57 protein-coding genes, 1 pseudogene and 2 other annotated features (2 of these 60 only partly in view) are annotated in these 57,671 nt (G+C 40.8%); of the genes and pseudogenes, 49 read left to right on the top strand and 9 right to left on the bottom strand.

Going from position 1 to position 57,671, the window contains the following annotated elements; translation table 11 throughout:
* On the top strand, positions 1 to 747 hold the 3' portion of the coding sequence (ysxE, locus tag CCK98_RS25480) for a spore coat protein YsxE (RefSeq protein WP_088089155.1). Its footprint begins 300 nt before the window's first position; only the last 747 of its 1,047 coding nucleotides appear in the window; its start codon lies beyond the left edge, outside the window; it ends in the stop codon at positions 745 to 747.
* A 20-nt stretch (positions 748 to 767) separates the two neighbouring features.
* Here ysxE and CCK98_RS25475 read toward each other — a convergent pair whose 3' ends face one another.
* Entirely contained in the window at positions 768 to 959 is a 192-nt protein-coding gene (locus CCK98_RS25475; protein WP_088089154.1) for a hypothetical protein, read from the bottom strand.
* A 165-nt stretch (positions 960 to 1,124) separates the two neighbouring features.
* Positions 1,125 to 1,360, top strand: a binding site (T-box leader).
* 203 nt (positions 1,361 to 1,563) lie between these two features.
* Between CCK98_RS25475 and CCK98_RS25470 the strand changes: the two genes are divergently transcribed.
* From CCK98_RS25470 to CCK98_RS25355, 24 genes are all read left to right on the top strand, one after another.
* A complete protein-coding gene (locus tag CCK98_RS25470) occupies positions 1,564 to 4,206 on the top strand; it encodes a valine--tRNA ligase (protein ID WP_088089153.1) in 2,643 nt (880 codons plus the stop codon).
* Positions 4,207 to 4,479: 273 nt separating this feature from the next.
* Positions 4,480 to 5,802, top strand: a complete 1,323-nt coding sequence (locus CCK98_RS25465; protein WP_088089152.1) for a folylpolyglutamate synthase/dihydrofolate synthase family protein — start codon at positions 4,480 to 4,482, stop codon at positions 5,800 to 5,802.
* Positions 5,803 to 6,018: 216 nt separating this feature from the next.
* Positions 6,019 to 6,783, top strand: coding sequence for an A24 family peptidase (locus CCK98_RS25460; RefSeq protein ID WP_088090543.1), 765 nt, complete (start codon positions 6,019 to 6,021; stop codon positions 6,781 to 6,783).
* Positions 6,784 to 6,799: 16 nt separating this feature from the next.
* A complete protein-coding gene (pilM, locus tag CCK98_RS25455) occupies positions 6,800 to 7,429 on the top strand; it encodes a type IV pilus biogenesis protein PilM (protein ID WP_256942460.1) in 630 nt (209 codons plus the stop codon).
* A gap of 91 nt (positions 7,430 to 7,520) precedes the next feature.
* Complete coding sequence (locus CCK98_RS25450) at positions 7,521 to 7,733, top strand: hypothetical protein (protein WP_088089151.1); 213 nt, start codon at positions 7,521 to 7,523, stop codon at positions 7,731 to 7,733.
* A 133-nt stretch (positions 7,734 to 7,866) separates the two neighbouring features.
* Positions 7,867 to 8,949 carry an SPOR domain-containing protein gene (locus tag CCK98_RS25445; protein WP_088089150.1) on the top strand — a complete coding sequence of 361 codons (1,083 nt, stop codon included), beginning with the start codon at positions 7,867 to 7,869 and terminating at the stop codon, positions 8,947 to 8,949.
* 207 nt (positions 8,950 to 9,156) lie between these two features.
* Positions 9,157 to 9,729, top strand: coding sequence for a nucleoside triphosphate pyrophosphatase (locus CCK98_RS25440; protein WP_088089149.1), 573 nt, complete (start codon positions 9,157 to 9,159; stop codon positions 9,727 to 9,729).
* 44 nt (positions 9,730 to 9,773) lie between these two features.
* Entirely contained in the window at positions 9,774 to 10,463 is a 690-nt protein-coding gene (gene radC, locus CCK98_RS25435) for a DNA repair protein RadC (RefSeq protein ID WP_088089148.1), read from the top strand.
* Between the two features lie 160 nt (positions 10,464 to 10,623).
* Positions 10,624 to 11,646 (top strand): rod shape-determining protein, encoded by a 1,023-nt coding sequence (locus CCK98_RS25430; RefSeq protein WP_088089147.1) that lies wholly within the window; start codon positions 10,624 to 10,626, stop codon positions 11,644 to 11,646.
* 93 nt (positions 11,647 to 11,739) lie between these two features.
* The gene (mreC, locus tag CCK98_RS25425) at positions 11,740 to 12,621 is read left to right on the top strand and encodes a rod shape-determining protein MreC (RefSeq protein WP_088089146.1); all 882 of its coding nucleotides are present in this window, start codon (positions 11,740 to 11,742) and stop codon (positions 12,619 to 12,621) included.
* Entirely contained in the window at positions 12,618 to 13,136 is a 519-nt protein-coding gene (gene mreD / locus CCK98_RS25420) for a rod shape-determining protein MreD (protein WP_088089145.1), read from the top strand. The genes mreC and mreD overlap by 4 nt, the downstream gene beginning before the upstream one ends.
* 162 nt (positions 13,137 to 13,298) lie before the next feature.
* Positions 13,299 to 13,979 (top strand): septum site-determining protein MinC, encoded by a 681-nt coding sequence (gene minC, locus CCK98_RS25415; RefSeq protein ID WP_088089144.1) that lies wholly within the window; start codon positions 13,299 to 13,301, stop codon positions 13,977 to 13,979.
* 1 nt (position 13,980) lies between these two features.
* Positions 13,981 to 14,784, top strand: coding sequence for a septum site-determining protein MinD (gene minD / locus CCK98_RS25410; protein ID WP_088089143.1), 804 nt, complete (start codon positions 13,981 to 13,983; stop codon positions 14,782 to 14,784).
* 137 nt (positions 14,785 to 14,921) lie between these two features.
* Positions 14,922 to 15,710 (top strand): M23 family metallopeptidase, encoded by a 789-nt coding sequence (locus CCK98_RS25405; protein WP_179195925.1) that lies wholly within the window; start codon positions 14,922 to 14,924, stop codon positions 15,708 to 15,710.
* Complete coding sequence (locus CCK98_RS25400; RefSeq protein WP_088089141.1) at positions 15,703 to 16,569, top strand: M50 family metallopeptidase; 867 nt, start codon at positions 15,703 to 15,705, stop codon at positions 16,567 to 16,569. The genes CCK98_RS25405 and CCK98_RS25400 overlap by 8 nt, the downstream gene beginning before the upstream one ends.
* 200 nt (positions 16,570 to 16,769) lie before the next feature.
* Entirely contained in the window at positions 16,770 to 18,230 is a 1,461-nt protein-coding gene (locus tag CCK98_RS25395) for an Rne/Rng family ribonuclease (RefSeq protein WP_088089140.1), read from the top strand.
* A 70-nt stretch (positions 18,231 to 18,300) separates the two neighbouring features.
* Positions 18,301 to 18,384: a sequence feature (ribosomal protein L21 leader region), on the top strand.
* Between the two features lie 13 nt (positions 18,385 to 18,397).
* Positions 18,398 to 18,706 carry a 50S ribosomal protein L21 gene (gene rplU, locus CCK98_RS25390; RefSeq protein ID WP_088089139.1) on the top strand — a complete coding sequence of 103 codons (309 nt, stop codon included), beginning with the start codon at positions 18,398 to 18,400 and terminating at the stop codon, positions 18,704 to 18,706.
* Positions 18,707 to 18,721: 15 nt separating this feature from the next.
* Entirely contained in the window at positions 18,722 to 19,051 is a 330-nt protein-coding gene (locus CCK98_RS25385) for a ribosomal-processing cysteine protease Prp (RefSeq protein WP_088089138.1), read from the top strand.
* A gap of 12 nt (positions 19,052 to 19,063) precedes the next feature.
* Complete coding sequence (gene rpmA, locus CCK98_RS25380) at positions 19,064 to 19,357, top strand: 50S ribosomal protein L27 (protein ID WP_066257887.1); 294 nt, start codon at positions 19,064 to 19,066, stop codon at positions 19,355 to 19,357.
* Positions 19,358 to 19,567: 210 nt separating this feature from the next.
* Positions 19,568 to 20,110, top strand: coding sequence for a sporulation initiation phosphotransferase B (locus tag CCK98_RS25375; RefSeq protein WP_088089137.1), 543 nt, complete (start codon positions 19,568 to 19,570; stop codon positions 20,108 to 20,110).
* Between the two features lie 61 nt (positions 20,111 to 20,171).
* Positions 20,172 to 21,464: a GTPase ObgE gene (gene obgE / locus CCK98_RS25370; RefSeq protein WP_088089136.1), complete on the top strand. Its 1,293-nt coding sequence runs from the start codon at positions 20,172 to 20,174 to the stop codon at positions 21,462 to 21,464.
* A gap of 39 nt (positions 21,465 to 21,503) precedes the next feature.
* A complete protein-coding gene (locus CCK98_RS25365) occupies positions 21,504 to 21,953 on the top strand; it encodes an ACT domain-containing protein (protein WP_168245215.1) in 450 nt (149 codons plus the stop codon).
* A 61-nt stretch (positions 21,954 to 22,014) separates the two neighbouring features.
* Complete coding sequence (pheA, locus tag CCK98_RS25360) at positions 22,015 to 22,872, top strand: prephenate dehydratase (protein WP_088089135.1); 858 nt, start codon at positions 22,015 to 22,017, stop codon at positions 22,870 to 22,872.
* A 569-nt stretch (positions 22,873 to 23,441) separates the two neighbouring features.
* Positions 23,442 to 24,143 (top strand): reverse transcriptase domain-containing protein, encoded by a 702-nt coding sequence (locus CCK98_RS25355; protein WP_088089134.1) that lies wholly within the window; start codon positions 23,442 to 23,444, stop codon positions 24,141 to 24,143.
* A gap of 240 nt (positions 24,144 to 24,383) precedes the next feature.
* Here the strand turns inward: CCK98_RS25355 and CCK98_RS25350 are convergent, their stop codons facing one another.
* Both CCK98_RS25350 and CCK98_RS25345 read right to left on the bottom strand, forming a co-directional pair.
* A complete protein-coding gene (locus tag CCK98_RS25350) occupies positions 24,384 to 24,920 on the bottom strand; it encodes a transcription repressor NadR (RefSeq protein WP_088089133.1) in 537 nt (178 codons plus the stop codon).
* A 54-nt stretch (positions 24,921 to 24,974) separates the two neighbouring features.
* Positions 24,975 to 26,126 carry an IscS subfamily cysteine desulfurase gene (locus CCK98_RS25345; protein ID WP_256942459.1) on the bottom strand — a complete coding sequence of 384 codons (1,152 nt, stop codon included), beginning with the start codon at positions 26,124 to 26,126 and terminating at the stop codon, positions 24,975 to 24,977.
* 205 nt (positions 26,127 to 26,331) lie between these two features.
* Here CCK98_RS25345 and nadB point away from each other — a divergent pair, with 205 nt between their 5' ends.
* The 4 genes and pseudogenes from nadB to safA form a co-directional block, all read left to right on the top strand.
* A complete protein-coding gene (gene nadB, locus CCK98_RS25340; RefSeq protein WP_088089131.1) occupies positions 26,332 to 27,915 on the top strand; it encodes an L-aspartate oxidase in 1,584 nt (527 codons plus the stop codon).
* On the top strand, positions 27,884 to 28,732 hold the full coding sequence (nadC, locus tag CCK98_RS25335) for a carboxylating nicotinate-nucleotide diphosphorylase (RefSeq protein WP_088089130.1): 849 nt from the start codon (positions 27,884 to 27,886) through the stop codon (positions 28,730 to 28,732). The genes nadB and nadC overlap by 32 nt, the downstream gene beginning before the upstream one ends.
* A 1-nt stretch (position 28,733) precedes the next feature.
* Positions 28,734 to 29,831 carry a quinolinate synthase NadA gene (nadA, locus tag CCK98_RS25330; protein WP_088089129.1) on the top strand — a complete coding sequence of 366 codons (1,098 nt, stop codon included), beginning with the start codon at positions 28,734 to 28,736 and terminating at the stop codon, positions 29,829 to 29,831.
* A gap of 164 nt (positions 29,832 to 29,995) precedes the next feature.
* Positions 29,996 to 30,130, top strand: a pseudogene (safA, locus tag CCK98_RS37120) (SafA/ExsA family spore coat assembly protein); the annotation flags it as partial.
* Positions 30,131 to 30,459: 329 nt separating this feature from the next.
* Here the strand turns inward: safA and CCK98_RS37115 are convergent.
* On the bottom strand, positions 30,460 to 30,561 hold the full coding sequence (locus tag CCK98_RS37115; RefSeq protein ID WP_369446392.1) for a hypothetical protein: 102 nt from the start codon (positions 30,559 to 30,561) through the stop codon (positions 30,460 to 30,462).
* Between the two features lie 1,460 nt (positions 30,562 to 32,021).
* On the opposite strand from CCK98_RS37115, the gene CCK98_RS25320 reads away from it, so the two are divergent.
* The 8 genes from CCK98_RS25320 (at position 32,022) to yajC (ending at position 38,950) form a co-directional block, all read left to right on the top strand.
* The gene (locus CCK98_RS25320; RefSeq protein WP_088089127.1) at positions 32,022 to 33,011 is read left to right on the top strand and encodes a phosphotransferase; all 990 of its coding nucleotides are present in this window, start codon (positions 32,022 to 32,024) and stop codon (positions 33,009 to 33,011) included.
* 105 nt (positions 33,012 to 33,116) lie between these two features.
* Positions 33,117 to 33,803 (top strand): YhcN/YlaJ family sporulation lipoprotein, encoded by a 687-nt coding sequence (locus tag CCK98_RS25315; protein ID WP_179195924.1) that lies wholly within the window; start codon positions 33,117 to 33,119, stop codon positions 33,801 to 33,803.
* Positions 33,804 to 33,934: 131 nt separating this feature from the next.
* A complete protein-coding gene (locus CCK98_RS25310; RefSeq protein ID WP_088089125.1) occupies positions 33,935 to 34,480 on the top strand; it encodes an intercompartmental signaling factor BofC in 546 nt (181 codons plus the stop codon).
* Between the two features lie 297 nt (positions 34,481 to 34,777).
* Entirely contained in the window at positions 34,778 to 35,389 is a 612-nt protein-coding gene (ruvA, locus tag CCK98_RS25305; protein ID WP_088089124.1) for a Holliday junction branch migration protein RuvA, read from the top strand.
* 10 nt (positions 35,390 to 35,399) lie between these two features.
* Positions 35,400 to 36,404 carry a Holliday junction branch migration DNA helicase RuvB gene (gene ruvB, locus CCK98_RS25300; RefSeq protein ID WP_088089123.1) on the top strand — a complete coding sequence of 335 codons (1,005 nt, stop codon included), beginning with the start codon at positions 35,400 to 35,402 and terminating at the stop codon, positions 36,402 to 36,404.
* 29 nt (positions 36,405 to 36,433) lie between these two features.
* Positions 36,434 to 37,462: a tRNA preQ1(34) S-adenosylmethionine ribosyltransferase-isomerase QueA gene (gene queA, locus CCK98_RS25295; protein WP_088089122.1), complete on the top strand. Its 1,029-nt coding sequence runs from the start codon at positions 36,434 to 36,436 to the stop codon at positions 37,460 to 37,462.
* A gap of 25 nt (positions 37,463 to 37,487) precedes the next feature.
* Positions 37,488 to 38,627: a tRNA guanosine(34) transglycosylase Tgt gene (gene tgt / locus CCK98_RS25290; protein ID WP_088089121.1), complete on the top strand. Its 1,140-nt coding sequence runs from the start codon at positions 37,488 to 37,490 to the stop codon at positions 38,625 to 38,627.
* Between the two features lie 29 nt (positions 38,628 to 38,656).
* The gene (yajC, locus tag CCK98_RS25285; protein ID WP_088089120.1) at positions 38,657 to 38,950 is read left to right on the top strand and encodes a preprotein translocase subunit YajC; all 294 of its coding nucleotides are present in this window, start codon (positions 38,657 to 38,659) and stop codon (positions 38,948 to 38,950) included.
* A 76-nt stretch (positions 38,951 to 39,026) separates the two neighbouring features.
* Here the strand turns inward: yajC and CCK98_RS25280 are convergent, their stop codons facing one another.
* Complete coding sequence (locus tag CCK98_RS25280) at positions 39,027 to 39,389, bottom strand: TIGR04086 family membrane protein (protein WP_088089119.1); 363 nt, start codon at positions 39,387 to 39,389, stop codon at positions 39,027 to 39,029.
* Positions 39,390 to 39,653: 264 nt separating this feature from the next.
* Here CCK98_RS25280 and CCK98_RS25275 point away from each other — a divergent pair, with 264 nt between their 5' ends.
* Entirely contained in the window at positions 39,654 to 40,313 is a 660-nt protein-coding gene (locus CCK98_RS25275; protein WP_088089118.1) for a DUF421 domain-containing protein, read from the top strand.
* Positions 40,314 to 40,359: 46 nt separating this feature from the next.
* On the opposite strand, the gene spoVB is transcribed toward CCK98_RS25275, so the two are convergent.
* Complete coding sequence (gene spoVB / locus CCK98_RS25270; RefSeq protein WP_088089117.1) at positions 40,360 to 41,907, bottom strand: stage V sporulation protein B; 1,548 nt, start codon at positions 41,905 to 41,907, stop codon at positions 40,360 to 40,362.
* A 138-nt stretch (positions 41,908 to 42,045) separates the two neighbouring features.
* On the opposite strand from spoVB, the gene CCK98_RS25265 reads away from it, so the two are divergent.
* The 6 genes from CCK98_RS25265 to dtd all read left to right on the top strand — a co-directional run bounded on the left by CCK98_RS25265 (position 42,046) and on the right by dtd (position 50,740).
* Positions 42,046 to 42,342: a post-transcriptional regulator gene (locus CCK98_RS25265; RefSeq protein WP_088089116.1), complete on the top strand. Its 297-nt coding sequence runs from the start codon at positions 42,046 to 42,048 to the stop codon at positions 42,340 to 42,342.
* Between the two features lie 142 nt (positions 42,343 to 42,484).
* On the top strand, positions 42,485 to 44,749 hold the full coding sequence (gene secDF, locus CCK98_RS25260) for a protein translocase subunit SecDF (protein WP_088089115.1): 2,265 nt from the start codon (positions 42,485 to 42,487) through the stop codon (positions 44,747 to 44,749).
* A 247-nt stretch (positions 44,750 to 44,996) separates the two neighbouring features.
* Positions 44,997 to 47,360 carry a single-stranded-DNA-specific exonuclease RecJ gene (gene recJ, locus CCK98_RS25255; protein ID WP_088089114.1) on the top strand — a complete coding sequence of 788 codons (2,364 nt, stop codon included), beginning with the start codon at positions 44,997 to 44,999 and terminating at the stop codon, positions 47,358 to 47,360.
* Positions 47,351 to 47,863 carry an adenine phosphoribosyltransferase gene (locus CCK98_RS25250; protein WP_088089113.1) on the top strand — a complete coding sequence of 171 codons (513 nt, stop codon included), beginning with the start codon at positions 47,351 to 47,353 and terminating at the stop codon, positions 47,861 to 47,863. Before recJ ends, CCK98_RS25250 begins: the two co-directional genes overlap by 10 nt.
* A 221-nt stretch (positions 47,864 to 48,084) precedes the next feature.
* On the top strand, positions 48,085 to 50,283 hold the full coding sequence (locus CCK98_RS25245) for a bifunctional (p)ppGpp synthetase/guanosine-3',5'-bis(diphosphate) 3'-pyrophosphohydrolase (protein ID WP_088089112.1): 2,199 nt from the start codon (positions 48,085 to 48,087) through the stop codon (positions 50,281 to 50,283).
* 13 nt (positions 50,284 to 50,296) lie between these two features.
* Entirely contained in the window at positions 50,297 to 50,740 is a 444-nt protein-coding gene (gene dtd / locus CCK98_RS25240; RefSeq protein ID WP_088089111.1) for a D-aminoacyl-tRNA deacylase, read from the top strand.
* A 412-nt stretch (positions 50,741 to 51,152) separates the two neighbouring features.
* Here the strand turns inward: dtd and CCK98_RS25235 are convergent, their stop codons facing one another.
* The 3 genes from CCK98_RS25235 to CCK98_RS25225 are packed head-to-tail and all read right to left on the bottom strand — an operon-like array spanning position 51,153 to position 53,518.
* Positions 51,153 to 51,602 carry a PaaI family thioesterase gene (locus CCK98_RS25235; protein WP_088089110.1) on the bottom strand — a complete coding sequence of 150 codons (450 nt, stop codon included), beginning with the start codon at positions 51,600 to 51,602 and terminating at the stop codon, positions 51,153 to 51,155.
* Between the two features lie 15 nt (positions 51,603 to 51,617).
* Positions 51,618 to 53,168, bottom strand: a complete 1,551-nt coding sequence (locus CCK98_RS25230) for a cation acetate symporter (RefSeq protein ID WP_088089109.1) — start codon at positions 53,166 to 53,168, stop codon at positions 51,618 to 51,620.
* A complete protein-coding gene (locus CCK98_RS25225) occupies positions 53,168 to 53,518 on the bottom strand; it encodes a DUF485 domain-containing protein (RefSeq protein ID WP_088089108.1) in 351 nt (116 codons plus the stop codon). The genes CCK98_RS25230 and CCK98_RS25225 overlap by 1 nt, the downstream gene beginning before the upstream one ends.
* A gap of 275 nt (positions 53,519 to 53,793) precedes the next feature.
* Here CCK98_RS25225 and CCK98_RS25220 point away from each other — a divergent pair, with 275 nt between their 5' ends.
* The 5 genes from CCK98_RS25220 to paaD all read left to right on the top strand — a co-directional run.
* A complete protein-coding gene (locus CCK98_RS25220; RefSeq protein WP_088089107.1) occupies positions 53,794 to 55,122 on the top strand; it encodes a phenylacetate--CoA ligase family protein in 1,329 nt (442 codons plus the stop codon).
* Between the two features lie 299 nt (positions 55,123 to 55,421).
* Complete coding sequence (paaA, locus tag CCK98_RS25215) at positions 55,422 to 56,378, top strand: 1,2-phenylacetyl-CoA epoxidase subunit PaaA (RefSeq protein ID WP_088089106.1); 957 nt, start codon at positions 55,422 to 55,424, stop codon at positions 56,376 to 56,378.
* A 15-nt stretch (positions 56,379 to 56,393) separates the two neighbouring features.
* Positions 56,394 to 56,753 carry a 1,2-phenylacetyl-CoA epoxidase subunit PaaB gene (paaB, locus tag CCK98_RS25210; RefSeq protein ID WP_088089105.1) on the top strand — a complete coding sequence of 120 codons (360 nt, stop codon included), beginning with the start codon at positions 56,394 to 56,396 and terminating at the stop codon, positions 56,751 to 56,753.
* Positions 56,743 to 57,546 (top strand): 1,2-phenylacetyl-CoA epoxidase subunit PaaC, encoded by an 804-nt coding sequence (paaC, locus tag CCK98_RS25205; RefSeq protein ID WP_088089104.1) that lies wholly within the window; start codon positions 56,743 to 56,745, stop codon positions 57,544 to 57,546. The genes paaB and paaC overlap by 11 nt, the downstream gene beginning before the upstream one ends.
* 27 nt (positions 57,547 to 57,573) lie before the next feature.
* On the top strand, positions 57,574 to 57,671 hold the start of the coding sequence (paaD, locus tag CCK98_RS25200) for a 1,2-phenylacetyl-CoA epoxidase subunit PaaD (protein WP_088089103.1). The gene runs 400 nt beyond the window's last position; the window shows 98 of its 498 coding nt (coding positions 1–98); its start codon is at positions 57,574 to 57,576; its stop codon lies beyond the right edge, outside the window.

Raw genomic sequence — 57,671 nt, 5'->3', positions numbered from 1 at the left:
GACCGGCAGCAAAAAGATCAACAACTTTTTCGTGAACTCGCTCGTCTTCATACCCTGTCCGCCAAAGAAATTACCTTGAACAAAGAAGAGCGGACCGAGCATTATGAAAAGACGATTCAACAGCATGAAAAACAACAGGCATTCCTTGATGGCTTCATCGACGAATGTGAAAAAAAGACATACATGTCGCCGTTTGAATTGTTATATTGCCTTTATTACAATGAAATCAGCCAGGCGCTCCGATTTTCGAAAACGAAATTTGAAGAATGGTATGAAAAAACGAAGGACGATGAAAAGGCCCGCATGGTTATAACTCACGGAAAATTGTCACCCGAGCATTTCTTGTATGATGATAAAGGGTATGGCTTTTTTATTAATTTTGAGAATGCGCACTACGGCTCACCGATTCACGATCTCCTTCCCTATTTATCACGTGCCTTAAATACCAACCCGAAGCGCAGCGACACAGCCATTGACTGGGTATACCACTACTTTAAATACTTTCCATTTAAAGCAGATGAAAAGCTATTATTCTACAGCTATTTAGCGCTTCCGATTCCAATCATCCAAGTGGCAGAAAGCTACTATCGAAAGTCGCGTCCAAAGAATGAATTAAAATATGTCCGTCAGCTGCAGCACCGCTACTGGCATTTGAAAAATTCCGAATATGTCGTCATGAGAATGACCGAAATGGATGCGCAGGCAGCCGCCGCCGCAGCAGCAAAAGAAGGAGCCCAGCCGCAGTAATCATCTGCAAAATGGGCTCCTTAAACGATTTCAAAATATAGTGACACGGCAATGGCAACAAAAACCGTTAATAATAAGATATCAAAAAACGTTGGAATGATGAGTGTTCGAATAAATTGGAAGATCACAAACGGAATAATTAACTGTGCGCAAACTCTCCGACAGGTTCTAAACCAGGGTAGGTATTTAAATTTTTGGAAATTTCTTTTCACCGACAACCCCCCCTTTACAAATCTGGCATATATTTTCTTTATGTATATTCCACAAGTGCGGAGAACTCTCCAAAAAAACGGCATATAGTATAAAAAATAAAAAAAGTGGTTATCATTATTGACGTCAAACCCTTTTTTTCGGTAGTATAACTATATAATTTAATTACATAAGCAAAGACAGGGAAGAGTACGATACAAACCTGCTTCAAGAGAGGGAAATCATTAGCTGGAAGATTTCCTAAGCAGCATATCGGAAGGTCACCCACGAGCTTCTTCTGCGAACGGATCTAAACATCCTATTAGTTGAAGACGGACTAAATCCGTTATCTACATAAGTGCCAATCCGTTTTTTGGATTGGAAAAAAGGTGGTACCGCGAAGCAAACTCCATTCGTCCTTTTATGACGAATGGGGTTTTTTATGTGGAAAAGGGGCGGAGCGGCGCAAAAACGAATCAGGATATCCAAACTTTGTGGAAAAATACATTTTACACACGAATTAAGTGAACACTGGCTCTGCTCACACTGCCTTTGTTTTGTTGGTTGGTGTGCTGCTCATCTGGTATCACTTTTCACGATTGGTTTATTTTAAGGAGGAATTTTACAATGGAAACAAAGGAACTAACAATGCCTACCAAATACGACCCACAAACGATTGAAAAAGGGCGTTATGAATGGTGGTTAAAAGGTAAATTTTTCGAAGCAAAAAACGATGAGGGCAAAGAGCCGTACACAGTTGTTATCCCGCCGCCGAACGTTACCGGGAAACTTCATTTAGGTCATGCCTGGGATACGACGCTTCAAGACATCGTGACCCGGATGAAGCGGATGCAAGGATTTGACGTTCTCTGGTTACCTGGAATGGACCATGCTGGGATTGCTACCCAAGCTAAAGTAGAAGAAAAACTTCGCAATGAAGGCAAAAGCCGCTACGATCTAGGAAGAGAAAAGTTCGTCGAGGAAACATGGAAGTGGAAGGAAGAGTATGCTTCTCATATCCGCCAGCAGTGGTCGAAACTGGGCTTAGGCCTTGATTACAGCCGCGAGCGTTTCACGCTGGATGCAGGCTTATCTGATGCCGTTAAAGAGGTTTTTGTTACCCTTTATAAAAAAGGTCTCATTTACCGCGGGGAATATATTATTAACTGGGATCCGTCCACAAAAACAGCTCTATCCGATATCGAAGTCATTTATAAAGATGTTCAAGGTGCTTTTTATCATATGAGTTATCCGCTTGCCGATGGTTCTGGACAGATTGAAGTGGCTACGACCCGTCCAGAAACGATGCTGGGTGATACCGCGGTTGCCGTTCATCCAGAAGACGACCGCTACAAGCACTTGATTGGTAAAACCGTCATTCTGCCAATCGTTGGCCGTGAAATTCCAATCGTTGGTGACGACTATGTGGATATGGAATTCGGATCTGGTGCAGTAAAAATTACGCCAGCCCATGACCCGAACGATTTTGAAGTGGGTAATCGTCATAATCTAGAGCGAGTTCTGGTAATGAACGAAGACGGCTCGATGAATGATAGAGCTGGCAAGTATAAAGGACTAGACCGTTTTGAATGCCGTAAGCAAATCGTTAAGGACTTGCAGGAACAAGGCGTTCTTTTCAAAATTGAAGAGCATCCGCATTCCGTAGGTCATTCGGAACGAAGCGGTGCCGTTGTTGAACCGTATCTTTCCACCCAGTGGTTTGTTAAAATGCAGCCGCTCGCAGATGAAGCAATTGCCCTACAAAGCAAAGAAGAAAAAGTAAACTTTGTTCCAGACCGGTTTGAAAAAACTTACCTCCGCTGGATGGAGAACATCCGCGACTGGTGTATTTCGAGACAGCTTTGGTGGGGGCACCGAATCCCAGCTTGGTATCACAAACAAACAGGTGAAGTATATGTTGGTACAGAAGCACCGGCAGACGCTGAGAACTGGGAGCAGGATAAAGACGTACTCGATACATGGTTCAGTTCCGCGCTATGGCCTTTTTCAACCATGGGTTGGCCTGACACAGAAGCATCTGATTTCAAGCGTTACTTCCCAACCGACGTGTTAGTAACAGGCTATGATATTATCTTCTTCTGGGTATCGAGAATGATTTTCCAAAGCATTGAGTTTACAGGCGAGCGTCCATTTAAAGATGTTCTCATCCACGGTCTCGTTCGTGACGAACAGGGACGGAAAATGAGTAAGTCGCTTGGTAACGGCGTCGATCCAATGGATGTCATCGAAAAATACGGTGCCGATGCACTACGATACTTCCTGTCAACTGGAAGTTCACCAGGTCAAGATTTACGTTTTAGCTTTGAAAAAGTAGAGTCAACTTGGAACTTTGCCAATAAAATTTGGAATGCCTCCCGTTTCGCGTTAATGAATATGGACGGTATGACCTACGAAGAGATTGATTTTAGCGGAGAAAAATCGGTTGCAGACAAGTGGATTTTAACACGATTAAATGAAACGATTGAACATGTAACAAGACTTTCAGATCGTTATGAATTTGGTGAAGTGGGCCGTGCGCTTTACAACTTTATCTGGGATGACTTCTGTGATTGGTATATTGAAATGGCGAAATTGCCGCTATATGGTGAAGATGAAGCAGCCAAGAAAACAACTCGTTCGATTCTGGCACATGTTTTAGATCAAACGATGCGTTTATTGCATCCATTCATGCCATTTATCACCGAGGAAATTTGGCAGAACCTTCCTCACCAAGGAGAATCAATTACAACAGCAGCATGGCCTGAAGTAAATCCAGCTCATTCTGATGACCAAGCAGCGCAAGAAATGAAACTGCTCGTCGAGATGATTCGCGCGGTTCGGAATATTCGTGCTGAAGTAAATACTCCAATGAGTAAGAAAATCAAAATGCTTGTCAAAGCAAAGGATGAAACGGTTCTCAAAGCAATCGAGAATAACCGCGGCTATATTGAACGCTTCTGTAATCCAGAAGAATTACAAATGGGCGTTGACCTTGAAACGCCTGAAAAAGCAATGACAGCCGTGATTACTGGATTAGAAATCATCCTGCCGCTTGAAGGTTTGATTAACATCGATGAAGAAATTGCTCGTCTCGAAAAAGAATTTGACCGCTTAAATAAAGAAGTGGAAAGAGTTCAGAAGAAATTAAGCAATGAAGGCTTCATGAAAAAGGCACCTGAAAGTGTTGTAGCCGAAGAACGTGCCAAGGAAGATGATTATCGCGAAAAAAGAGCGATTGTCGAAGCACGAATTAAAGAATTAAGAGGGTAATAATTAGTTTGGCGAGGCGAATTCTCTGAGGATTCGTCTCGCCTTATTACTTACCCTAAAAAAAACAATCATAATCAACATGATTGATGCAAATATGCCAGAGATTACAATTTATCAGCGGTTTTCAGGAATATATCAGCGAAAACGTCTAATATATCAGCGGAAATTGGATTTTATCAGCGGAAATTCCACTTTTATCAGCGAATCAAAAAATAGATTGCACTTTAAAAGTAAATATTAAACAAACATTAAAATATAGATGGGGTGTCACGAATGTTTGCTACATATAAAGAAGCCCTAGAATGGATTCATGCGCGGTTAAGACTGGGAATCAAGCCAGGGTTAAAGCGGATGGAATGGATGATGGAGAAGCTTGGCAATCCAGAAACAAAAATGAAGACGGTTCATATTGGCGGTACAAATGGCAAAGGCTCCACCGTTACTTTTCTCCGTTCGATTCTTGAAGCAGGAGGGTATTCAGTTGGTACCTTTACCTCGCCCTATATTGAACAGTTCAATGAGCGGATCAGTGTGAATGGAAAAGCCATATCAGACGCGGAGCTGCTCCAACTAGCAAATATCATTCGCCCATTGGCGGACGAATTAGAAGAAACAGAGCTTGGCGGGCCGACGGAGTTTGAAGTCATCACCGCGATGGCGTTTCATTATTTCGCAACTATGAACAAGGTTGACGTTGTCATTTTTGAAGTCGGTTTAGGCGGTCGATTTGATTCAACAAATATTATCCAGCCATTAGCCTCGATCATTACCAATATCGGTCTTGATCACACAAACATCCTTGGAAACACCTATGAGGAAATTGCGTTTGAAAAAGCAGGGATAATTAAAGAGAACACCGCCATTTTTACGGCTGTCAAACATCCTGGGGCGATTAAGGTAATTGAGGACCAAGCAGATAAGAAAAAAGCACCTCTTTACCGCTTAAATCAGGAATTTTCGATTAGTGCTCATAAATCCCTATCTAATGGTGAAGTGTTTGATGTCATCACTCAACTTCAAACCATCGCCCAATTAGAAATCAGGATGATCGGTCAGCATCAAACGGAAAATGCCGCACTTGCTGTCATGGCCGCCCAATTTTTAAATCAAAAAGGTTCATTCCTAATTTCAGAGCAAGCTATTCGTACGGGCTTAAAAAAGGCTTACTGGCCAGGGAGATTTGAAATTCTTTCTGAAAGTCCACTTGTGATTATTGATGGGGCCCATAATGAGGAGGGAATAACTGCTCTAACACACGAATTAAGTACTAGATATCAAAATCGCAGTATTCAGATTGTGTTTGCCGCGCTATCGGATAAAAAGCTTGATCAAATGATTGCCAAGCTGGACCAAACGGCTTCCCAAATTGCCTTTGTCAGCTTCGATTTTCCACGTGCAGCTAAAGCGGAAGAATTACTCAAAATCAGCCAATCACCAAACAAATTGGCAGTCGATGACTGGGGTCCTTTTCTTATAGAAGAGATCCAAAATATAGATAACAACAGCATGTTAGTCATAACGGGTTCACTCTACTTTATTTCTGAGGTAAAACCATTTTTGGCTAACTGTTTGAAAAATAAGATAATTTCTTTATGACAAGTTATTTTTATAATGGTAAAATAATTATATCCATATAAGTAGAAAGGAGGATAAGCATGGCAGTAAAACCTTACATCAAGAATTCTATTTTTCTTGCCTGGATTTTGTTGGTCACTGCAGGAACCTGGTTCACCTATAAGGCTTATCCTCCCAATATTCGTGATTTGGCCCAATAAAAAGTATTTAATTAGGGAGAATGATAGTTAAATGGAAATGTCCTGTTTTCCTTATATAATTCTATTCATATATGGTTGTGCCTTAGGCTCATTCTTTAATGTAGTTGGCCTTCGATTACCATTAAAGCAATCAATTATCAAACCAAGATCTGCTTGTCCAACTTGTGGACATCAGTTAAAAGCATATGAACTCATCCCTATGGTTTCATATATGATTCAAGGAGGAAAATGCCGCGGCTGCAAGTCGCGGATTTCTCCTATCTACCCATTTTTTGAACTACTCACTGGAATACTCTTTATGACAGCACCATTAGTTATCGGTTGGTCTGGAGAATTAGTAGTTGCACTAACGCTAATCTCAATGTTTATGCTTATCATTGTTTCAGATATTCATTATATGCTCATCCCTGATAAAATTCTGATCTGGTTTGCAGGGATTTTTTTATTGGAGCGGATATTTTGGCCGCTAAACCCATGGTGGGACAGCCTCCTTGGTGCTGTGTCTGGTTTCATTCTCCTTTTACTCATTGCTGTAGTTAGCAAAGGTGGGATGGGTGGGGGGGACGTTAAACTCTATGCCTTACTTGGATTGGTATTAGGGTTTAAACTAGTACTTTTGTCCTTCTTTCTTTCAACATTGTTCGGTGCAGTAATAGGCGGCTTAGCCCTCTTATTTAAAATTGTCAAAAGGCGACAGCCCATTCCATTTGGACCATTTATTGGTGCTGGAACATTAACAGCGTATTATTGGGGATCGGATTTAATTAATTTGTATATACATTTCCTTAATCAGGGATTTTAACTAAGGGGTTTTTTATATGGCTTTTTCCCTGTTTACATCTAAAAACCGAATAATAAATCTCGTTTTGAATGATCATTCGATTCGTCTGCTTGAATTAAAGCAGGCGATTCCAGCTGTTGCTCAAAGATGGTGCGAACGTTTCCTCCCGCCTGGAATCATTAGTGATGGGAAAATTATCGATGTCGACTCTTTGGCAAACATTCTGGAAGAGTGTATCGGTGAATGGAAGATTCAAAGACGTCAAGTTCGTTTTCTTGTCCCAGATCCACTGGTCATTATCCGGAAAGTTTCCGTTCCCGCTGAAATTCAGGAGGATGAAATTCAGGGCTACCTCTATTTAGAGCTTGGTTCTAGTATCCATTTACCGTTTGAAGAACCAGTCTTTGATTTTTATTCATTAAAAAGTGATGGAAAAACAAGGGATTTACTTTTATTTGTAGCACCTGAGCAGCAAGTGATGGAGTACTCGGGCTTATTGTCTAAGCTCAAACTTGATCCAATTGCAGCAGATATTTCCCCGCTTGCACTGTACCTCAACAAACTACCACCAATCAGGCTGATACAAATCAAGCGGCAAATAATCAAGCCACAGCTAATCAGGACACGACGACACAACAAACCGCTTCAGCCCAAATCGCTGGCTTGAAGAAGCTGACAGTTTCTTTGAGTGTTGAATCACCAAGCTATGAAGATTTAGAGAAGTTTATTGATACATAGAATCTTTAAATCGCATTGTCGTGGTTGAATCAATTAGTTATTCAGGCGGGCAAGAGATCACCAGTTTAGACCAAGAAGATGTGCCATTATCTTACAGTCTGACAATTTCTGCATTCTACATGCCGAGTTTAACAGACCTAGCCGCAGAGCTTCCAAAAATCGATGCACCAGCACCAGCTGGTAAAGACAATCCACTAAGTCAGTTCTCAGCCACTACAGGGACGCAGCCATAATTAACACCATCGCAAACTAGTAAATAATTTGGCGAAAGTCTACGATAACAAGACGACAAAAGTCTTGTTATTTTTTTTTGCCATTATGTTAGGATGGAACAAATTACCCTGGTAGAGAGAGGAGTACGGTTTAGTGGACAAGCCTAATAAAGGCAATACAATTACGATCAAATTAAATGGAGAAAACCCGCCCCAACTGGATGTTCCTCCAAAAGAAGTCGAAGCCAGCATCGACCCCATTCCTAAAGTGATAAAAATAAATTCGAATCTCTCAGAATCGGATAACTTCATGGAGACAGCGGCAGCACAAGAGTCTGTCGACGAAAGTTTTGATTGGATTATTCCCGAATCCTCCGAAAATGACATAGAGGAGTTTAAAAAAGTACCAAGTCAAAGTGGCAGAAAATCTGCCCTTCCCAAAATAACAACCTTTTCATCAAGTTCATCTAATACCAAAAAGAAAAATGGCCGGCCGTTAGGAACCATTTTAATTTCTGCCGTCTTCGCCATCCTTATCGGAACAACGATCGGGGTTGTGATGCTAAAGTTAGTGATAACTACACCAACTAACAAGACTGTTGTAACCGAACCTACAGTAGTCACTGAAAAGCCTGCTAACACCGAAAGCAAAACTACGGAGGGCAAGACCTCGTCAGCAGCTATATCCCAAGTAACTGCTTACGTCATTCAGGGCGGAGTTTTTTCATCGGAAGCTGGTGCCAAGGAGACATCTTCAAGTTTAGACTCGAAAGGCATACCATCCCAATCCGTTGAAATGGATGGCAAGTACTATTTGTTTCTAGGTGTTGCGGATTCCATTGAAGCCGCTAAAGCTCTTGGGGGTCAATATAAAGAAAATGGAATTGAAGAAGTGTTTGCCAAGCCGCTGTTATTAGATGAAAAGAAGTTTACTGACGTCACTACAAAAGAAAAGACCTTTTTAAAAGCTGTACCGACTATTTATCAAACGCTATCTCTTACATCTTCGAGTGCACTCCTGACCAAGTCGCTTTCTGAGGATTCCAGCAAAGCCCTCTTAGAGATTGAAGAACAATTAAAGAGTAGTGTTAAAAACAAAAAATTAAAAGATCTAAAAGCAGAGTTGGTTAGTGCGAACGAGAAACTAAAAGCATTTCAAGAATCAAAATCCGAAAAGAATCTTAGTGATGCCCAACAGCACTTGCTAAACTTCATGTCGTTATATTTTTCCAAGTAATCAATATCTGACAAAGCTCGATATTTTCCGGGAAATAAGGCCTATCGAATCTGGATAGGCTTTTTTAATATGTCATAAAAAGAATTATTCCACATAATTTTACAAAATCCATCAAAATTTTTTTCGTATAAAAATTGTTTGCTACTACAATTTCTGATACGATTGAATTGTATCTCCCTAATACGTACCAAAAGGTAAGGTGATCGAATGCAGAACCTCATTTTAGCCTCTTCTTCTCCACGGCGAAAAGAACTTCTAGAAACTCTCCGTTTAACATTCGCGATTTCAAGTAGTGAAGTTGATGAAAGTTTTGACCCAGCTCTCTCTCCTAAAGAAGTAGTGATGGAGTTAGCCGACCGAAAGGCCCAGGCGGTTTTTAAAGAAAACCAGAACGCCTTTGTGATTGGCTCGGACACAATTGTTGTGGCGGATAATCAAATTTTAGGAAAGCCTGCAGATGAAGCAGAAGCATTTACGATGTTAAAAAGCTTGTCAGGAAAGCAGCATGATGTCTTTACTGGAGTTTCGATTGTGTCTCCAACAGGTACAACAACGTTTTATGAAAGAACAGAAGTTTGGTTTTGGGAGTTAACTGACGACTCAATACGGGCGTATGTAAAAAGTGGTGAACCGCTTGATAAAGCAGGTGCATATGGCATTCAGCAGCTCGGAAGTATGCTTGTCAAAAAAATAAATGGAGACTATTTTGCGGTTGTCGGTCTGCCTGTTTCAAGAACAATAAGAGAATTGAAGAAGGCTGGCTACCAGTTGCCGTATTAAACTTTTTTAGTTCATTAACTCCCTTAAAAAAGGGAGGAAAAAAAGTGTCCACCAATACATTAATGATCCGTGATTTCCCTCAAGATGAAAGGCCTAGAGAACGCTTTATTCAGCATGGACCACAAAGCTTATCTAATCATGAATTGATTGCCATCTTACTTCGAACCGGAACAAAGGACGAATCGGTTCTGCAACTATCGAATCGACTGCTGACCCATTTTGAAGGGTTACGACTGTTAAAAGCAGCTACGTTAGAAGAAATGACTGAGATAAAAGGGATTGGTTCGGCGAAGGCGATTCAAATCCTTGCTGCTGTCGAAATTGGCAGAAGGATTACCAACCTCGACTATAAGGATCGATATGTTATCCGCTCGCCGGAAGATGGTGCAAAGTACCTGATGAATGATATGCGCTTTTTATCACAAGAGCATTTTGTTTGTATGTATTTAAACACTAAGAATCAAGTAATCCATAAACAAACGATTTTTATTGGCAGCTTAAACGCCTCGATTGTTCATCCAAGGGAGGTGTTCCGCGAGGCGTTAAAGCGGTCAGCTGCTTCTGTAATTGCGGCGCATAATCATCCTAGTGGCGACCCGGCGCCAAGCCGCGAGGACATAGAGGTGACCAAGCGATTAGTCGAATGCGGAAAAATAATTGGCATCGATTTACTCGATCATTTAATCATCGGGGAGAATAAGTTTGTGAGTCTCAAGGAAAAAGGGTATTTATAACTATGATTTTGTTTGACGTTAAGTTATAATATTGGTTATGATTTTTTAGGACTACTTAAGACCTAACTAGATAAATATTGAGAAAAAAGACATGATATTAAAGTGATTACCAACTTATTGGAGTTTTTGTATTACGTATCAGAAAGGGAGCTACAAAATTATGTTTGGAATAAGAGCTAGAGATCTTGGGATTGACTTGGGGACTGCAAATACCCTTGTATATGTAAAAGGAAAAGGTATTGTCTTACGCGAGCCATCCGTTGTGGCGATGCAGACAGATACGAAGAATATTGTCGCAGTTGGTAACGATGCGAAAAATATGATTGGACGGACGCCGGGGAATATCGTCGCTATAAGACCGATGAAGGATGGAGTCATCGCTGATTTTGAAACCACAGCGGCAATGATGAAGTACCATATTCGTCAAGCACAGAAAGGGAAGAACGTATTTACGGGTAATCCATACGTCATGGTATGTGTGCCTTCTGGGATTACAGCGGTCGAGGAAAGAGCGGTAATCGATGCCACTAGACAAGCAGGGGCAAAGGATGCCTATACCATTGAAGAGCCATTTGCTGCGGCGATTGGCGCCAATTTGCCTGTTTGGGAACCTACTGGCAGCATGGTCGTCGATATTGGCGGGGGAACGACAGAAGTAGCAATCATTTCACTAGGTGGAATTGTTACAAGTATTTCGATCCGTGTTGCTGGCGATGAAATGGACGACTCGATTATTTCTTATATTCGAAAAAATTATAACTTGATGATCGGGGACCGGACCTCTGAAGCGATTAAAATGGAAATTGGCTCAGCAGGGGATCCTGAAGGTGTCGACAATATGGAGATTCGCGGCCGGGATTTATTAACGGGTCTGCCAAAGACCATTGAAATTTCCGCAAAAGAAATTGCGGGAGCATTACGCGATACGGTTTCTGCGATTGTGGAAGCGGTCAAGAATACGTTAGAAAAAACACCTCCGGAACTCGCTGCCGATATTATGGATCGCGGGATTGTCCTAACAGGTGGGGGAGCACTGCTCCGCAATTTAGATAAAGTGATTAGTGAAGAAACGAAAATGCCTGTTCTGATTGCCGAGAACCCACTCGATTGCGTAGCGATTGGAACAGGAAAAGCTCTCGATCATATTCATTTATTTAAAAACAAAACGAGAGATTCACGCTAAGAATAGCGGAAACGCCAGTTAGCCGCTGGAGCAAGACAACTATCAAAGCTTAAAAACTAAACTTTTTATCTAGGAAAATAGAGGTGTATAATCATGCCACAGTTCTTTCTGAATAAACGTCTGATTATTTTGCTTGTCAGCATCATTGTTCTCGTGGCATTGATTGGGTTTTCTTTAAGGGAGAGAAGTAAACTATCCTGGCCGGAGCAATTTGTCAAAGATACAACCGGCTGGGTTCAATCCCTGGTTTCAAAGCCTACCCATTTTGTTGCAGGCTTTTTTGAAAATCTCCAGGATTTGCAAAATACATACGATGAGAATAAAGAATTAAAATCGCGGATCGAAAATCTTGTCAATCTTGAAGCACAAGTCCAAGAGTTGAAAAATGACAATGAAGAATTGCGTGACATTCTCGGTGAAAAAAAGACCCTGAGAGACTTCAAACCATTACCAGCTACCGTCATTGGCAGAAACCCTGATCGTTGGCATGAAATGATTATTATCGACAAAGGTAAATTAAACGGCATCGAAAAAAATATGGCTGTTGTTACGGCAACCGGTCTCATTGGAAAAGTAAAAAATGTGACACAATTCAGTTCAACTGTACAACTTTTAAGTGCAATGGATCCTAAGAATCGAATTTCTGCTGTCGTACAAGGGAAAAAAGATGTTTATGGATTTGTACAGGGTTTTGATGACAAACAAAAATTACTATTAATTAAGGCGATTCCATCTGGCTCAAAAATTGAAAAAGGCCAAACCGTGATTACTTCCGGTTTAGGCGGTGTTTTTCCAAAAGGGCTGATGATTGGAAAAGTGGTTGATGTTAAGCCCGATCAGTATGGCTTAAATCAAACGGCCTTAGTGAAACCCGGCGCGAACTTTTACGATATTGAAAATGTGATTGTCATAAAAAGATTAATGACTCAGCCAGTTAAAAGTGATTTATCTGATGGGAAGGTGGGGGAGTTTTGAGAAAATTCCTTCTTCCTCTTTTATTTCTGTTTCTTTTTATCGTAGAAAGTCTTTTTGTCGAGTTTTTACCGGCAAAGATTTTTGGTTTTGAGCGAATATTTGTCCCTCACTTTCTGTTTACAGCCATTTTGTTTTTAACGATTTTTGTCGGAAAAAAACACGGAATTATTTATGCGGCCTTTTTTGGGCTTTTATTTGATATTGTTTATGTCGAAATTATCGGTATTTACTTTTTTCTATATCCATTTATCTCCTATCTCATTTATAAATTATTGCAGGTTTTTCAATCAAATATTATCACTGCTTTTCTTGCTGCCCTTCTCGGTATCTCGTTATTAGAGATGGGTGTTTATGAAATGAATTATTTAATCCATGTAACAGACCTTAATTTTATCGGCTTTATTAACTTGCGTTTTTACCCTACCCTTTTATTAAATGCAGCTATTACTCTAATTATCGCCTATCCTTTAAAGTGGCTATTTGAAAAACATTCGGAAGCATTAAGGGATGAATGATTTTTTTATAAAAAGAGGAGAATGGACGCATCGTGTCGAATTTTTATTAAGATAGTATGTACTTTTGATTCGGAATAAGCATGAGGGCTTGCAAATCCCATTGAAACAACGAATTTTGCTTGTTTCGAAATTGCTTTCTTATTATGAGGTGAATATTTCTCCATGAAAAAACGGCAAAATGTTACAATAAAAGGAACGAAGGAAGGTCTCGTCCTTCATCTTGATGATACCTGTTCCTACGAAGAACTAAAAAGGGAACTCGATCATAAGCTCTCAGCTAACTCCAGTACACAGGATGAGCGACAATTAACCTCTGTCAAGGTGGCAATCGGCAACCGCTATATAACGGAATCGCAGCGGGAGGAACTAAAAAACTTAATTCTCAAAAAGAAGAATTTTGTGGTTGAAGAGATTGAATCAAACGTAATCACGAAAGAAGAAGCTGAGCGTCTAATCGCCGAAACAGAGGTCATGACGGTTTCTAGAATCATTCGTTCAGGACAAGTCCTCGAAGTACCAGGAGACCTGCTATTAATTGGTGATGTCAATCCAGGTGGAACGGTGATGGCCGGCGGTAACATTTTTATCATGGGGACATTAAAAGGTATGGCCCACGCCGGCTGCTATGGCAATGAGCAAGCAGTCATTGCTGCGTCAAATATGAAACCATCCCAGCTTAGAATTAGTGATTGTTTAAATAGAGCACCAGACAGCGTCCAAAGCAATGAAAAACGGGAAATGGAATGTGCTTATATAGATGATGAACGTCAAATCATTATTGATAGATTGCAAGTTTTAATCCAATTAAGACCTAATTTAACGAGATTAGAAGGGGGACATTAAAGTGGGAGAAGCAATAGTAATTACATCCGGTAAGGGTGGAGTAGGAAAAACAACAACTTCTGCTAATATCGGCACATCATTAGCCCTTCAAGGAAAAAAAGTATGTTTAGTAGATACAGACATCGGTCTTCGGAACTTGGACGTTGTAATGGGACTGGAAAACAGAATCATTTATGATCTGGTCGATGTCGTTGAAAAAAGATGTAAAATCCATCAAGCCCTTGTGAAGGACAAACGATTTGACGGGTTATTATACTTACTGCCAGCGGCGCAAACGGTGGATAAATCCGCTGTGAAGCCAGAACAGATGAAAGATTTGATTTTAGAATTAAAGCAAGACTACGATTATATCATTATTGATTGTCCTGCCGGAATTGAGCAGGGTTTTCATAACGCCATTGCTGGAGCAGATAAAGCGATTGTTGTTACAACGCCAGAGGCATCTGCTGTACGCGATGCAGACCGAATCATTGGTCTGCTCGAAAAACAACCGGATATGGAGTCGCCCAAATTAGTGATCAACCGAATTCGAAATCATATGGTGAAGACTGGTGATATGCTTGAGATTGACGAAGTTACCCAGCATCTTTCCATCGAGCTCATCGGAATTGTAGCAGATGATGACGAGGTTATTAAAGCTTCTAACCACGGTGAACCGATTGCTCTGAATCCGAATAACAAAGCATCGATTGCTTATCGAAATATTGCCAGACGGATTCTCGGTGAATCCATCCCGCTTCAGTCACTCGAAGACGCAGACAAAGGTGTCTTTAAAAAAATTAAAAAATTCTTCGGAGTTCGTTAATACAAAAAGCGGAAGCGCCTACTTTTCTCAAACAGCCTGCCCACTAACTTGTGGACAGGCTGCTTTTATTTTTCAGACATACTCTTCCCTTTTCCCTCATAGACTTGTACAAATTAGTGGGAAAAGGGGTGATGGGGATGGCGCGGTCTACACCGGAAGAAATAAGGCGACGAATCGCAAAGCGAAAAAATGATACTGGAGCAACATCTGTAAAAAGTCCCGACCGCCAAATTGATTGGCCTAGTGACGATGAAAAATATGGATTCAATCAGTTTACTTCATCAGGAAGCAGTAATGGCGATGATGGGCATCCATTGTTTAAGAAGGAAGTATTTTTTTTCAAAATATTGTCCTCTGTCCTCCTGTTTTTAGTGATAGCGATACTATTTAGGAACCATTCCGCTACTTTTGAGCCAGCTAGAGACGTGGTCATGAAAACAATGGACAAGGATTTTAAATTTGCGACCGTTTCAAACTGGTACGAAAGCAAGTTTGGGAAACCACTGGCACTACTGCCATTTTCTGAAAAAGATCAAACTGGGAAAAAAGAGGTGGCTGAAAAGGAATTTTCCGTACCAGCAATGGGGAAAATCCTTGAAAACTTTGAAAAAAATGGCCAAGGTATCATGATTGAAACAGGAAAAGGGGCGTCCGTCCAAACCATTAATGATGGCATCGTTACCTTCGCAGGGGTGAAAGAAGGATTGGGGAAAACGGTCATTATTCAGCATTCCGATGCGACCGAAACATGGTACGGTAACTTGGACCAAATCAAGGTTAACTTATATGAATATATCGATAAAAGAAAAGTAGTTGGTACGGTCTCAGTGTCGGCAGGAGAAGATAAAACCAAAGGAAAATATTACTTTGCCATAAAAAAAGGCGATGATTTCATCGACCCAATTCAGGTGATACGCTTTGAATAGAGCCATGAATTTATTCCGACTTATCTCTATCCATCCCTTGTTGTGGATTGTGATTGGACTTTCAATTGTGACCGCTCATTTCCTTGAGGTTTGCTTGTTGCTTGGGATCATTTTTATTCATGAAATGGGGCATGCTGCTGCAGCTTCTTTTTTTTCATGGAGAATCCGGAAAATTACCCTGCTCCCGTTTGGCGGGGTTGCCGAAATGGATGAACATGGCAATCGGCCGTTAAGAGAAGAGACGATAGTCGTCCTTGCAGGGCCGCTGCAGCATGTGTGGATGGTCGCCCTAGCCTATGGGTTGGTTACCGTCAACTTAATGCCTGAAGACCTTTTTCAGCTATTCTTAAGCTATAATCTCATGATTTTTGTTTTTAACTTTTTTCCGGTTTGGCCGCTGGATGGCGGGAAACTGGTATTCTTACTTTTCTCATTAAAAAGTTCCTTCCCGATCGCCCATCGCCTAACGCTCATCCTTTCGTTGGTCAGCCTATCCATCTTTTCACTGGTGATAGTGATCGCTGCCCCGACACATATCAATGTCTGGGTCATCATTGCCTTCCTTTATTTCTCGCTTTACCATGAATGGAAGCAGCGGCGCTATATTTTCATGAGATTCTTGCTGGAGCGTTATTATGGGAAAAAATCCAGTCTTCGGACCTTGAAACCAATTGAGGCCAATGAACAGGAGCTACTTATTCACGTCTTAGAAAAATTTCAACGTGGCTGTAAACATCCAATCATCGTCGAAGCAGACGGCAAAGAAAAAGGGATGTTAGATGAAAATGAACTATTGCACGCCTATTTTACCGAAAAACGTCTAACCGATAAAATCAGCGACCTCCTCTTTTCTTATTAAACACTATGTTGATTGGAGCGGAAGGCGCGAGACTCCTGCGGGAGGACGGGGCAGGGGAGACCCCGCAGGCGCGTAGAGCGCCGAGGAGGCTCCCCGGACCGCCCGCGGAAAGCGAAGCGCCTGGAGCGGAAATCAACAGACAAGTTTAACAAGCCTATTAAAAAAGTATATAATAAAAAGAAAAAAGTGAGGTCGCTTGATTGGAAACACTAATTATTAATTACAATTCACGCGAAAAGCGATTTGCTTATCTGAAAGATAACCGCGTTGAAAATATCGTTTTTGACCGACCAGAGCATCGATCACTGGTCGGTAATATTTATTTTGGGACTGTGACAAAAGTATTGCCGGGGATGAATGCATTATTCATTGATATTGGAGAAGAGAAAAATGCGTATTTACACCGTGATGTACTTCCTTCCTATCTCTTATCTGCCGAAAAACAAAAGTCTGTCACCTCGTTTGCCCACCAAGGTGAAAAAATGTTGGTTCAGGTCGATAAGGATGCAACGGGGACGAAAGGTGCTCGCGTAACGGGAATTATTGAAATACAAGGGCCCAATCTCATCTACATGCCAAAAGGCCGCTATGTGGCGGTTTCTAAAAAAATCGCTGACGAAGGTCAAAAAGCAAAACTTCACCGGAGCGGCAGTCGTTTGAAAACAGAGGAAGAGGGGATCATTTTCCGTACCTCATCGATAACGAGTACAGAAGATGAAATCCTTTCAGAACTAATGAACCTGCGCGAGAACTATCAAGAACTGTTGCAAAAAGTGGCCACGATGAAAAAACCAGGGATCATTTTTCAAAAAGATACCTTTATCGAAATGATTATGGACCAAGTAGCTAGAATGAAAAGCGGGGAAGTAATCGTTGATGATTTAGCGCTAAAAAAGCTAGCCGAGGAAAAAAATGATCAGGTCAAACCTATTTACTACAATGGAAAAGAGAATATTTTTTCTGTACATAAAGTGGAACATGAAATTGATAAAGCCCTCAAGCATATTGTCTGGCTTGATAATGGTGCTTACCTTATTTTTGACGAAACCGAAGCGTTAACGATTATTGATGTGAATACCGGGAAATTTTCCGGAAAGACCAATTATCAAGACACGGTATTAAAAACCAACCAGTTAGCCGCAAAAGAAGTGGTAAGGCAACTACGTCTGCGCGATATTGGCGGAATTGTTCTCATTGATTTCATTGACATGACACGCGCTGAGGACAAGGAAACGATTCTCAAGCTGATTGAAACGGAATTAACTAAGGATCAAAAAAGAACAAAAATGATTGGCTTTACACCGCTAGGTATTCTACAACTGACGAGGAAAAAGACCAAGGTCACACTTTCTGAGGCACTTGAGGTGAAATGCCCTGTTTGTGATGGAACGGGCCGAATCCTTAGTCCTGAAACGGTTGGCTTTAGGCTTGAACGGGAGCTGCTAGAGCACCGAAATTCTGAATTTGAGGCTGTCTTGGTGGAAACAACTCAAGCGGTGAAAGAGGTGCTGTTAGGACTGAATGAAGCCCACCGGCAAGCATTAGAGGAGCTAATGCATATCAAACTATATTTTTCAGTTCAGCCTTCTGCCCGCCATTATTATCTTTTGAAGCAGTTCGGCAATGTGAGTGAGATCTCAGAAAAAGTATTTGATTCCTAATCAAGTTCCTAAATATCTATTGACACTTTTGCCTATATTATGTTAGGATTTTAATGTTATGTTTGTAGCACCCGTGCTACAACCGCACAGAACAGGTAGTAAGCCTTTAGTATTTTGCTATAAGCGCCTGTGTATGGCGAGTCTGAGTTTATAAGGAGGTGCAGTTCATGTACGCAATTATCGAAACTGGCGGTAAACAATTGAAAGTTGAAGAAGGCCAAGCTATCTACATCGAAAAATTAGATGTTGAAGCTGGTGAAACAGTTACTTTTGACAAGGTTCTTTTCGTTGGCGGTGAAAGTGTAAAAGTAGGAAGCCCTGTTGTTGCAGGCGCTACAGTTACAGCTAAAGTTGAAAAACAAGGCCGTCAAAAGAAAATCATTGTTTTCAAGTACAAGGCGAAGAAAAACAACCGTAAGAAGCAAGGTCATCGTCAACCTTACACTAAAGTAATCATCGAAAAAATCAACGCGTAAGGTGTTGAATCATAGATGATTCAAATTACGATTAATCGTACAGAGTCCGGATTTATTCAATCATTCGAAATAAGTGGTCATGCATTTTTCGCCAATCGAGGCAAGGATATCGTCTGTGCAGGCGTATCTGCAGTATCCATTGGAGCAATCAACGCTGTGCACGCCCTAACAGGTGTCACGCCCGAGATTGAGCATGAGGACGGCTTTCTCCGCTGTGTTGTACCGGAACATCTTTCGGAAGACATTTATGAGAAAGTACAACTTCTTCTAGAAGGTATGACTGTTTCATTGCGTACGATTGAAGAAGAATACGGAAAGCACATAAAGATTACCTTCAAAAAGTAGGAGGTGGAATAAATGTTATTAAAATTAGATCTTCAGTTGTTTGCATCTAAAAAAGGTGTAGGTTCTACAAGGAACGGTCGTGACTCACACGCTAAGCGTCTTGGTGCTAAGCGTGCAGACGGACAATTTGTATCTGGTGGTTCAATCCTATACCGTCAACGCGGTACAAAGATTTACCCAGGTGAAAACGTTGGCCGTGGAGGAGACGATACTCTTTTTGCAAAAGTTGACGGCGTTGTGAAATTTGAACGTTTCGGACGTGATCGCAAAAAAGTGAGCGTTTATCCAGTAGCTCAAGAAGCTTAAGGTAACTAGCGAAAACTCTAACCTGTTTGGTTAGAGTTTTCTTTTTGCTAACGAATTTTTCCTTCCATATATTCTTCAGGAAAACGACTTCGTAGATGCTTCTTTTTGCCTCTAATGATCTTTCATCACATAAAATTGCTTACTCAGGGTTATTTTTTTGATATACTATCAGCAAAATAGTGTTGTGACACTTAATGTGGGAGTGTACGTATGGAGAAAGAATGGGATATAGTTGAGGTGCTCCGGCATTCTCGACATGATTGGTTAAATAGGCTTCAGCTTATTAAGGGGAACTTGGATTTAAATCGAATCGACCGGGCAAAAGCGGTCATTGATGAAATTATCATTGAAGCACAGCATGAATCACGGCTAACGAATTTAAAAATGCCTTTATTTGCCTCACTGCTATTAAAAGCTAATTGGGAGAATCCTTCCTTTAAGCTTGAATATGAGGTCCTTCAAGATTCGGAATCCTTTCAAATTAATGAAGAACAGATCACAAAGTGGACTTGCCTTTTTTTTGAGTGTTTAAATGAGGCAATTGAAGCATTCCAAGAAAATCATTTATCAATATCAATTGATCCGCAATCAGAGGGAGTTCGTTTCTTTTTTGATTTTAGCGGAATAATAATAAAAAGTGAATTAATTGAAGCATTCCTTGCAGACCCCAAAATTCTACTGGATGTAGTGGTCAAGGAACTCTCAGAAAGCGAACTCGCAGTAGAAGTTTTTATCCCTATTCAAAAAAGATAGGCTAAAGCTGAGATATTTTTCGTGACAGAAGGTAATTCGATATGCAGACTGGAGGAATAAGATGTTTGTTGATCAAACGAAGATTTATGTAAAAGCCGGAGATGGCGGAAATGGTATGGTTGCGTTTCGTAAGGAAAAATATATACCAAAAGGCGGTCCAGCTGGCGGAGATGGCGGTAAAGGTGCCAATGTTGTGTTTGAAGTAAATGAGGGCTTGCGGACTTTAATGGATTTCCGTTATCAGCGTCACTTTAAAGCACCACGCGGCGAGCATGGCATGTCCAAAAACCAGCACGGTGCCGGTGCAAAGGATATGATTGTTAAGGTACCGCCTGGAACAGTGGTCATTGATGAAAAAACGAAGGAAGTCCTTGCTGATTTAGTCGAGAATGGACAGCAGGCAATTATTGCAAGAGGGGGCCGTGGCGGACGTGGAAATTCACGATTTGCAACCCCGGCCAATCCAGCACCAGAGCTATCTGAAAATGGAGAACCAGGCCAAGAACGTGAAGTCATTCTTGAATTGAAGCTGCTTGCTGATGTCGGATTAGTTGGATTCCCAAGTGTTGGTAAATCGACGCTATTATCGGTTGTATCATCGGCAAGACCGAAAATCGCCGAGTACCATTTTACCACAATTGTTCCGAATCTTGGTATGGTAGAAACGGAAGACGGCAGAAGCTTTGTTATGGCAGACCTTCCAGGTTTGATTGAAGGGGCAAGTGAAGGGGTTGGCCTCGGCCATCAATTCTTACGTCATATAGAACGGACAAGGGTTATTGTCCATGTGATTGATATGGCTGCAATGGAAGGCAGAGACCCTTATGAGGACTACCTTACAATCAACAAGGAATTAAAAGAGTATAACCTGCGCTTGACAGAACGGCCACAAGTTATCGTTGCTAATAAAATGGATATGCCTGAAGCAGAGGAAAACTTGAAAAAGTTTAAGGAGCAGCTGGAAGAGGATTTTCCAATCTTCCCTATTTCAGCCGTAACAAGAAAAGGACTACGTGAGCTATTGTTTGCTGTAGCTGATAAGATCGAGGAAACACCAGAATTTCCACTTGAACATGAAGAAGAGGAAACAACGGGTGTCCATCGTGTTCTTTATAAGCACGAAGCAGAGCCGGAAGCATTTAGAATTACGAGAGAACCTGATGGGTCATTTGTTGTCTCTGGTGAAAAAACAGATAAGCTCTTTAAGATGACAGACTTCTCAAGAGAAGAATCCGTCCGCCGTTTTGCACGTCAACTTCGTGGTCTTGGTGTTGATGAAGCGTTAAGGGAAAGAGGAGCAAAAGACGGGGATATTGTGAAATTAATGGAGTTTGAATTCGAGTTTATTGAGTAGAAGGAAAGGCCCTGAAGAGATCAAGGTAGGGTGATAAAAATGGAAAACGCTGATAAAAAATTTTACTTAGTGCGTGAAGATGTGTTGCCAGAAGCGATGAAAAAAACGCTTGATGTCAAGGAAATGCTTGAGAGAGGTAAGGCGGAATCAATTGCAGATGCAGTTCATAAAGCGGATTTAAGCAGAAGTGCCTTTTATAAATATAGAGATACTGTTTTTCCTTTTTCGTCTATTAAAAAGGAGAAGATTATCTCGCTTTTCTTTCACCTAGAAGATCGTTCAGGCACGCTATCAAAATTGCTCAGTGTTGTGGCCAATTCAGGCTGCAATATTGTTACCCTTCACCAAACGATTCCGTTGCAAAGCAGGGCGAATGTGACACTCTCATTAAACACTTCAAACATTACGATGGAAATAGATGAGTTACTTAAAGAACTAAGGAAACTCGAATTTGTAGAGAAGGTAGAAGTGCTGGGAACAGGTGTGTAGGAGAAAAACTACAACCGGCTCTCAGCTTTCTTTTTAAAAAAATAAGGGGAGTGGGGAAATAGTGAAGGTTGGATATTTAGGACCAAAGGCTACATTCACAGAGTTAGCAGTGAAAAAGGTTTTTCAAGGATTTGAACTTGTGCCCTATCAGACGATTCCTGCAAGTGTCGATGCCATCGTAGATAAAGAAGTGGATCTTGCTGTCGTTCCAATTGAGAACGCTTTGGAAGGCTCTGTAAATATTACACTTGATTATTTAACACATGTTGTTCAGATCCCGATTATTGGTGAAATTACGTTACCCATTAAGCAGCATTTGATGGTTCATCCTGATAATATGGACAATTGGCGTGATGTGAGTAAGGTATACAGCCACTCCCATGCGATTGCCCAGTGCCATAAATTTTTACATAATCAATTAAAAGGAGTGCCGTTTGAGAGTGTGTCTTCCACTGCAGCAGCGGCGCAAATGGTAATGGAACAGCCTGACTTAAAAGCGGCCGCGATTGCGAATGAATTAGCGGCGAAAGAATATGGGTTGGCGATAGTCCAAAGAAACATCCATGATTTTGACCATAATCACACGCGGTTTGTGGTCCTAACAAAAGAGAATTTTGATTTCCAGGCCATGAGTGGTTCATCCCATTACAAAACGACACTGATGGTTACATTGCCTGAGGACGACCAAGCGGGAGCCCTTCATCAAGTGTTATCAGCGTTCGCCTGGAGAAAGTTAAACTTATCAAAAATTGAATCTCGGCCGATGAAAACTGGAATTGGCAATTATTTTTTCATTATTGATATCGAAATGGAATTTGATGAGGTATTGATACCTGGAGCAATGGCTGAGTTAGAGGCATTAGGCTGTAGTGTTAAATTATTAGGAAGCTATCCATCCGTTATGGTGAAATTGGATTAATAACTAAAGGACCCGAGAATTTCGGGTCCTTTTATTGTGCGTGCCCAGCAAGCCGTTAATTGCTAATTGGTGAAAGTCCAATCTGAGTAAGTACCAAGGCGCTCAGTAGCTGACAGGCAACTGGTGAAGAAATTCTAAGGTTGAAGCCCTGTGACAAAGTAACTCTCTAGCAGAGTGCGAGCAAACTAACAGGTTGTAACATAAAGTGAATCCTGCCGTCTCGTCAAAGGAACCCACTCTTGGTGGCTAAAGAGAAGTCGAGCCTTGATAATATGGGCGAAGACCATGGAAGGTGTGAAGAACTTGGAACAGCAGCACCGAAGAATCTCTCGGGGTAAGGGGAACGACATGTTAGGAAAGTAAATAACGGAACTGGGGATACCCTCCTCGTCACTTTCTTACAAAAGTAAAGCAGAAACCTATAAGTGTACACGAAATGGTGGAGGATGAGAGGGAGTCGGAGGGGGTCATAGTACCAATGATGGCAATGACAACATAACATTGTCTAGGGAAGGACGGCAAAAGCCAGTACCCTACTTCGTTCATATGTTGGAAGGAGGTAAGAGTGAGTGAATGCCAAGAAAATGGCTAACTACACCAATAATGCAAAAGCTCAAGAACTCTGGAAGACGTTATATCTTTGTGCCAAGGAAAACACTGGTCGCAAATTTCATGCATTATATGACAAAATCTATCGTCCTGACATTCTATGGGAAGCGTGGCAACGTGTGAAACGAAAGAAAGGCAGTGGAGGCGTAGATGGACAGTCGATTGTAAATATCGTCGAGGAATATGGAGAGAAGAAATTCTTGAACGAACTCTACCTAGAGTTGAAAGAGAATAGATATCATCCCAATCCAGTCCTAAGAACCTACATACCAAAGGATGACGGAAAGAAGCGTCCATTAGGTATTCCCACCATTAAAGATCGAGTTGCGCAAATGGCAACCAAGATGGTTATTGAACCTATTTTTGAAGCAGACTTTCATGAATGCTCATTTGGTTATCGTCCTAAACGTAATGCCCATCAAGCCATGGCAAAGATACGAAAAGCGAGTAAGAAATGTTTTTGGGTAGTCGACGTCGATATCCAAGGATATTTTGATAACATCAACCAAGAGAAATTGATAAAGTTGGTCGAGCAACGTATTAGTGACCGAAGAGTCATAAAGCTAATTCGTAAGTGGCTGAAGGCAGGCATTATGGAGGAAGGTAAAATAAGAAATCCGATTAATGGAACACCGCAAGGTGGTGTTATCTCCCCACTATAACAAGAAAAGAAATAGGCATAAGAAACATGGGAATTTAACAGACGTAAGGAATGAGATTGGTCATATATTGGTGAAATTGGCTAGTTAGTCTCTGTAACGCCAAAGAAAGAAGAACGTCGGAAAGCCGTATGAGGGAAAACTTCACGTACGGTTTGATGAGGAGGAACTGAAAGTAAAAGAGATAGCCGAAAGGCTATCCCTCTGAAATCAGTTTCTTACTCTACTCTGTCTATCAAGGCTCTATTCAATCATAAAACCTTCTGCCTTAAGGGCTGCTTCGGCTTTATCTAAGACTTGGGTGCTTGAGGCTGAAATGGTATGAAGGTGGATTCCTTCCGTTAACTCAGATAATAAGGAGGCTTTGGTTTTTTGCATGTTTTCCAAGAATTGTTTAACTTCTTGGCGATTTGAAACCATAATCGATGCGGTCAAATCTCCGTAAACCGTGTGTTCAATTTTTACATCCTTCACTAACACACCATGGTCAACTAGCAGATTTAGCTCCCTTTCTGTGTCTTCCGGTAAATGTCTGCATGCGATTGTTCTTTCAAAGGAATAAGTGCTGGAGTTTTGCTTTAAATAAATATACCCTTGGCTGGTTGCAATAATGGGTTCATTTTTAGCCTTAAGAAGAGTGATATCCCCAACGATCACCTGTCTGCTTACATTGGTTCGATTGGCAAGTTCACTTCCTGTCAGCGGGACAGGGCTATCTTTTAACTGTTGTAGAATTAAAGACCTCCTTTCCTCTCCCAATATTTTTTTTTGCTCGACCATATAATTCCTCCTATTTCTATTGCTGTTTACCTATTTTAGCACAGTTTAAATTTTTTATATAACGGAAACGGCCTTGAATGCATTCACGATTTTAACCATACTTTCCCCAAGTTGAATAACATCCTCCAAGCTAGTGGAATGGCCAAAAGAGATGCGGATAAACTCTTTAGCTTCTTCAGTCGTTAATCCTAGTGCCTGCGTGACTTTGGCCGGGGACTGCATGCCAATCTGACAGGCGCTGCCGGTTGAAATCGCAAACCCTAATCGATTGCATTCCAGCATCATCCATTGGCCCTCAATTCCGGAAATCCGAAGCCCGATAATACTAGCGAGCTGCGAACCTTGGTCACCTTGATAAATCTTCACTTGTTCCTTAATGGGCTCAAGCGAATCCATAAAAGCTTTCCGCAACAATCGATATTTATTATGATCCGCTTGCAAGTTTCCGGTTATTTTCTGTGCGGCGACTGTCATCGCGGCAATTGCAGGGACATTGACCGTGCCTGGGCGGAATCCTTTTTCATGAGAGGTCCCTGGAAAAAACGACTGCCATTTAATACGGGGATGAACATAGACGCCCCCAATCCCTTTGGGTCCATATATTTTATGCCCGGAAAAAGAAAAACTGCTGACATGCGGAGCAATTGATTTTAGATCCATTTTTCCAAAAGATTGAACAAAATCGCTGTGCAGATGAATATGGTGGGCCTGGCAAATTTTAGCGATTTCAGCGATTGGCTGGATCGTCCCAATCTCAGAATTAACATGCTGCAGGGTGATTAGTATGGTTTCTGGTGTAATCGACTTTTCAAGTTGTTCAAGATTGATCAAACCATTTGAATGTAACGGAAGCAATGTGATGTCATAGCCAGTTTCCTTTAGTCTGTTAAGGGCACCATGAACGGATGAATGTTCCGCCACACCTGCGATAATATGGTTTCCTTTCTTTTTTTGGGAGGATAACAAGGCTTCTATTGCTAAAAAATTCCCCTCAGATCCACCACTAGTGAAGAATATCCCATTTTTATCAACCCCAACTAGACTAGCCAGTTCTTCGCGGCAATTTTCAAGTAAGGCAGCTGATTGCCCTCCGATATCATGGAGGCTGCTGGAATTGCCAAAGTATTCAGTGGCAACTTTCAAATACACTTCGGCTGCTTCAGGGTCTAATGGAGTTGTTGCTGCAAAATCAAAATATTTCATCATACATCTCCAATACTCGAATTTTTTTTGGTTGTGGTAAAGGTCATTGTTGATTTTAAAGTCCACGTTGATCGAAGCGCCCTACGCTGCAATCAACAGCCAAGTTTAACACCGTGCATTTCTACTTTTCTATAAAAATACTTGTTTTTAGTTTAAATCTATGTAAATATATATGTCAAGACACCTGTTAGGTCAGGAGGATTATTTGATGACAAATAACGATGTATTAATTATTGGAAGTGGAATAGCCGCTTTACAGCTGGCTGTACAATTAAATAATGAATTGAATGTGAGAATTCTCACAAAGGGAAAATTACGAACGGCAAATTCGTATCTGGCCCAAGGTGGGATTGCGGCAGCGTTGGGTGCAAATGACCACCCTTCTAAACATATTGTCGATACGCTGGAAGCGGGAAGATTTCACAACAATCAAGAGGCTGTTCAGCAAGTCATTAATGCCGCACCGGATCTGATCAAGAACATTGCTCGCCAAGGGGATATATTTGATAAAGATCCAACGGGGGAATTGTTTCTTGGGATGGAAGGGGCTCACAGCGAAAAGAGAATTGTGCATGGCGGTGGCGATGCCACTGGCAAAAACGTCATGGAGTTTCTGATCAGTCAGCTCAAGCTTAAGAAAAATATCACGGTCGAAGAGAATGTCTTCGCCTATGAATTACTGCTAAATTCCGAACAGAAACGTTGTGTAGGTGTTAAAGCCAAAATATCAACAGGTGCGATTCAAAGGTTTTACGGCAATCATGTCATTATCGCGACAGGCGGCTGCGGACAACTATATACCTACACTTCCAACGCTAAAACAGTCAGCGGCGATGGAATTGCGATGGCTTATTTAGCCGGTGCTGATCTCGTTGATATGGAATTTATTCAATTTCACCCTACGCTTTTATCTATAAACGGTGAAACAAAGGGGTTAATTTCTGAAGCCGTTAGGGGAGAAGGGGCGACCCTTGTTACCGAGGATGGTACTCCTATTATGGAGGGTGTCCACCCCTTAAAAGATCTTGGCCCGAGGCATGTGGTCTCGCAACGGATCTATGAATTTATAAAAAAAGGCAAACAAATTTATTTGGATATAAGCAAAATTAAAGAATTTAGTAAAAGATTTCCTTCGATTACTTCTATTTGTGAGGACAATGGAATCCGTATCACGGATGGGAAAATCCCTGTCGCACCCGGAAGTCATTTTTTAATGGGAGGAATTAAAACCGATTTAATTGGACGATCTTCGATTGATGGGCTTTATGCGATCGGGGAAGCCTCCTGCACGGGATTGCACGGTGCGAATCGTTTAGCTAGTAATTCCTTATTAGAGGGATTATTTCAAGGGGAACAGTTGTCGATATGGATCAATGAAGCGGGTAAAGAATCACAAGTTTTCGTGCAGGATTATTTTTATTATCCAACGAAGGAAGAAAAAATGAATTTGCCATCCATTGAAAAGATTAAAGCATTAATGATGGAACGGGTTGGAATTGTCCGAAATAAAGCAAATCTGAAAAAGCAGCAAGCGTGGGTATCCCAATATAAGGCCGAAAAAATCCATTTAGATACTTGTTCAGCACAAGACATGACCAAGGTTTTTATGCTGATCATCGCCAATCTAATCACAGAATCTGCATTGAAGCGGACAGAGAGTCGGGGCGGTCACTTCAGAAGTGATTATCCGAAAGAAGAAAATCACAGTTGGTTAAGGAAATCAATTATTCATAACTATAATCAGGGAATGGAGAAGTCCAATGAACACATTGAAACTGCGCTCGCAACTTGAGAAATTTTTTATGGAAGATATCGGGGAACAGGATATTACGACCGATCTAATCTTTGGTGATGATACAAATGGGGAAATTGTTTTTCTTTCAAAAGATGATGGTGTTTTTTGTGGAGAAGAAATTATCAAAACCGGATTTCAGCTGTTAAATAACGAAATTTCAACCCAAGTGTTTGTGAAGGATGGTCAAGCAATCAAATACGGCGATAAGTTAGCACATGTTTCTGGAAAAATAGCTGATTTATTAAAAGGGGAAAGAGTCATCCTTAATCTTATTCAACGGATGAGCGGGATTGCTACCTTAACTCGTCAAACAGTTACCACCCTTGATAGTGGACATACAAAAATTTGTGATACACGGAAAACTACGCCGGGACTCCGAATGCTTGAAAAATACGCTGTTCGCACTGGGGGCGGTTTTAATCACCGTTTTGGATTATACGATGGGGTCATGATTAAAGACAACCACATTTCGTTTGCCGGCTCGATTAACAAGGCGGTAGAAGCGATTCGCAAAAATGCCGGTCATATGGTGAAGGTTGAAGTGGAAACGGAGTCGGAAGCACAAGTGATTGAAGCCGTAAATGCAGGGGCGGATGTCATCATGTTTGATAATCGGACCCCTGACGAAATTAAGGAATTGATAAAATTAGTCCCAGCTAACATCATTACCGAAGCCTCAGGCGGAATCCAATTAGCCAATATTGCTGATTTTCGGGATACAGGTGTAGATTATATCTCACTTGGATACTTAACTCATTCATATAAAGCACTCGACATCAGTGTAAAAGTACTTTGGAATAAGGGAGATGAGTAAAATGAATATTTTGGCTACATTACAAAAAAATATCATGATTCCTGAAAAATACAAGCAAATGACGAGAGAAGAACTCGAAAACCGTGTGATTGAGGTAAAGAAACAGCTCGGTTCACGTCTGTTTATTCCAGGTCATCATTATCAAAAAGACGAAGTGGTTCAGTTTGCTGATGCGACAGGTGATTCCCTGCAACTTGCACAATTATCAGCTGAAAATACAGAAGCTGAATTTATTGTTTTCTGTGGTGTACATTTCATGGCAGAAACAGCAGATATATTAACAAGTGAAAAGCAAAAGGTGATCTTGCCTGATATGCGCGCAGGTTGTTCGATGGCTGATATGGCGGATATCCAGCAAACAGAAAGAGCATGGGAATCGCTTCAGGAAATATTCGGAGACACGATTCTTCCATTAACATATGTCAATTCAACCGCAGCAATTAAATCATTTGTTGGTGCACATGGCGGGGCTACGGTCACTTCCTCCAATGCAGAGACGATGGTTAAGTGGGCATTTGAAATGAAAGAACGGATTTTATTTTTACCAGATCAGCATTTAGGCAGAAATACTGCCGCTGATTTAGGCGTAGGTTTAGACGAAATGGCGATTTGGAATCCAATTAATCATGTCCTGGAATACGAAGGTGATTTTTCAAAAATTAAAGTAATCCTTTGGAAAGGGCATTGCTCGGTTCATGAGAATTTCACTGTCCAAAATGTTAGCGATACACGCAGTCAATATCCTGATATGAAAATTATCGTTCATCCGGAATGCCGCCGTGAGGTAGTGGAGTTAGCGGATATGGCCGGATCAACAAGTTATATTATCAAAGCGATTGAAAGTGCTGAGCCCGGAACAGCTTGGGCGATTGGAACGGAGATGAATCTTGTCAATCGCTTAATAAAAAATCACCCTGATAAAAAGATCATCTCGTTAAATCCGCATATGTGTCCGTGTCTAACCATGAACCGAATTGATCTGCCGCATTTAGTTTGGAGCCTAGATACACTAGAAGAGACAAATAATATTATTAAAGTAAGTCCTGAGATTGCTGAAAATGCAAAATTAGCGCTTGAACGGATGTTAAAAAATTCATAATAAATGTTAAAAAAGATGCAATTTACCTGATTGCATCTTTTTTATATTTTAGGGGGGGATTCATATTCTTTTGAAAAATAGCATAAGTTTTTGTGAAGAAGGATAGCACTTTGCCCATTATCACATAGACTATATGGACTTATGCCATAGGAGGGGAAATCAGAGTGAAGATCCATATCGTACAGAAAGGGGATACTCTTTGGAAGATTGCCAAGAAGTACGGCGTGAATTTTGAAGAGCTGAAAAAGATGAATTCACAGCTCAGCAACCCTGATATGATTATGCCCGGTATGAAATTAAAGGTCCCAACTTCAGGTGGAACGATAAAAAAGGAAGCACCGATGGGAACAAAACCAGGTACAACAATCAACTTAGGAGTTAAGAAAGAAAAGCCGCTTGCTGAGCAACCGTTAGTCAAAGAGAAACCCGTAAAAGAAGCACCGATTAAGGCAGCACCAATCAAGGAAGCTCCAATCAAGGAGGCACCGATAAAAGCAGCACCAATTAAAGAAGCACCAATTATTAAAGAAGTACCAAAAGTACCTTATACTCCAAAAATGCCTCTACAAATAGTCCCAGAAATAGATATCAACAATTATTACATGATGAACATGCAAAATATGACTGTTCAACAGCCGCCTAAACCTGCCAATATACTTCCTGAGATAAAAGAGGTACCAAAAAAAGAAGTGCCAATCAAAGAAGTACCAAAAAAAGAAATGCCAATCAAAGAAGTACCAATCAAAGAAGTACCAATAAAAGAGACTCCAATAAAAGAGAATATTGTTTATGCTCCACCACCAGTCATGGAAGCACCTGTAGAAGTGGCACCGCAACAAGATTATTGTGTACCAGTTACGCCAGTCATGCCTGGCCCAGGATTCTGTCCACCATTTGGAGCTGGTTTCCCGATGGAAATGAACCCATTCATGCCTTACCCGCAAATGCAAGGTGGGGGTATGCCGATGCCAATGCCTTACTCGCAAATGCAAGATGGTGGTATGTCGATGCCAATGCCTTATCAACAAATGCAAGATGGTGGTATGTCGATGCCAATGCAGCCAAGTGGATATCCTGGTAATGCTCCGTCAGTTGCAGGTGCATCGTTTGTAGCGCCGCCGTTCCATGATGAATCATCATCCTTTATGCCGCAGCTGCCTGTTATGAACCCAGCGTATAACCCGAGCGCAGTAATGGGTGCGCAATCACCACAGCAGCCAATGGGTTACCCTTCAATGGCCCCAGCAGGATATGGTCAAATGCCACAAGGTTTTGGCCAACAAATGCCAGCAGGTTTTGGCCAACAAATGCCAGGAGGATATGGTCAAACGCCAGCGGGCTATGACCATCAAATGCCAGGAGGATATGGTCAAATGCCAGCGGGCCATGACCATCAAATGCCAGGAGGATATGGTCAAATGCCAGCGGGCCATGACCATCAAATGCCAGGAGGATATGGTCAAATGCCAGCAGGATATGGCCAACAAATGCCAGGAGGATATGGTCAAATGCCAGCGGGATATGGCCAGCAAACGCCAGGGGGATATGGTCAAATGCCAGCGGGCTTTGGTCAGCAAATGCCAGCAGGATACGGTCAAATGCCAGCAAGGTATGACCAACAAGTGCCAAGAGGATATGGTCAAATGCCAGCGGGCTATGACCAGCAAATGCCAGGAGGATATGGCCAAATGCCAACAGGTTATCCAATGGAAAGCCCTTCAGGATTCGAGACACCACAAAACCCAACTGACTTTGCTCGACCTCCGGTAATGCATGGAGACCCGTTCGGAAATCCAGCAATGGCTAATCCGTATGGAATGGGCGCACCATATGGCCAAATGCCATACGGATACCCGCAGATGGGTGATCCAATGAGTGCACCTGCAGGCTTTGGAACACCAGAAATGGCGGGACCAGGTCCATTCATGCAGCAGCCAAATCCAACGCAGGGGTTACCAGTAGGAACCGGAGCGCTGGGGGATTGCGGCTGTGGAGCTTCACCAGCTGGAATGCCTGGACCAGAAGCCACACCGCAGCCGGCAGCCATGCCACCGAACTTTGTACCGCCTACGCCGCCAATCTATAGCGCACCATATACAGGACCTGTTAATGCTGCACAGCCTCCTTATATGAATCCATATGGTATGGGTCCGGTTGGAACAAGTCCTTACGGTATGCCGGGTTACCAAGATGAGAGCCTTTAATACAGCAAATAATAAAAAGGGAGACGATGATTATTTTGATCGTCTCCTCTCTTATTTTCAATCACAGTTCTATGATAGAATCCTTCAGATGATTCCGATTCGAAAATCCGTTATTTTTTTAAGAACAGATAAAAATGATTATGTCATAAAAGGGTATCATACCAACAGTAGACTTAGACTCCAAGAAGCCTTTACAGCAACATTGAAAAAAGAAGGGTTTAAAAAGACATATTTGTTTTTAACATCCCCAGTGAGAGACCAGCTTTTTTTTGAGGGAACTTACTTCGGATGCATGGAGTACATTCCGCCGAATAAAAACGTATTTTCTTTTCATACTCATAAAAATCGCCAAGAAGGAATGGAGTTATTAGAGCAATTTCACCAAACCACAGCTTCGTTTGAATCACGCTATCGAACCTTACTGCCAAAAGGGCACCTTATTGAAAAATGGACTGAAAGGTTAAATGTTTTCTCCAATAATCTTCCCTATCTTGGGTATTTTATCAATGAACCCTTCATCTCGGAAATGTTGTCTTGGGCAAACTGGTCACTTGAAGGTATGGAAAATAATCGTGTTTTTTTTCAAAAAGAACCAACCGTCATATTGCATGGGGATGTAGCCAATCATAACTTTTTAAGGGATACAGAGGGGCAGTTACATCTCATTGATTTCGATTTAATTAGTATCGGACCCGCATCATTTGATTATTTACAATATGCAAACCGGATTTTGCCTTTTATCGATTGGTCATTTGAAAGACTGTCGAGCCTTAAACAAATTAAGAAATACTTACACGAAGAGGCTTTTATATTTGCCTTAGCCTATCCCGCTGATATTTTTCGGGAATGGAATCGAATGATCCGTGAAAAATCGTACACAGATCATACAAAATATAAACAGGTAATGGACTTAACCATTAGTCAGTTTTATGCAAGAAAAAAGTTTATTGACCACTTAAAGGAGTTATTGGACTGAGCAGCTTTGGAATTTTCCGTCTGAATGAAATCCCCCCGAAAATAACACCCTATTAATGAGCATGTTAAGCTCATGCTCAGGATGTTAATGGAGGGGGTTTTTCGCTTGAACAAGAAGCAGTGGATGATTCCTCTTTCAGCCGCATTGATGTTGGGGCTGGCTGGATGTGCAAATGATAATAATCGTGCGGGTGTTAACAAGAACTCGTTAAGGCCGGTTGGATATTATTCCAATGAAAACCACCCAACTTCAGATAACGATTTATTTAGAGATGATGACGGGGCAATAACGGAAATGATGGACCATTCTCTTGGGGATGAGGATCAAGTTACAAATGAAAACAGAAGAAGGCAGCTTCAATTAAGAGACGAAAATGGAAATCCAAAGAATCCATCATCACCTTTAGCTTCCAAAGACCGTAATTTTTTCCAACGCGATAATCGTTTTAGTACAAGCGATATGAACTATCACGGTCATCTGAATGTAAAAAATGGAAATGCCGGGGTTGTTACGGACCCTGACTTCCAGGATAATTTTACTAATAAAGTCAGAAACAAAGTAGAAGCGATTCCAAATGTACAGACCGTAAGATCCGTCGCTTATGGAAATACTGTCATTGTTTCAGTGGTGTTAAATGATCAAGATAAAGCCTCTGCTACAAAAAGTGCAATTAAAAGAGCTGTGAGGCCCTATGCAAACGGAAGAACGGTAAAGGTCATAACCGATGAAGGAACCCTTGGCCGCGACCGCAATTTCAACAAAGATAGTCAGCGCGAAAAGGGCGGAAGGTAATTCCTTCCGCGGTAGAGGGCAAAGCTTACGAGCTTTGCCCTTTTAATATTGAATGAAGGATAAAAAGGCAAAATAAGGCTAAACTAGTACTGGATAGATTGTTCAATTTTTAACAATAAGAGGTGAGTAGCATGAGGTTTAAGTGGATGGCATGGTATCGGTATAGTCTCGCCGGATTCGCTGTTCTTCTCTTCATGTTTATTTTTAATGCCAAAGGAATGACCATTATCGCCGCTGCTTCACAAAATGATACCCAGAAAAAGACTGAACCTTTACACATGACCGTTATTTTGGAAAAGGTCTATTTAGATGGAGAAATAAGTCAAGAAGTAGTCCACGAGACTTGCTGGTCTGCCGAGAATTTCTGGGCAAAATATGACCAATGGCAGCTGACTGATATCGATGAATCGACAATGGTATTTCGGAAACAGGTCAATGACATATCACCATTGCTTAAAGCAAATGGATTTTTTGGGATAACAGAAGATAATGTATTGAGCATTTTTAATGGAAGACCGGACCAATTGAGAATTATTCAATCATTTTTTCAAATAGATATTAAGAAGTTGGAAAGTACGAAGCAAGAAGAACTTCTTCAAGGCATACCAATCAAAACAAAAGATCGATATGTTGAAGTTTTAGAGACATTTAAGCCTTATTCTTTAAAAAAAGAATAGTAATATCACCGAATCAGACTGATGCCGCCACTTCAGCCTGGTTTTTTTTTGAATTCTCCTTGTTCGAGTCGTAATTTTGTGAATCTTAATGATTTATTAGCGGAAAATAGAGTTTAATGGGCGAATTCCGCAGTCCAATGGGCGAATTTTGAGGTATTATGAGCGAATTTCGTCGTTCAATGAGCGAATCCCGAATTCCGAATAGTTTGATGTTTCGTCTACCAGCCTATTTTCTACAACTAACCTAAAATTGTATGATAGAATGAAATACAGTGAAAAACTAGGGGAGAGAATGTAGTGTACGAATTTATAAAAGGGACCGTCGATTTTGTCGGACCAGAATATATAGTTGTCGAGAACAGCGGCATTGGCTATCAAATATCTACACCCAATCCGTTTATTTATGCTAGTAAAATGGAAACAATGGTAACCGTCTATACCTACCACTACGTTCGTGAGGATGTAATGGCCCTGTACGGTTTCGAAACAAGAGAAGAGAAAAAGCTTTTTACAAAATTACTAAATGTATCAGGAATCGGTCCAAAAGGGGCGTTGGCCATCCTTGCTTCCGGTGAAGTACAACAGGTGGTTACCGCCGTTGAAAACGAAGATGAAAGCTTCCTAGTCAAATTCCCGGGGGTTGGCAAAAAAACAGCCCGGCAAATGATATTGGACCTAAAAGGAAAATTGCAGGATATCGTTCCCGACTATTTCCCCAATTTATTTAATACCGACCAACTTCACTTACATACACAAGCAAACAACTCGAACTTGGAAGAAGCAATTCTTGCTCTGAAAGCATTGGGGTATTCCGAAAAAGAAATCAAAAAGATTTCACCTGAGTTAAGAAAGGAACAAATGTCAACGGACCAATACATTAAGAAAGCCCTTCAGCGGCTTTTAAAATAGGTGATGATTCATGGATGACCGAATTATTTCGAGTGAAGTCAATGAGAGTGAAATCAGCATAGAACAAAGCCTTAGGCCGCAAACCTTAAGACAATACATCGGACAGGATCAAGTAAAGGAAAATCTTGATATTTATATTAAGGCAGCAAAAATGCGTAAGGAAACGTTAGACCATGTGCTCCTTTATGGTCCGCCCGGATTAGGGAAAACAACACTCGCTGTCATTATCGCCAATGAAATGGGCGTGAACATCCGCACCACTTCAGGACCTGCGATTGAAAGGCCTGGTGATTTAGCTGCGATTCTTACCGCACTCGAACCTGGGGACGTTTTATTTATTGATGAAATTCATCGCCTGCAAAGGACGATTGAAGAGGTACTTTACCCAGCGATGGAAGATTTTTGTCTTGATATTGTCATTGGTAAAGGCCCAAGTGCGAGATCAGTCCGCCTCGACCTCCCACCCTTTACGCTTGTTGGAGCGACAACGAGGGCAGGCTCTCTATCAGCTCCTTTAAGAGACCGGTTTGGAGTTTTAAGCCGACTCGAGTATTATAAGGAAGATCAATTAAAAAATATTGTTCTGCGAACAGCGGAAGTGTTCGGTACCGAAATCGATGACCTCTCAGCATCAGAAATAGCCAGGAGATCAAGAGGGACGCCGAGAATTGCGAATCGTCTTCTTCGCCGGGTTAGAGATTTTGCCCAAGTAAGAGGGAATGGGACGATTGAGCTGGCCCTAGCACGAGAAGCACTCGAACTCCTCCAAGTAGATCGACTTGGTTTAGACCATATCGACCATAAACTGCTGAAGGGAATTATCGAGAGATTCCGCGGCGGCCCTGTCGGCCTTGATACGATTGCCGCATCGATTGGGGAAGAAGCCGAAACGATTGAAGATGTGTATGAACCTTATTTATTACAAATTGGCTTTTTGCAAAGAACTCCACGGGGCAGGGTGGTAACCCCATTGGTCTATCACCATTTTGGGATGGATTCGCCTGCCACTGATTGATTATTAAATAAAGATTAGGGTGTCATAATATGAAGGTAGATTTGTTTGATTTTCATTTGCCTGAGGAATTAATTGCACAGGTTCCGCTTCATAATCGGACGGATAGCAGATTAATGGTCCTAGATAAGGAATCAGGCGAAATAAAGCATGAAGTTTTTAAAAATGTTATCGACTATTTGCGTGAAGGAGATTGCCTTGTTTTAAATGATACCAAGGTACTTCCTGCACGTCTTTTTGGCGTCAAAAAAGATACAGGTGCAAAAATCGAAGTCTTACTCTTGAAGCAGCTGGAAGGCGATCAATGGGAGACACTTATCAAACCTGCAAAAAGAGTAAAAGAAGGAACGGAAATAGATTTCGGTGATGGCCTTCTTACGGCCGTTTGCACAGGGACCTCGGACCATGGCGGGAGAATATTAGATTTTAAATATGAGGGTATTTTTTATGAGGTCCTTGACCAATTAGGTGAAATGCCGCTTCCTCCCTACATAAAAGAGCAGCTCGAGGACCGGGATAGGTATCAGACCGTGTTTGCCCGTGAACCTGGTTCAGCCGCGGCACCAACCGCAGGGCTTCATTTTACAGACAGCTTATTAGAAGAGATTAAAGAAAAAGGTGTTCATATCGCCTTTATTACCCTTCATGTAGGGCTCGGAACCTTCCGTCCTGTAAGTGTAGATGATGTATTGGAACACGATATGCACTCCGAATTTTATATCGTCACAGAGGGGACAGCACGTCTGCTTAACGAGGTACGCAGCAATGGGGGCAGAATTATTACCGTTGGAACTACCTCAACACGAACCCTTGAAACAATTGCCTCCGCTAATGATGGACGTTTTATCGAGGGCAGCGGCTGGACCAATATTTTTATTTACCCAGGGTACGAATTTAAAGCAATCGATGGCATGATTACGAACTTTCATTTGCCAAAATCAACCCTGATTATGCTCGTCAGTGCGTTAGCAGGCAGAGAACATGTTTTACATGCTTATCAAACTGCCGTTATAGAGCGGTATCGTTTTTTTAGCTTTGGCGATGCAATGTTCATCATCTAAGAGGTACAAGGAAGGAGAAAAAAATTTGACTGCGATTCGTTATGAATTAATCAAGACATGTAAACAAACAGGGGCCAGGCTTGGCAGAGTCCATACCCCGCACGGTTCGTTTGATACCCCTGCATTTATGCCGGTAGGAACGCTGGCAACTGTGAAAACAATGTCTCCTGAAGATTTAAAAGAAATGGGAGCGGGGATCATTTTAAGTAATACCTATCACCTGTGGCTAAGGCCGGGACATGAAATCATCAGAGAAGCAGGCGGACTACATAAATTTATGAACTGGGACCGAGCCATCCTTACAGATTCGGGCGGATTCCAGGTTTTTAGTTTAAGTGAATTCCGTAAAATCGAAGAAGAGGGAGTCCATTTCCGTAACCATATGAGTGGTGAAAAATTATTTTTATCACCAGAAAAGGCGATGGAAATTCAAAATGCCCTTGGTTCTGATATTATGATGGCCTTTGATGAATGCCCACCATACCCGGCAACATATGAGTATATGCAGAAGTCTGTCGAAAGAACATCACGATGGGCGGAGCGCTGTTTAAATGCACATGGCCGCCCCAATGACCAAGGCTTATTTGGGATCGTCCAAGGGGGAGAATATGAGGAGCTTCGCAAGCAGAGTGCGAAAGATCTTGTTTCGTTAGACTTCCCTGGCTATGCGGTTGGTGGTTTGTCAGTGGGTGAGCCAAAGGACATTATGAATCGCATGCTTGAACACACGACACCACTTTTACCTACAAATAAACCAAGGTATTTAATGGGTGTAGGATCACCTGATTCATTAATTGATGGCTCAATCCGCGGAATTGATATGTTCGACTGCGTGCTGCCTACACGAATTGCCAGAAATGGTACATTGATGACAAGCACTGGCCGCCTTGTTGTAAAAAATGCACAATTTACAAGAGATTTTGGCCCGCTGGATGAAAATTGCGATTGCTATACCTGCCGAAATTATAGCCGTGCATACATTCGTCACTTAATTAAATGTGACGAAACATTTGGAATTCGTTTAACGTCTTACCATAATCTCTATTTTCTGTTAAGATTAATGGAGAAAGTCAGACAAGCCATCATGGAAGACCGGCTTGGTGATTTTAGAGAAGAATTTTTTGAGCAGTATGGTTTTAACAAACCGAATGCGAAAAATTTCTAATAGATGATTTTTGAAAGGAGGGAAACAAGATGTCAGGAGGAATTGGTACCATAGTTCCATTAATATTAATGTTTGTGTTATTTTATTTCCTATTAATTCGCCCGCAGCAAAAGCGCCAGAAAGCGGTACAGAGAATGCAAAGTGATTTAAAAAAGGGTGATAAAGTAGTCACGATTGGTGGATTACATGGTTTTATAGATTCAATTGATGAGAATAAAGCCGTAATTAAATGTGGTGACGGAAGCCGTCTTACATTTGACCGTAATGCCATTCGCGAAGTCACTGCGGATGCAAGTGAAGGAAGCGTCAATCTAACGAAATAGGAACAAACGAAAAGGAAGCCGTCCTGTATGGCTTCCTTTTTTAATTGTCTAGCTCCAGCGCTTCCGCTTTTCGATGCTAAGCGGATCTCCGTGAATTGTTGGTAGAAATGTTTACCCCTAAAATTCCACCCATCATCGCAATTAAGGTATAGCAAGTATGATAAATTACTTGTTCGGCGTTAAATAGGCGATCATATCCTAAGTATTGGAATAAAAAAACAACGATCGAGTAGATAAGCCCAGTTAGTCCGCCAATAAGCCAACCCTTTTCTTTTCTTTTCCCGCCAGATAGAAAACCGCCTCCGAATAGCCCGATGAATGATAATGCCGTGATGACATATTGTAGTGATACTTCACGTGCAGACGTAAACTTGAGAATAAAAGCAAAAATAATGCTGCATATCACGGCAAAAACAAGAATAAAAATTAATCCGTACAAAATGGAAACACGAAAGCTTTTCGGTTCTATTTTAACTCTCCCCCTTCAGTTGCCTTCAGGCTGGCAAATTATCCTTAAAAATCAGTACTGCCAGACCCTAGATACATGTTTCTTTCCTAGTACAAGCGTATTCGTAAAAGGAGAAAAGTAGAATATATTTTCTTTAATTTTCTGCTATGAAGAGTGGGCTGGTATTTTATTCCGCTAATTTTTTATCCATTTCGGCAAACAATATCGTTGAACGTAAAAAAAGGGGCGACGGTTGTGGAGGATTATTTAACGATTGTATTTCGAACGCTTTTATTATATGCAGTTATCCTAGTCATTTTTCGAGTCATGGGGAAAAGGGAAATTGGGGAATTAAGCATTTTAGATCTAGTTGTTTTTATTATGATTGGTGAGATGGCAGTTGTGGCCATCGAAAGAGTTCATACACCTTTGTTCCATACGTTGGTTCCAATGGTGTTGCTCATGCTGATTCAAATTACCTTAGCGATTTTTTCGTTGAAAAGTAAAAAATTTCGTAATCTGATTGATGGGCAGCCAAGCATTATTATTAATAGGGGGAAAATAGATGAGAACGCAATGCGGAAGCAGCGGTACAATTTTGATGATTTAATGACCCAGCTTCGAGAAAAGAACATTCGCAGTATTGCTGACGTGGAATTTGCGATATTAGAATCCTCTGGAAGTTTGTCCGTCATTGAAAAATTAAAGAATAATAATAATGAACCTGAGCTAGGCGATATAACCATCCCTTTAATCCTAGATGGAAACATTGAAGAAGAAAATTTGAAAAGAATTAACAAAACAAATCTCTGGCTTCGGCAGGAATTGAAAAAACAGGGCTATCGCGATGTGAAGAAGATTTCTTTTTGCAGTTATGAAAATGGGAAATTCTTTATTGATCTACAAGATGAATGAACAAAAGACACGCTAAGAATGCGTGTCTTATTTGTAAAGAAAGTAATTAGGCAAACAAGTTTCGAAGCCAGGGAATACGTTTTAGCTCTTCCTTTTTAATAAGCCCTAACAAAATAATCATGACCAAATAGGAAATGGACATGGCCATTAACGAAAATATAACTTTAATGGTTAACGGTTCAGTTAGGAAGGTGTTCTCAAATAACCAATAGCCTAACCAGCCTGTAACTCCCATGACTAGAAATCCCTTCAGATAATCGCGAACGTAAAATGAGAAGGAAATCTTTTTTAACACCGTTGCAAAATGAAGAACAGTGACTAATACAAAGCCAACGATAATTCCTAATGCCACCCCGTTAATTCCAAATGAGGCTTGCGAAGCCAGTAAAAAAATCACAGCTGTCTTAACGATGGCACCAATAAGACTATTAATCATCGCTGCTCGTGCAAGATTCAATGCTTGTAACACAGCTTGTAACGGTCCTTGATAGTAATAGAATAAAAAGAAGGGAGCCATCAATCTAATAAAATAAGAGCCCTTCGCTGAGCCATACATGAGTTCCATCAATGGGTTAGCCAGCACATATAGAACGACAACGGCCAGTCCACCCGATAAAAAGGCAAAGCGTAATGCTTGCTGTAATCGGTATTCAATCAATTTTTTGTTGTTCTGCGTATTGGCTTCGCTAATCGCTGGCACAAGTGATGTTGCTAAAGAAAAGGTGATGAAAGACGGTAACATTAACAGGGGCATCGCAAAACCAGTTAAGGCACCATATTGTTTGGTAGCTTCTACAGTGATGACACCAGCAAGGGCTAAGCTATGGACGACAACTATTGGTTCAAAGAACCATGCCACAGATCCAATCATTCTGCTCCCCATTGTCGGTAAAGCGATATCCATGAGTTCTTTGAAGGTTTGTTTCCCGCTGTGGACAAATTGAAAGAAATTTTTCCTAAGCTTAAAACGTTTTTTTAATTTAAAGGCAGTCATTAAGTAGATGAGTGAGACAAGTTCGCCGATTACTGAGGAAACCATTGCTGCTGCGGCGGCATATTCAATTCCATAAGGAAGGAACGCTTTTGTCATCACAGCAATCAAAGAAATTCTCACAAATTGTTCTAAAATTTGTGAGATTGCCGAGGGACGCATGTTTTGTCTGCCTTGAAAGTAGCCCCGAAGCACAGAGGAAATCGCAATTACTGGAACCACAGGAGCTATTGCAATTAAAGGATAAAAGGTTCTTGGGTCAGTAAACAATGTTTTTGATAGAATGGGTGCAAGTAAGATTAGCGCTGGCGTAAATATAAGTGATAAAGAAATAGTCGTCGCTAAGGATACAACAAGAATTTTTTTAATTTCTGCAAAATTTCCTTTTGCTTCTGCCTCCGCGACATTTTTTGAAATAGCAACAGGGAGCCCTAACTGTGTAAGCGTCACTACAAGGATGAATGTAGGAAACGCCATCATGTATAAGCCAACACCTTCTTCCCCAATACTCCTTGCTATTACAATCCGATTAATAAAACCAAGGACTCTTGTAACAAGACCTGCGATTAATAGGATAAAAGTCCCCTTTAAAAACTTCGACATGCGGATTCCCACCTTCTCAAATAAGAAGAATTCATATACAATTATCTATATGCCTAATGGTGGACAAAGCATGACAAGTAGTAAAAGCTTTTTGAAAAGTTCAATTCAGGTGGGAGAGCTCCCAAGGAGGCAGTCATAATGGATAATAGTCACAGATTCGAACATTTTCGCACCCAGGTCCAACCAGCAGTAGCAAGTAAACTCACGGAGTTTCAATTGCTAGGGATTGATTCTGTAACGGAGAAGGAACTTTGGGATTTTTTAATTAAGAAAAAGTGGAAAAAGGTAAAGGAAGAAATGAAACTGTACGAAATTATCCAAGAAATCCTGTCTGTTAAGGCGAGCGATTATCTCAGCTTCACGACGATTGAGGCATATAAAACGACCGAATTCTCATTTGATAATGAAGATGAATTGAAAGAGCTTTTAAAATGAAAATGCCTTATGAATTCATATTATTGTAAATTGACAGCCAATCTAACTTCTTTCATAATGAAGGAAGTGACTTTTTGGTAATTTATATAAGGATTATACGGAACAGTGCTAATGCACATGCACTAAGGAGGAACAATACATAATGGTAAAGCGCAGTAGAATTGTTGCTTTTTTTCTTGTCGTTCTAATTATAGGAAGCACAATGGGAGCAACAACAAAGAACATCTTAAACAATATGAAGCTAGGACTAGACCTTCAAGGTGGATTTGAAGTTTTGTACGATGTTAAGGAAGCGAAAAAAGGTCAAAAAATTGACAAAGAGGTTTTGGCTAGCACCGCTGAGGCACTCGACAAGCGGATCAATGTCCTTGGGGTAAGTGAACCTAGTATTCAAATTGAAGGAAAGAACCGGATTCGTGTGCAGCTTGCTGGGGTAACAGACCAGAATAAAGCTCGCGAAATCTTATCTACTCAAGCAAATCTAACCTTCCGTGATGCTAATGACCGTCTGATGATGGATGGTTCTGACCTAAAACAAGGCGGAGCTAAGCAAACTTTTGATGAAAATGGTGCACCAAGCGTTTCTTTAACATTAAAAAGTGCCGATAAATTCCGCAAGGTGTCCGAAGAAATTATGAAAATGGCACCAAACAATGTTCTTGTTATTTGGCTGGATTTTGAAGAAGGAAAAGACTCATTTAAAGAGGAAGTAACAAAAGAGAACCCTAAATTTTTATCAGCCCCAACAGTAAAGCAAATATTTAATCAAAATACAGTTTCGATTGTTGGCAGTTTTACTGCAAAAGAATCTCAAACCTTGGCTTCGCTTTTAAATGCAGGCTCCTTACCGGTTAAGTTAAAAGAGGTGTACTCAACTTCCGTCGGAGCTAAGTTCGGGGAACAAGCATTACATGATACGGTCTTAGCTGGGATCATTGGTGTTGTAATCATATATCTTTTCATGCTTTTCTATTACCGTTTTCCAGGTTTCATTGCTACTGTTACGTTATCAATTTATATATTTCTCGTCTTATTAATTTTTGATTGGATGAATGGGGTTCTGACCTTGCCGGGAATTGCCGCGATTATTCTCGGAATCGGTATGGCCGTCGACGCCAACATTATTACTTATGAACGGATTAGAGAAGAACTAAAGGTAGGTAGAAGCATTAAATCAGCGTTCCAAGCTGGTGAGCAGCATGCCTTTACAGCTATTCTTGACGCCAACTTAACAACAATCTTAACAGCTTGTGTTTTATTCTTTTACGGGACAAGCTCAGTAAAAGGGTTTGCGACAATGTTAATAGTGAGTGTCCTGATGAGCTTCCTCACGAATGTATACGGTGCAAGGTTATTGCTAGGGCTATGGGTCCAAAGCGGTTTATTAAATAATAAACCTGGTTGGTTTTCAGTACGCAAGTCCCAAATTAAATCTATTAACGATAATGTAGATACAATCGATCTTCCGACTCGATTTGATAAAATTGATTTTGTTAAACTTAGGAATAAAGTATTCATCCTATCCGGAGTTCTCCTTGTTGCCGGTGTAATCATTCTCGCTATTTTCCGTATGAATTTAGGAATTGATTTTTCAAGCGGAACACGTGTAGAGGTTCAATCAAGAACACCTTTAACCACTACCCAGGTGGAAAGTGCTTTTAACAAACTTCATTTAACTCCAGATGATGTCGTCATTTCTGGTGATAAAAAGCAAATTGGTGCCGTCCGAATGATTGGGGTACTGTCAAAAGATGAAATTTCAACTTTAAAAGCAGATTTTAAAAAGCAATTTGGCTATGAGCCGAATGTTAGCACCGTTTCTCCGACGATTGGAAAAGAACTAGCGAAAAATGCCTTTTTTGCAGTCTTGATTGCATCAATTGGTATCATTCTCTACGTTTCGATTCGGTTTGAAGCATATATGGCTATCGCCGCGATTGCTGCCATCCTTCATGATGCATTTTTCATGATTGCTATTTTTAGTATTACAAGACTTGAAGTAGATTTAAACTTTATCGCCGCAATTTTGACCATTATTGGTTACTCAAACCATGATACGATTGTTACTTTCGATAGGGTCCGCGAGAATATGCAAAAGAAAAAACGGCTTAAAACGGTTCAGGATATTGCTGAAGTGGTAAATGTTAGTATTCGCCAAACTTTAACACGGTCGTTTAACACCGTTTTAACAGTCCTCATTACGACAGTATGCTTAATGATTTTTGGAAGCCCAGCAATTCGCAATTTCTCTATCGCTTTATTCGTTGGATTAATTATTGGGGTATATTCCTCCGTCTTTGTCGCAGGTTCTTTATGGTATGTATTGAAATGTAAAGAGTTGAAGAAGAAGGGCGTTATTAAAACGGTAAAAGAGAAAAGAAAGTATTCTGATCAACCACAAGTATAAATTTAGTTGAAAACCGCAGATATCCTGCGGTTTTTCTTTTGTCTAGCTCCGGCGCCCAGCGACTAGTGAACTTCGCTCTCTTCCCTACGATAAGTCAACATCGAATCGCTTACGCTCTTCGTGTTTCCTTTATCTCAGTCAGAGCGCTCCAGTCCATACGTCGCTAACCGGGCGCCTCCGCTTTTCTTTTATTGAATCCTGTATTCCACTCCTGTATAATAAGAAGGTCTGAGGGGTGAACATACACATGTTAAGTTCGAAAACGAGATGGATTGTTCGGAAATCCGATGAACAACTGATCAATAAGCTAGAAACTGAATTGAAAATAACGCCTCTTGTCGCTTCACTGCTTGTCAACCGTGGCTTTAATACCGTTGAGTCTGCACGGTATTTTTTATTTGGAAAGGAAGAATTCCACGATCCCTTTCTCTTAACAGGGATGGATATTGCAGTTACGAGAATTCGTGAAGCCATCGAAAACCAAGAGCCGATCCTCATTTTCGGCGATTATGACGCTGATGGAGTAAGCAGCACATCAGTTTTAATGATCACGCTTCGTGACCTTGGTGCAAATGTTCAATTTTACATCCCTAATCGTTTCACTGAAGGATATGGCCCGAATGAGGCCGCATTCCGGAGTGCAGCGGAAAATGGAATAAATTTAATTATTACTGTGGATACTGGAATATCAGCTACCTATGAGGCATCCGTTGCAAAAGAGCTAGGCATGGATCTCATCATTACCGATCACCATGAGCCTGGGCCGGTATTACCTGAGGCACTTGCGATCATTCATCCCAAACTTCCTGATAGTACCTATCCGTTTCGAGAACTGGCAGGAGTGGGTGTAGCCTTTAAACTTGCCCATGCCCTTTATGGAGAGGTTCCAGAGCATTTGTTAGAAATAGCTGTGATTGGGACGATTGCTGATTTAGTCTCGTTAAAAGATGAGAATCGCCTGATCGCCAAAAAAGGACTTGAAAAACTAAAAACAACGAATAATATTGGCCTTAGAGCCATTTTAAAGCTGGCAGGGGTCGATCCCATGTCGATAAATGAAGAAACAATTGGCTTTACCCTCGCGCCAAGGATTAATGCCGTGGGGCGTTTAGAAGATGCTGACTTAGCTGTTCAGCTGATCTTAACCAATGATCCATTTGAAGCAGAAAGCCTTGCATCAGAAATGGATGCTCTCAATAAGTCAAGACAGTCGATTGTTAATTCGATTACGACTGAGGCGATGGAAGAGGTTGAAAAGAATTTCCCGATCGAGTCTAATAAAGTTCTAGTCATCGGTAAGGAAGGTTGGAATGCCGGAGTCATCGGAATTGTTGCCTCAAGACTCGTTGAAAAGTATTACCGGCCAACGATTGTACTGAATTTTGACCCGGATAAGGGAGTGGCAAAGGGTTCGGCCCGCAGTATTGCAGGTTTTGACCTATTTAAAAATTTATCAACCTGCCGTGATATTTTGCCGCACTTTGGAGGTCACCCCATGGCAGCAGGGATGACCTTAAACCTAGAGAATGTTGCGGAACTCCGCACAAGGTTAAATTTACTGGCAGATGCTCAACTGACTCATGAAGATTTAATTCCAGTAACATATCTCGATGAGGAAATTAAACTTCAACATGTAAATCTATCTTCATTAGATGAAATGAGTCTACTTGCTCCTTTTGGAATGGACAACCCCAAACCCAAGGTTTTAATCAACAATGTCGATATTACAAATATCAGAAAAATTGGCAGTGAGCAAAACCACTTAAAGGTATTAGTGAATGAAAGTGGTGCTAATCTGGATGGGGTAGGCTTTGGTTTAGGACCCTTAGTGGATCATATCTCACCTGCATCAAAAATTTCGTTAATTGGAGAATTATCTGTTAATGAATGGAACAATATGCGTAAACCACAAATTTTCATCCACGATATTGCCGTGGAGTCATGGCAATTATTTGACTATCGCGGACAAAAGCGGATCAACAGCCTTTCAAATGCTGTCCCTGCTGATAACAGGAAGTTTATTATTTTTAATCAAGAACACCTTGAAAAAATAAACCCTAATTTGATCGATGAGACCATTTTTATTAAAGATGTGGAAGATGCAAAATCGTTCGATGGGAACAAGGCAAATATTGTTCTAGTTGACTTTCCTTCATCAAAAGAAATCCTAAAGGTTTTATTTAAAGGGAAACAGCCAGCTAGGATTTATGCATATTTTTATAAAGAATCCAGTGATTTCTTTAGTACTGTCCCGACCCGTGACCATTTTAAATGGTTTTATGCTTTTCTTTTAAAAAAGGGTCCGATTGATCTTAAGCGACATGGGGGTGACCTCGCGAAGCATCGCGGTTGGTCGCAGGAAACGATAAACTTTATGTCAAAGGTGTTTTCTGACCTGGATTTTGTTACAATAAACAATGGATTTATAACTTTAAACACCGGAGCGCAAAAGCGTGACCTAACTGACTCTCGAACCTACAAAATAAAACAAGCACAATATGAACTTGAAAGGGAACTATTGTTTTCATCCTTTCAGGATTTAAAAGCCTGGTTCGATCAAGTTTTTCAAGAGTCGGTTGAAACTGAGGAGGCAATTGAAGAATGGACTTAAAAGAATTTATTACAATCGTACCTGACTGGCCAAAAGAAGGAATTAAATTTAAAGATATCACCCCTTTAATGAATGATGGTGAGGCCTATAAATATGCAACAGACCAAATCGTTGCTTATGCAAAAGAAAGACAAATTGATCTGATTGTCGGACCTGAAGCCCGAGGATTTATTATTGGCTGTCCGGTTGCATATGCCTTAGGCATAGGCTTTGCCCCAGTCCGTAAAGAAGGTAAACTTCCACGGGAAACGATTAAAGTTGGTTACGGGCTTGAATATGGTAAAGATGTTCTAACCATCCATAAAGATGCCATCCAACCAGGCCAACGTGTCCTAATCACGGATGATTTGTTGGCTACAGGCGGTACAATCGATGCGACGATTCAATTAGTGGAGCAACTTGGCGGTGTGGTTGCAGGGATTGCTTTCTTAGTTGAGTTAAGTTATTTAGAAGGTAGAAAAAAACTTGATGGTTATGATGTTTTAACATTGATGCATTATTAAACCATTAAAGAGGGCACTCGGGACGAGTGCTCTCTTTATATAATTTAAAGCGGAAGTGCCCATTTAGCATACTTTTTCCTGAATAGTGTGGAAAAAGACTCTCAATCTCTTTACATCTTGGCTTTTTTTTTCGATAATAATAACAATCATTCCTATTTAGAACAAATTTTTAGAGAATGACATTTATATAAATAAAATGAGACGAAAATAAAGGTGATTTCATGGCGAATGATCTAGTGTTAACAGCCGACCAAGTCATCGACAAGACTCGGAATTATTTAAATGATGAACATGTTAAATTTTTGGAAAAAGCATACGAATTTGCAAAACATGCTCATCGTGAACAATATCGAAAATCGGGGGAACCGTACATTATTCATCCGATCCAGGTTGCTGGTATTCTAGCTGACTTGGAGATGGATCCTGCCACGGTTGCAGCTGGTTTTCTTCATGACGTCGTTGAAGATACGAGTATATCTTTAAAAGATATTGAGTCTTCTTTTAATGACGAAGTGGCCATGCTTGTCGACGGCGTAACCAAATTAGGGAAAATTAAATATAAATCTCACGAGGAACAGCAGGCAGAGAACCACAGAAAAATGTTTGTGGCAATGGCCCAGGATATCCGGGTCATCCTTATTAAGCTTGCCGACCGTTTGCATAATATGCGGACACTTAAACATCTTCCTATAGAAAAGCAGCGTCGGATTTCAAATGAAACACTTGAAATTTTTGCACCTTTGGCACATCGTCTTGGTATTTCTAAGATTAAATGGGAACTGGAAGATACAGCCTTAAGGTATTTAAATCCGCAGCAATATTATCGAATTGTTAACTTAATGAAAAAGAAGCGCGCTGAACGTGAGCAATATTTAGTGGATGTCATTGAAGAAGTAAAGAATCGAATGGGTGAAGTGTCCATTAAAGCAGAGCTTTCTGGCCGTCCGAAGCATATTTATAGCATTTATCGGAAAATGGCCTTGCAAAACAAGCAGTTCAGTGAAATTTATGATTTGCTAGCTGTTCGAATCGTCGTAAACAGTATTAAAGATTGCTATGCTGTTTTAGGGATTATTCACACTTGCTGGAAACCAATGCCCGGCCGTTTCAAGGATTATATCGCGATGCCGAAGCCTAATATGTATCAATCCTTGCATACTACCGTAATCGGCCCAAAAGGAGATCCGCTTGAGGTTCAAATTAGAACGTATGAGATGCATCGGATTGCTGAATTCGGGGTGGCAGCACACTGGGCTTATAAAGAGGGCAAAGAAGCACTTAACGAGAGCACTTCTTTTGAACAGAAATTAACCTGGTTCAGAGAAATACTCGAGTTCCAAAATGATACCGCCAATGCGGAAGAGTTTATGGAGTCATTGAAAATTGACTTATTTTCGGATATGGTTTTTGTGTTTACACCAAAAGGTGATGTCATTGAGTTGCCGTCTGGTTCTGTTCCTATTGATTTTGCTTATCGAATTCACTCCGAAATTGGCAATAAGACGATAGGCGCAAAAGTGAATGGCAAAATGGTGACGCTGGACTACCGGCTTAAGACTGGTGATATCATCGAAATCCTTACATCGAAACATTCATACGGTCCAAGTCAGGATTGGTTGAAGCTGGCGCAAACATCGCAAGCGAAAAACAAGATTCGGGCCTTCTTTAAGAAGCAGCGCCGTGATGAAAATGTCGATAAGGGCAAAGAGATGGTTGAAAAAGAAATCCGTAATATGGAGTTCGATATTAAAGAAATATTCACCGCTGACAATCTGAAAAAGGTTGCTGAAAAGTTTAATTTCTCCAGTGAAGAAGATATGTATGCAGCAGTTGGTTATAATGGTGTAACGGCTTTACAGGTCGCCAACCGATTAACCGAGAAATGGCGCAAAAAGAGGGATCAGGAGCAGAGTTCGAATATTACCAATGCCATAACGGACCTAAAAACCTTCCCATCTTCCAAAAAACGTGAATCCGGTGTCCGAGTTTCCGGGATTGATAATTTACTGATTCGGTTATCAAGATGCTGCAATCCGGTTCCTGGCGATGAAATTGTTGGTTTTATTACCAAGGGGCGCGGAGTCTCTGTTCATCGTTCGGACTGTACGAACATTGATTCTAATGATGCTCAGTCAAGGTTAATCCCGGTAGAATGGGAATCGTCCTTAAATGATCGAAAAGAATATAATGTTGATATTGAAATTAACGGTTATGACCGAAGAGGGATTCTCAATGAAGTACTACAAGCTGTAAGTGAAACAAAAACAAATATTTCTGCCGTTTCAGGCAAATCGGATCGGAATAAAATGGCGACGATTAGCATGTCGATTGCCATACACAATGTGAACCATTTACAAAAGGTGGTTGAACGAATTAAACAGATCCCCGATATTTATTCCGTCCGTCGAATGATGAATTAAGGAGTTTCCAAAAATGCGTGTAGTTGTTCAACGAAGTAAAGGTGCCAGCGTAACTGTTGGCGGGGAAGTAACTGGTCAAATAACAAAGGGGTTTGTCTTACTTGTCGGTATCACCCATGCTGACAAAGAAGAGGATGCCATCTACCTAGCCGATAAAATTGCCAACCTCCGTATTTTTGAGGATGCCGATGAAAAGATGAATCTATCTTTATTAGATGTTGGCGGTGAAATTCTTTCTGTTTCGCAATTTACTCTTTACGGTGATTGCCGAAAGGGGAGGAGACCAAACTTCATGGAAGCGGCCCGGCCAGACCAAGCTGTTCAACTTTATGAGTTACTTAACAGCTTGCTGAGGGAAAAAGGGATTCGTGTTGAAACCGGCATATTCGGTGCGATGATGGATGTTGAACTCATCAATGACGGTCCCGTGACGTTGATACTCGAAAGTAAATCATAAAAAAGGCTTGGCACTTTTAAAGTGTACCCGTTGTAAAGGACATTTTTAAAAAAAGACCTAGGCAGTTTGAACTAACCTATTCAAATGAGACATTGAAAAAGCATCAATTACGCTACCTGTTCCCTCAACTCAATAGGGGATAGGTAGTTTTAATTTTGCCTGAAGTAGTGTTTGAATATTCACCACTTAATTTCATTTGAATAACAGTCATTTTAACTTCTTCTGAGTAAGTATTTTTTTCCCCAAAAGAAAACACCTCCTGAGTTTCGTATTATTTAAATACGATTCAAGGGGTGCTTTTTCCTCTGTCTTATTTAACTAGGTCTCTCCGGTTTTTGCCCGGTTTTTCTTATTACTTCCATAGTAAAAAGCAACCGGACGAATCGATTGATTTACCCGGTTAATAAAAGCTTTATTTATCCTGTTTAACAAAATAATGACTCTTTCTGTAAACCATCGCTTCCATTGTTGCGATTAGTTCATTTTCACTTTGGACATCGATTTTGTACCAAGCGAGTTTGTGATTTTTCTTTATTTCTTTTGCATTTGCAGTTAAAGTCCTGCCACGTTTACCAGCTGATATAAAGTTAACATTAGTTGTGACACCCACAGCTGTTTTGCCATATGAGTTGCTCGCTGCGGCAAATACGTAATCTGCAAGTGAAAAGATAATGGCACCGTGAACTGTTCCATGTGCATTAAGCATCCGGTCGTCAGGGATTAATTCCGCTTCCGCTGTTCCAGGTCCGAGATTTGTCAGCTTCATGCCAAGAAAAGCTGCAAATGGTTCGTCTTTTAGAACTTGCTTAATTTCATCATAATGTAAATCGTGAATTGCCTGATCATCTAATTGAATTGTCATGGAATTCTCCTTTCCTTAATGATCTTTGGCTGAGCTAATGCCATACCCAGTGTTTGATTTAAACAATACTTCTGCGAATTTATTTTTGTCTTCTTTTGCTTTAGACAACATTGTACCTATATAGGCACCTATAAAGCCAAGAGGCACGGTGAAAATGGTCGGGCTGCTCATTGTGAAAATAGGGTCTCCTGTGAAAATACCCATTCCAGGTTGGGGATTCCATACATTCGGACTAAGCAAAACTAAAACTAGAGAGCTGATTAACCCAAACATCATGCCGGTGATCGCTCCGATTGCATTAAATCGTTTCCAGTAAATTGTGCAAAGAATAACCGGCAAGTTGGCGCTTGCTGCAATACCTAATGCAAGTACAGAAAGAAAAGCAACATTCAGCGACTGTGCGAACAAGGCTAGCACGATTGAAATAGCTGCAACACTAATTGCCGAGATACGTGCTACAAGAACTTGCTGATTTTCAGTCATTTTTCCGTCTTTAATAATTTCTCCATAAATGTCATGTGCAAAGGCGGATGCTGACGTTAAAACAAGGCCGGATACTACCGCTAAAATAGTGGCAAATGCGACAGCTGAGACGAATGCAAACAAGAATTCACCGCCTACGGTTAATGCGAGAAGCGGCGCGGCCATGTTTCCAGCAGGGTTAGCCTCAACAATGCGGTCAAAACCGACGAATGAAGCAGCACCGAACCCTAGGAAAATCGTCATAATAAAAAATACGCCAATAAACCATGTTGAATATACAACAGATTTTCGTGCCGTCGCCGCATCTTTTACAGTAAAGAAGCGGACAAGTAAATGAGGAAGTCCTGCTGCGCCGAGGACAAGTGACATATTAAATGAAATCATATCAAGTCCATTCGTGTATTTATTACCTGGATTTAAAAAGTCATTACCAAGGGGTGTTGCTGTCTTAACATGGTGGAACATTTCTGAGATGTTAAAGTTATATCGGGAAAATACAATAAACGTCAAAACGGAAGAACCGCCCAGCAAAAGCGCGGCTTTTGTTATTTGTACCCAGCTTGTCGCCCGCATCCCACCGAAAATAACATAAATTGTCATTAATACACCAACGAGAAGAACTGAAAGACCGTAATCGATTCCGAGAAGAAGTTTAATCAATCCACCCGCACCAACAAGTTGAGCAATCATATAAAAAATAGAAATGACAAGAGTGTTCGCTGCAGCGATCCCACGTACCTTTTTGGACTTAAAACGAGCAGAAATCATATCGGCTAACGTGTATTTTCCAAGATTACGAAGCGGCTCCGAAACAAGGTATAATAAGACAAGGAACGCGACAAGATTGCCAATGCTCATATAAAATCCATCGAAACCAATCAGAGCGATAGCCCCAGTAATACCGAGAAAAGAAGCGGCAGACATAAAGTCACCAGCTACAGCCAATCCATTTTGCCATGCAGTCAACCCGCCGCCAGCTGTATAAAAATCGCTCGCGTTTTTCGTTTTTTTAGAAGAATAATAGGTTATTGTAAGCGTTAACAATATAATACCTAAAAAAAGTATAAGAGATAATGTACTCATCAGCCAAGCTCCTTCTGGTATTTAGTTAAAATGTTTTGGGCCATTTTGTCATACTTCTCTGATTTCTTAAGGTAGACAATTCCACCGATCCAAACCACAACGAATTGAAGAAGTGCATAAACCCATGCCCATGTTAGACCGAGAAAAGCTTCTCCTTTTAATACATTTGTATAAGCAGCTAACACAGGTAAAACAAAATAAAACGTAAGGAAGAAAGTGGTGACCGGGATAATAAATGCTTTTTTCTTTTGAAGTAAACCCTTAAAATCTTCGGTTTCAACCAATTGATAATAGGGCTTCTTTTCGACATGTTCTTCGGTTAAGTAGCTTTTTTTTACTGGTGATTCCATAATAACTCCTCCTTGAATAAAACGATTTTAAAACGGTAGTGATAAAAAGTGATATATGTCACTTTCGTTTTAAACCTATCATAATTAGAATATTAAGTAAATTAAAATATTTAATAAAATTTTATATTTTCTATTAAAATTCAAAGTTAACACTATTGACAACGTGGAAATGTCGTATTAATCTGAAAATGTATATTACTAGATTTTTTATTTTCGTTTTAATTCTGTTATGTAATTTCAGGAACAATGAAAAGCAAATGAGGGGGACTGACACAATGTACAATCCAGAAATTGAAACTGCTACCCGTGTTGAAATGGAAAGCTTGCAGCTGGCACGTCTTCAAAAAACGGTTAGTAATGTATTTGAGAATGTACCATTTTACAAAGAGAAATTTGATGAACTGGGTATTACGCCAGAAGATATTCAACAGTTAAGCGATGTGACAAAGCTTCCATTTACCAAAAAACGGAACTTTCGTGAGCAATACCCATTCGGTCTATTTGCAGTTCCCATGGATGAGGTTGTCCGCGTTCATGGATCGTCTGGAACGAGTGGAAAGCCGACAATTGTAGGATATACAAAAAATGATATTGAAAACTGGTCCGTAATGGTTGCGCGTGCAATTGTCACTGCAGGTGGCCGGAAATCTGATATTTTTCATAACGCCTATGGCTATGGATTGTTTACAGGTGGACTTGGTCTTCATTACGGAGCAGAAAAGCTAGGCGCTGCAACATTACCAATTTCAGGGGGAAACACAGATCGGCAAATTACACTTATTAATGATTTGAAACCGAGGGGTATTTGCGGAACGCCATCTTATATTCTAAATATGGCTGAAAAGATGGAAGAAATGGGGATGGACCCTGCTGATAATGGAATCGAATATGGTATTTTTGGCGCTGAGCCTTGGTCAGAAGAAATGAGAGCGACACTTGAAAAGAAATTAAATTTGAAAGCGGTTGATATTTACGGCTTAAGTGAAGTAATGGGACCAGGTGTTGCGATAGAATGTCATGAAGCACAGGATGGACTTCATATCGCAGATGATCACTTCCTGGTTGAAGTGATTAATCCAGATACGCTCGAACCGTTAGCAGATGGAGAAGTTGGAGAACTTGTTTTTACTAGCTTAACGAAGGAAGCGCTGCCAATTATTCGTTATCGAACAGGGGATCTTTCCTCTATTACTCGAGAAAAATGTAAATGCGGACGTACGACAACAAGAATGTCCAGGGTAAAAGGTAGAACAGATGACATGATCATTGTCAGAGGTGTAAACGTTTTCCCTTCTGAAATTGAACGGGCATTGTTGCAAGTGAAGGGACTCGTTCCTCATTATCAGATTCACCTTGTAAAGAAAGGTGCAATGGACAGTGTTGAATTACATGTTGAAATTGAAAGTGATTTCTATACTGGAATTGATGGAGACTTAACACATGCCGATGTTCAGAAATTGAAGAAGACGGTCCAGCACCATATGAAAAACACATGTCTAGTGACGATGGATATCGTTGTCAACATTCCAAAAGGCATCCCGCGTTCTGAAGGAAAGGCCATTCGTATTGTTGATAAGCGAAAAAGTGCTATGATCAGCGTATAATGAATCTGTCATTATCCCAGCAGGGAATGATGCATGCAGTTCCTTCATTTTCGTCAAGAAGAACAAATGCCATTCCCTTCCGATTGTAATCAAAATTTTCTGGTGCCCGTGCACCGCATCCACAATTTAGCTAATAAAGTAGGGTCGTCACTGTTTAAAGTATCGTTGAAATAAAGGAGAGTATTGCCCATACTTTTTATTTTGAAATAATGACGCAATATTCTTGCTTTATATATAACAATAAAATATAATTACGTTAAATAAACGTTATATTGTTTTTAAGAAAAGGGGGATTTGAAATGAGCGTTCTTTTAAATGAAATAACAGAACAGGAAAAGCTGGAGCAATTTATAGCTAGGATCGAAGCTGGAGATAAAATTGAAGCAGATGATTGGATGCCAGATGAATATCGGAATACATTAATCAAATTAATTTCCATGCATGGTATGAGCGAAATAATGGGAGCACTTCCTGAAAAGGAATGGGTACCGAAAGCTCCTACTTTGCATAGAAAACTTGGGATTATGGCGAAGGTACAAGACGAAATGGGACACGGACAATTATTGCTTCGTGTGGCGGAAGATTTATTGAAACCATATGGAAAAAAGCGGGACGATCTGATGCAGGATCTTTTTACTGGGAAATTAAAGTTCCATAATGTTTTCCATATGGAAGCTAAATCATGGGGAGATGCAGGGCTGATTGGCTGGTTAGTTGACGGAGCGGCCATTATCACCCAAACGGATATGCTTGGTGCTTCTTACGGTCCATATGCCCGTGCCTTACACAGAATTTGTGCAGAAGAGGTTTTCCACGCTCAACACGGAGAAGCCATTATTATGGCTTTAGCTGAAGGGACAGAAGAACAGAGACAAATGGTGCAAGATGCACTTAATTATTGGTGGGAATCTTTGCTGCTTTTCTTCGGACCGCCAAGCAAGAATGAAATGGGTGCTTCAAAACAAGATGTTACCTTAAAGTATAGAATCAGAACGGGCACGAATGAAGGACTTCGTCAATCTTTCTTTAGCAAGTATATTAAGCGGATTCATTCACTTGGTTTTACTATTCCGGATGAAACGCTGCGATTTGATGAAGAAACAGGAAAATGGATTTATAAACAGCCTGACTGGAATAAATTGAAGAAGATTGCTAGAAATGAAGGACCTCGTTCACAAGAGCGCTTGAATCTTAGGAGAATTTCATACAAAAATAACCAATGGGTACGTGAAGCATTGTCTCCAAAGACTGTCTAAGGGAGGGGAAGGAACATGGAAACTAGGCAAGAATCATATTTTGAAGAGTTTGAAGTATTTAGCCGCAAGACCCCAACTGCACCAGTACAATATCATTTTAGCTTGCTCGCACCAAATGAGGATATTGCGATCCTGATGGCACAGGAAAACTTTATGCGACGTGAAGCAGTGGATGATATCTGGGTTGTGAAACGTCAGAATATACGTAAAATGACTTCGGAAGAAAAGAAAACGCTTCAACGTTTAGATAATAAAGAATACCGCACAACAAAAGGGTATGGCTATTTAAAGAAAAAATGGCGGAAATATGAACAAGAAATGCTTGATGAGAAGGAAATTTTGTCTTGGGCAGGAGGCGTAAAAAATGGCAAATAATTCATCAGTAGAGAATACGGCAATTAAAGAGTTGCTATTTCAATTAGCAGACGATGATTTTATCCATTCCTATCGTGGATCTGAATGGCTGGGTCTCGCTCCTCACATTGAGGAAGACGTAGCAACTTCCTCCATCACCCAAGATACAATGGGTCATGCGACCATATTCTATCAATTGCTAGAAGAACTCGGTGAAGGGAATGCAAATCAGCTGGCCCATGATCGTCCAGCTAATGCAAGGCGCAATGCGATTATCTTGGAACTCGTGAATGGACCTGGCTATTATATGAAAGAACCGGATTATGATTGGGCTTTTGCGGTAGTACGAAATTATTTTTATACCCAAGCCAAAATGATTAAGATTCAATCATTACATTCAAGTTCGTATGAGCCGCTGGCTGAAGTTGCCGCAAAAGTGCAAATGGAACTTTACTATCATCTAATGCATTGGAAAACATGGTTCGTTCAACTTTTAGGTTCAGGCCATGAAGAAGCTGTTTCCCGAATGAAAGCAGCTATTGAAATAACGTTGCAAGATTTCCAAGGTGTGTTCTCTCTGGGAGAACATCGAAATAAAATCATGCAACAAGGTTTAATTGAAAGCGAAGTGGTTTTACTGAATAAGTGGAATCAGGCTGTTGCACCTATATTGGAAAGTGTTGGGCTCCAAGGACCCCTTGAAATAGGAATGGCTCAAGGAGATGGACGAAATGGGAAGCACACAGAGGATTTAGAGAAGGCACTCGAAACTTTAAGTGAAGTATACGCTAGTAATAAAGCAGCTTCCTGGTAATACAAAAGGAAAAGGGGGAGGGGTACGATGCCTACCGTGTTATTAACATCAGAAGAAATATATAAACTACTGGAAAACGTAAAAGATCCCGAAATTAATACAGTCAGCATTCTAGATTTAGGAAT

The organism is Bacillus sp. OV166 (assembly GCF_900177675.1).
In the GTDB taxonomy this organism is placed as follows: Bacteria; Bacillota; Bacilli; order Bacillales; family Cytobacillaceae; genus Neobacillus.
The sequence above is the reverse complement of the archived record's forward strand: the minus strand, read 5'-3'. Positions and strand labels throughout refer to the sequence as shown.

Bases quoted from the DNA above. Each gene is read 5' to 3' on its own strand.
- CCK98_RS25225 (WP_088089108.1), bottom strand. From the start codon at position 53,518: ATGGAATCACCAGTAAAAAAAAGCTACTTAACCGAAGAACATGTCGAA.
- CCK98_RS25350 (WP_088089133.1), bottom strand. From the start codon at position 24,920: ATGGTCGAGCAAAAAAAAATATTGGGAGAGGAAAGGAGGTCTTTAATT.
- CCK98_RS25320 (WP_088089127.1), top strand. From the start codon at position 32,022: ATGAGAGCCTTTAATACAGCAAATAATAAAAAGGGAGACGATGATTAT.
- pilM (WP_256942460.1), top strand. From the start codon at position 6,800: ATGGCTTTTTCCCTGTTTACATCTAAAAACCGAATAATAAATCTCGTT.
- ruvB (WP_088089123.1), top strand. From the start codon at position 35,400: ATGGATGACCGAATTATTTCGAGTGAAGTCAATGAGAGTGAAATCAGC.
- obgE (WP_088089136.1), top strand. From the start codon at position 20,172: ATGTTTGTTGATCAAACGAAGATTTATGTAAAAGCCGGAGATGGCGGA.
- nadB (WP_088089131.1), top strand. From the start codon at position 26,332: ATGACAAATAACGATGTATTAATTATTGGAAGTGGAATAGCCGCTTTA.
- paaA (WP_088089106.1), top strand. From the start codon at position 55,422: ATGAGCGTTCTTTTAAATGAAATAACAGAACAGGAAAAGCTGGAGCAA.
- CCK98_RS25310 (WP_088089125.1), top strand. From the start codon at position 33,935: ATGAGGTTTAAGTGGATGGCATGGTATCGGTATAGTCTCGCCGGATTC.
- nadA (WP_088089129.1), top strand. From the start codon at position 28,734: ATGAATATTTTGGCTACATTACAAAAAAATATCATGATTCCTGAAAAA.
- CCK98_RS25250 (WP_088089113.1), top strand. From the start codon at position 47,351: ATGGACTTAAAAGAATTTATTACAATCGTACCTGACTGGCCAAAAGAA.
- CCK98_RS25430 (WP_088089147.1), top strand. From the start codon at position 10,624: ATGTTTGGAATAAGAGCTAGAGATCTTGGGATTGACTTGGGGACTGCA.
- CCK98_RS25230 (WP_088089109.1), bottom strand. From the start codon at position 53,168: ATGAGTACATTATCTCTTATACTTTTTTTAGGTATTATATTGTTAACG.
- nadC (WP_088089130.1), top strand. From the start codon at position 27,884: ATGAACACATTGAAACTGCGCTCGCAACTTGAGAAATTTTTTATGGAA.
- CCK98_RS25235 (WP_088089110.1), bottom strand. From the start codon at position 51,602: ATGACAATTCAATTAGATGATCAGGCAATTCACGATTTACATTATGAT.
- CCK98_RS25220 (WP_088089107.1), top strand. From the start codon at position 53,794: ATGTACAATCCAGAAATTGAAACTGCTACCCGTGTTGAAATGGAAAGC.
- rplU (WP_088089139.1), top strand. From the start codon at position 18,398: ATGTACGCAATTATCGAAACTGGCGGTAAACAATTGAAAGTTGAAGAA.
- secDF (WP_088089115.1), top strand. From the start codon at position 42,485: ATGGTAAAGCGCAGTAGAATTGTTGCTTTTTTTCTTGTCGTTCTAATT.
- paaB (WP_088089105.1), top strand. From the start codon at position 56,394: ATGGAAACTAGGCAAGAATCATATTTTGAAGAGTTTGAAGTATTTAGC.
- CCK98_RS25470 (WP_088089153.1), top strand. From the start codon at position 1,564: ATGGAAACAAAGGAACTAACAATGCCTACCAAATACGACCCACAAACG.
- CCK98_RS25365 (WP_168245215.1), top strand. From the start codon at position 21,504: ATGGAAAACGCTGATAAAAAATTTTACTTAGTGCGTGAAGATGTGTTG.
- CCK98_RS25405 (WP_179195925.1), top strand. From the start codon at position 14,922: ATGGCGCGGTCTACACCGGAAGAAATAAGGCGACGAATCGCAAAGCGA.
- yajC (WP_088089120.1), top strand. From the start codon at position 38,657: ATGTCAGGAGGAATTGGTACCATAGTTCCATTAATATTAATGTTTGTG.
- CCK98_RS25245 (WP_088089112.1), top strand. From the start codon at position 48,085: ATGGCGAATGATCTAGTGTTAACAGCCGACCAAGTCATCGACAAGACT.
- CCK98_RS25465 (WP_088089152.1), top strand. From the start codon at position 4,480: ATGTTTGCTACATATAAAGAAGCCCTAGAATGGATTCATGCGCGGTTA.
- rpmA (WP_066257887.1), top strand. From the start codon at position 19,064: ATGTTATTAAAATTAGATCTTCAGTTGTTTGCATCTAAAAAAGGTGTA.
- CCK98_RS25440 (WP_088089149.1), top strand. From the start codon at position 9,157: ATGCAGAACCTCATTTTAGCCTCTTCTTCTCCACGGCGAAAAGAACTT.
- minC (WP_088089144.1), top strand. From the start codon at position 13,299: ATGAAAAAACGGCAAAATGTTACAATAAAAGGAACGAAGGAAGGTCTC.
- CCK98_RS25375 (WP_088089137.1), top strand. From the start codon at position 19,568: ATGGAGAAAGAATGGGATATAGTTGAGGTGCTCCGGCATTCTCGACAT.
- recJ (WP_088089114.1), top strand. From the start codon at position 44,997: ATGTTAAGTTCGAAAACGAGATGGATTGTTCGGAAATCCGATGAACAA.
- CCK98_RS25265 (WP_088089116.1), top strand. From the start codon at position 42,046: ATGGATAATAGTCACAGATTCGAACATTTTCGCACCCAGGTCCAACCA.
- dtd (WP_088089111.1), top strand. From the start codon at position 50,297: ATGCGTGTAGTTGTTCAACGAAGTAAAGGTGCCAGCGTAACTGTTGGC.
- paaC (WP_088089104.1), top strand. From the start codon at position 56,743: ATGGCAAATAATTCATCAGTAGAGAATACGGCAATTAAAGAGTTGCTA.
- CCK98_RS25345 (WP_256942459.1), bottom strand. From the start codon at position 26,126: ATGATGAAATATTTTGATTTTGCAGCAACAACTCCATTAGACCCTGAA.
- CCK98_RS25385 (WP_088089138.1), top strand. From the start codon at position 18,722: ATGATTCAAATTACGATTAATCGTACAGAGTCCGGATTTATTCAATCA.
- mreC (WP_088089146.1), top strand. From the start codon at position 11,740: ATGCCACAGTTCTTTCTGAATAAACGTCTGATTATTTTGCTTGTCAGC.
- CCK98_RS25460 (WP_088090543.1), top strand. From the start codon at position 6,019: ATGTCCTGTTTTCCTTATATAATTCTATTCATATATGGTTGTGCCTTA.
- queA (WP_088089122.1), top strand. From the start codon at position 36,434: ATGAAGGTAGATTTGTTTGATTTTCATTTGCCTGAGGAATTAATTGCA.
- spoVB (WP_088089117.1), bottom strand. From the start codon at position 41,907: ATGTCGAAGTTTTTAAAGGGGACTTTTATCCTATTAATCGCAGGTCTT.